At 34.6% G+C, this 45,266-nt stretch carries 50 protein-coding genes and 2 pseudogenes (1 of these 52 only partly in view); 14 read left to right on the top strand and 38 right to left on the bottom strand.

The window, feature by feature from the left end:
• Positions 1–337: 337 nt before the first annotated feature.
• Positions 338–760 carry a YgzB family protein gene (locus tag BHX94_RS10275; RefSeq protein WP_111746446.1) on the top strand — a complete coding sequence of 141 codons (423 nt, stop codon included), beginning with the start codon at positions 338–340 and terminating at the stop codon, positions 758–760.
• 28 nt (positions 761–788) lie between these two features.
• On the opposite strand, the gene perR is transcribed toward BHX94_RS10275, so the two are convergent.
• The 3 genes from perR to BHX94_RS10260 all read right to left on the bottom strand — a co-directional run bounded on the left by perR (position 789) and on the right by BHX94_RS10260 (position 2,796).
• Entirely contained in the window at positions 789–1,247 is a 459-nt protein-coding gene (perR, locus tag BHX94_RS10270) for a peroxide-responsive transcriptional repressor PerR (RefSeq protein ID WP_096075961.1), read from the bottom strand.
• A gap of 130 nt (positions 1,248–1,377) precedes the next feature.
• Positions 1,378–2,328, bottom strand: coding sequence for an NAD(P)-dependent oxidoreductase (locus BHX94_RS10265; RefSeq protein ID WP_111746444.1), 951 nt, complete (start codon positions 2,326–2,328; stop codon positions 1,378–1,380).
• Between the two features lie 12 nt (positions 2,329–2,340).
• Positions 2,341–2,796: a peroxiredoxin gene (locus BHX94_RS10260; RefSeq protein WP_111746442.1), complete on the bottom strand. Its 456-nt coding sequence runs from the start codon at positions 2,794–2,796 to the stop codon at positions 2,341–2,343.
• 80 nt (positions 2,797–2,876) lie between these two features.
• On the opposite strand from BHX94_RS10260, the gene BHX94_RS10255 reads away from it, so the two are divergent.
• Both BHX94_RS10255 and BHX94_RS10250 read left to right on the top strand, forming a co-directional pair.
• The gene (locus BHX94_RS10255; RefSeq protein ID WP_111746440.1) at positions 2,877–4,175 is read left to right on the top strand and encodes a glutamate-1-semialdehyde 2,1-aminomutase; all 1,299 of its coding nucleotides are present in this window, start codon (positions 2,877–2,879) and stop codon (positions 4,173–4,175) included.
• 54 nt (positions 4,176–4,229) lie between these two features.
• Positions 4,230–5,315: an FUSC family protein gene (locus BHX94_RS10250; protein WP_111746438.1), complete on the top strand. Its 1,086-nt coding sequence runs from the start codon at positions 4,230–4,232 to the stop codon at positions 5,313–5,315.
• Positions 5,316–5,340: 25 nt separating this feature from the next.
• On the opposite strand, the gene BHX94_RS10245 is transcribed toward BHX94_RS10250, so the two are convergent.
• From BHX94_RS10245 to mutY, 8 genes and pseudogenes are all read right to left on the bottom strand, one after another.
• Positions 5,341–5,946 carry a DNA-3-methyladenine glycosylase gene (locus BHX94_RS10245; RefSeq protein ID WP_111746436.1) on the bottom strand — a complete coding sequence of 202 codons (606 nt, stop codon included), beginning with the start codon at positions 5,944–5,946 and terminating at the stop codon, positions 5,341–5,343.
• A gap of 118 nt (positions 5,947–6,064) precedes the next feature.
• Positions 6,065–7,387 carry an ISL3 family transposase gene (locus tag BHX94_RS10240; protein WP_009374086.1) on the bottom strand — a complete coding sequence of 441 codons (1,323 nt, stop codon included), beginning with the start codon at positions 7,385–7,387 and terminating at the stop codon, positions 6,065–6,067.
• Positions 7,388–7,546: 159 nt separating this feature from the next.
• The gene (merA, locus tag BHX94_RS10235) at positions 7,547–9,187 is read right to left on the bottom strand and encodes a mercury(II) reductase (RefSeq protein WP_111746434.1); all 1,641 of its coding nucleotides are present in this window, start codon (positions 9,185–9,187) and stop codon (positions 7,547–7,549) included.
• Positions 9,188–9,215: 28 nt separating this feature from the next.
• Complete coding sequence (gene merR, locus BHX94_RS10230; RefSeq protein WP_001863748.1) at positions 9,216–9,608, bottom strand: Hg(II)-responsive transcriptional regulator; 393 nt, start codon at positions 9,606–9,608, stop codon at positions 9,216–9,218.
• Positions 9,609–9,881: 273 nt separating this feature from the next.
• Positions 9,882–10,154 (bottom strand): annotated as a pseudogene (locus tag BHX94_RS10225) (glutamate synthase-related protein); the annotation flags it as partial.
• A 135-nt stretch (positions 10,155–10,289) separates the two neighbouring features.
• Positions 10,290–12,035: an ABC transporter ATP-binding protein gene (locus BHX94_RS10220; RefSeq protein WP_111746430.1), complete on the bottom strand. Its 1,746-nt coding sequence runs from the start codon at positions 12,033–12,035 to the stop codon at positions 10,290–10,292.
• Between the two features lie 47 nt (positions 12,036–12,082).
• On the bottom strand, positions 12,083–12,631 hold the full coding sequence (gene ntdP, locus BHX94_RS10215) for a nucleoside tri-diphosphate phosphatase (protein WP_096075953.1): 549 nt from the start codon (positions 12,629–12,631) through the stop codon (positions 12,083–12,085).
• Between the two features lie 72 nt (positions 12,632–12,703).
• Positions 12,704–13,747, bottom strand: coding sequence for an A/G-specific adenine glycosylase (mutY, locus tag BHX94_RS10210; RefSeq protein ID WP_111746428.1), 1,044 nt, complete (start codon positions 13,745–13,747; stop codon positions 12,704–12,706).
• Between the two features lie 96 nt (positions 13,748–13,843).
• On the opposite strand from mutY, the gene BHX94_RS10205 reads away from it, so the two are divergent.
• Positions 13,844–14,836, top strand: coding sequence for a metal-dependent hydrolase (locus BHX94_RS10205; protein WP_111746426.1), 993 nt, complete (start codon positions 13,844–13,846; stop codon positions 14,834–14,836).
• A 26-nt stretch (positions 14,837–14,862) separates the two neighbouring features.
• Here the strand turns inward: BHX94_RS10205 and BHX94_RS10200 are convergent, their stop codons facing one another.
• The 8 genes from BHX94_RS10200 to BHX94_RS12890 form a co-directional block, all read right to left on the bottom strand.
• Entirely contained in the window at positions 14,863–15,726 is an 864-nt protein-coding gene (locus BHX94_RS10200; protein WP_111746424.1) for a hypothetical protein, read from the bottom strand.
• Positions 15,727–15,735: 9 nt separating this feature from the next.
• On the bottom strand, positions 15,736–17,268 hold the full coding sequence (locus BHX94_RS10195) for an ATP-binding cassette domain-containing protein (protein ID WP_111746422.1): 1,533 nt from the start codon (positions 17,266–17,268) through the stop codon (positions 15,736–15,738).
• An 11-nt stretch (positions 17,269–17,279) separates the two neighbouring features.
• Entirely contained in the window at positions 17,280–17,600 is a 321-nt protein-coding gene (locus BHX94_RS10190) for a YfhH family protein (protein WP_165983397.1), read from the bottom strand.
• Positions 17,597–18,391, bottom strand: a complete 795-nt coding sequence (gene recX, locus BHX94_RS10185; protein ID WP_111746420.1) for a recombination regulator RecX — start codon at positions 18,389–18,391, stop codon at positions 17,597–17,599. Before recX ends, BHX94_RS10190 begins: the two co-directional genes overlap by 4 nt.
• A 57-nt stretch (positions 18,392–18,448) precedes the next feature.
• On the bottom strand, positions 18,449–19,168 hold the full coding sequence (locus BHX94_RS10180; RefSeq protein WP_111746418.1) for a glycosyltransferase: 720 nt from the start codon (positions 19,166–19,168) through the stop codon (positions 18,449–18,451).
• Between the two features lie 434 nt (positions 19,169–19,602).
• Positions 19,603–20,118 carry a type 1 glutamine amidotransferase domain-containing protein gene (locus BHX94_RS10175; protein WP_111746416.1) on the bottom strand — a complete coding sequence of 172 codons (516 nt, stop codon included), beginning with the start codon at positions 20,116–20,118 and terminating at the stop codon, positions 19,603–19,605.
• A gap of 90 nt (positions 20,119–20,208) precedes the next feature.
• Positions 20,209–21,588 carry a 23S rRNA (uracil(1939)-C(5))-methyltransferase RlmD gene (rlmD, locus tag BHX94_RS10170; RefSeq protein WP_111746414.1) on the bottom strand — a complete coding sequence of 460 codons (1,380 nt, stop codon included), beginning with the start codon at positions 21,586–21,588 and terminating at the stop codon, positions 20,209–20,211.
• An 11-nt stretch (positions 21,589–21,599) separates the two neighbouring features.
• Positions 21,600–21,758, bottom strand: coding sequence for an SE1561 family protein (locus tag BHX94_RS12890; RefSeq protein ID WP_096075943.1), 159 nt, complete (start codon positions 21,756–21,758; stop codon positions 21,600–21,602).
• 134 nt (positions 21,759–21,892) lie between these two features.
• Between BHX94_RS12890 and yfkAB the strand changes: the two genes are divergently transcribed.
• Together yfkAB and BHX94_RS10160 are read left to right on the top strand one after the other, a co-directional pair.
• Positions 21,893–23,017 (top strand): radical SAM/CxCxxxxC motif protein YfkAB, encoded by a 1,125-nt coding sequence (gene yfkAB, locus BHX94_RS10165; RefSeq protein WP_111746412.1) that lies wholly within the window; start codon positions 21,893–21,895, stop codon positions 23,015–23,017.
• A 129-nt stretch (positions 23,018–23,146) separates the two neighbouring features.
• Entirely contained in the window at positions 23,147–23,665 is a 519-nt protein-coding gene (locus tag BHX94_RS10160) for a helix-turn-helix domain-containing protein (protein WP_111746410.1), read from the top strand.
• A gap of 33 nt (positions 23,666–23,698) precedes the next feature.
• On the opposite strand, the gene BHX94_RS10155 is transcribed toward BHX94_RS10160, so the two are convergent.
• The 4 genes from BHX94_RS10155 to BHX94_RS10145 all read right to left on the bottom strand — a co-directional run bounded on the left by BHX94_RS10155 (position 23,699) and on the right by BHX94_RS10145 (position 26,055).
• Entirely contained in the window at positions 23,699–24,223 is a 525-nt protein-coding gene (locus BHX94_RS10155; protein ID WP_111746408.1) for an acyl-CoA thioesterase, read from the bottom strand.
• Positions 24,224–24,366: 143 nt separating this feature from the next.
• Positions 24,367–24,540 carry a hypothetical protein gene (locus tag BHX94_RS12885; protein ID WP_170120826.1) on the bottom strand — a complete coding sequence of 58 codons (174 nt, stop codon included), beginning with the start codon at positions 24,538–24,540 and terminating at the stop codon, positions 24,367–24,369.
• A 55-nt stretch (positions 24,541–24,595) separates the two neighbouring features.
• The gene (locus tag BHX94_RS10150) at positions 24,596–25,831 is read right to left on the bottom strand and encodes an aminopeptidase (RefSeq protein ID WP_111746406.1); all 1,236 of its coding nucleotides are present in this window, start codon (positions 25,829–25,831) and stop codon (positions 24,596–24,598) included.
• A 26-nt stretch (positions 25,832–25,857) separates the two neighbouring features.
• Positions 25,858–26,055, bottom strand: coding sequence for a DUF1128 family protein (locus tag BHX94_RS10145; RefSeq protein ID WP_111746404.1), 198 nt, complete (start codon positions 26,053–26,055; stop codon positions 25,858–25,860).
• 180 nt (positions 26,056–26,235) lie between these two features.
• Between BHX94_RS10145 and BHX94_RS10140 the strand changes: the two genes are divergently transcribed.
• From BHX94_RS10140 to BHX94_RS10130, 3 genes are read left to right on the top strand one after another with little or no spacing between them, the layout of a single operon-like run.
• On the top strand, positions 26,236–26,541 hold the full coding sequence (locus BHX94_RS10140) for a YtxH domain-containing protein (RefSeq protein WP_096075937.1): 306 nt from the start codon (positions 26,236–26,238) through the stop codon (positions 26,539–26,541).
• A gap of 33 nt (positions 26,542–26,574) precedes the next feature.
• Complete coding sequence (locus BHX94_RS10135) at positions 26,575–27,603, top strand: YihY/virulence factor BrkB family protein (RefSeq protein ID WP_111746402.1); 1,029 nt, start codon at positions 26,575–26,577, stop codon at positions 27,601–27,603.
• Between the two features lie 19 nt (positions 27,604–27,622).
• Positions 27,623–28,195, top strand: a complete 573-nt coding sequence (locus tag BHX94_RS10130; protein ID WP_111746401.1) for a beta-class carbonic anhydrase — start codon at positions 27,623–27,625, stop codon at positions 28,193–28,195.
• Positions 28,196–28,242: 47 nt separating this feature from the next.
• On the opposite strand, the gene BHX94_RS10125 is transcribed toward BHX94_RS10130, so the two are convergent.
• From BHX94_RS10125 to map, 5 genes are all read right to left on the bottom strand, one after another.
• Positions 28,243–28,866 (bottom strand): response regulator transcription factor, encoded by a 624-nt coding sequence (locus BHX94_RS10125; protein WP_111746399.1) that lies wholly within the window; start codon positions 28,864–28,866, stop codon positions 28,243–28,245.
• A 1-nt stretch (position 28,867) separates the two neighbouring features.
• A complete protein-coding gene (locus BHX94_RS10120; protein ID WP_111746397.1) occupies positions 28,868–29,890 on the bottom strand; it encodes a sensor histidine kinase in 1,023 nt (340 codons plus the stop codon).
• Positions 29,887–30,582, bottom strand: a complete 696-nt coding sequence (gene liaF / locus BHX94_RS10115) for a cell wall-active antibiotics response protein LiaF (RefSeq protein ID WP_111746395.1) — start codon at positions 30,580–30,582, stop codon at positions 29,887–29,889. The genes BHX94_RS10120 and liaF overlap by 4 nt, the downstream gene beginning before the upstream one ends.
• Positions 30,583–30,597: 15 nt before the next feature.
• Positions 30,598–30,948 carry a hypothetical protein gene (locus BHX94_RS10110; RefSeq protein ID WP_111746393.1) on the bottom strand — a complete coding sequence of 117 codons (351 nt, stop codon included), beginning with the start codon at positions 30,946–30,948 and terminating at the stop codon, positions 30,598–30,600.
• Positions 30,949–31,050: 102 nt separating this feature from the next.
• The gene (gene map / locus BHX94_RS10105; RefSeq protein WP_111746391.1) at positions 31,051–31,806 is read right to left on the bottom strand and encodes a type I methionyl aminopeptidase; all 756 of its coding nucleotides are present in this window, start codon (positions 31,804–31,806) and stop codon (positions 31,051–31,053) included.
• Between the two features lie 167 nt (positions 31,807–31,973).
• On the opposite strand from map, the gene BHX94_RS10100 reads away from it, so the two are divergent.
• Entirely contained in the window at positions 31,974–32,969 is a 996-nt protein-coding gene (locus BHX94_RS10100) for an FUSC family protein (protein WP_111746389.1), read from the top strand.
• A gap of 29 nt (positions 32,970–32,998) precedes the next feature.
• Here the strand turns inward: BHX94_RS10100 and scdA are convergent, their stop codons facing one another.
• The 4 genes from scdA to murT all read right to left on the bottom strand — a co-directional run bounded on the left by scdA (position 32,999) and on the right by murT (position 37,140).
• On the bottom strand, positions 32,999–33,676 hold the full coding sequence (gene scdA, locus BHX94_RS10095) for an iron-sulfur cluster repair di-iron protein ScdA (RefSeq protein WP_111746387.1): 678 nt from the start codon (positions 33,674–33,676) through the stop codon (positions 32,999–33,001).
• Positions 33,677–33,743: 67 nt separating this feature from the next.
• Positions 33,744–34,877 (bottom strand): TIGR04053 family radical SAM/SPASM domain-containing protein, encoded by a 1,134-nt coding sequence (locus tag BHX94_RS10090; protein WP_111746386.1) that lies wholly within the window; start codon positions 34,875–34,877, stop codon positions 33,744–33,746.
• Positions 34,878–35,099: 222 nt separating this feature from the next.
• Positions 35,100–35,828 (bottom strand): lipid II isoglutaminyl synthase subunit GatD, encoded by a 729-nt coding sequence (gatD, locus tag BHX94_RS10085; RefSeq protein WP_111746384.1) that lies wholly within the window; start codon positions 35,826–35,828, stop codon positions 35,100–35,102.
• The gene (gene murT / locus BHX94_RS10080) at positions 35,821–37,140 is read right to left on the bottom strand and encodes a lipid II isoglutaminyl synthase subunit MurT (protein ID WP_111746382.1); all 1,320 of its coding nucleotides are present in this window, start codon (positions 37,138–37,140) and stop codon (positions 35,821–35,823) included. Before murT ends, gatD begins: the two co-directional genes overlap by 8 nt.
• A 176-nt stretch (positions 37,141–37,316) precedes the next feature.
• Here murT and BHX94_RS10075 point away from each other — a divergent pair, with 176 nt between their 5' ends.
• Genes BHX94_RS10075 through BHX94_RS13210 form a run of 3 tightly spaced genes read left to right on the top strand, consistent with a single transcriptional unit; the run spans position 37,317 to position 38,233 of the window.
• Complete coding sequence (locus tag BHX94_RS10075; protein WP_096075924.1) at positions 37,317–37,820, top strand: ferritin; 504 nt, start codon at positions 37,317–37,319, stop codon at positions 37,818–37,820.
• A complete protein-coding gene (locus tag BHX94_RS10070) occupies positions 37,807–38,031 on the top strand; it encodes a hypothetical protein (RefSeq protein WP_111746380.1) in 225 nt (74 codons plus the stop codon). Before BHX94_RS10075 ends, BHX94_RS10070 begins: the two co-directional genes overlap by 14 nt.
• On the top strand, positions 37,964–38,233 hold the full coding sequence (locus tag BHX94_RS13210; protein WP_111746378.1) for a FeoB-associated Cys-rich membrane protein: 270 nt from the start codon (positions 37,964–37,966) through the stop codon (positions 38,231–38,233). Before BHX94_RS10070 ends, BHX94_RS13210 begins: the two co-directional genes overlap by 68 nt.
• Here the strand turns inward: BHX94_RS13210 and BHX94_RS10060 are convergent.
• Positions 38,177–39,262: a YkvI family membrane protein gene (locus BHX94_RS10060; RefSeq protein WP_111746376.1), complete on the bottom strand. Its 1,086-nt coding sequence runs from the start codon at positions 39,260–39,262 to the stop codon at positions 38,177–38,179. The two genes, BHX94_RS13210 and BHX94_RS10060, sit on opposite strands and share 57 nt — an antisense overlap.
• A 155-nt stretch (positions 39,263–39,417) precedes the next feature.
• On the opposite strand from BHX94_RS10060, the gene BHX94_RS13110 reads away from it, so the two are divergent.
• The gene (locus tag BHX94_RS13110) at positions 39,418–40,317 is read left to right on the top strand and encodes an exonuclease domain-containing protein (RefSeq protein WP_111746375.1); all 900 of its coding nucleotides are present in this window, start codon (positions 39,418–39,420) and stop codon (positions 40,315–40,317) included.
• Between the two features lie 10 nt (positions 40,318–40,327).
• Here the strand turns inward: BHX94_RS13110 and BHX94_RS10050 are convergent, their stop codons facing one another.
• From BHX94_RS10050 to BHX94_RS10035, 5 genes and pseudogenes are all read right to left on the bottom strand, one after another.
• Entirely contained in the window at positions 40,328–40,543 is a 216-nt protein-coding gene (locus BHX94_RS10050; RefSeq protein WP_096075920.1) for a hypothetical protein, read from the bottom strand.
• Between the two features lie 15 nt (positions 40,544–40,558).
• Positions 40,559–41,626, bottom strand: a complete 1,068-nt coding sequence (gene dinB / locus BHX94_RS10045) for a DNA polymerase IV (RefSeq protein ID WP_111746373.1) — start codon at positions 41,624–41,626, stop codon at positions 40,559–40,561.
• 173 nt (positions 41,627–41,799) lie between these two features.
• Positions 41,800–41,919 (bottom strand): annotated as a pseudogene (locus tag BHX94_RS12880) (hypothetical protein); the annotation flags it as partial.
• A gap of 172 nt (positions 41,920–42,091) precedes the next feature.
• The gene (gene rlmD, locus BHX94_RS10040) at positions 42,092–43,456 is read right to left on the bottom strand and encodes a 23S rRNA (uracil(1939)-C(5))-methyltransferase RlmD (protein WP_111746371.1); all 1,365 of its coding nucleotides are present in this window, start codon (positions 43,454–43,456) and stop codon (positions 42,092–42,094) included.
• 79 nt (positions 43,457–43,535) lie between these two features.
• Positions 43,536–45,266, bottom strand: the 3' portion of a protein-coding gene (locus BHX94_RS10035; RefSeq protein WP_170120825.1) for a 5'-nucleotidase C-terminal domain-containing protein. The gene runs 81 nt beyond the window's last position; the window shows 1,731 of its 1,812 coding nt (coding positions 82–1,812); the start codon falls outside the window, past its right edge; its stop codon occupies positions 43,536–43,538.

The raw sequence follows: 45,266 nt of genomic DNA, 5'->3' as shown, positions 1-45,266 counted from the left end.
TTTATTATATTACATCGATATGAACATAGTTTCAAGTGCAAGTTTTACACTTTTTCACTTTGTTATTTTCAATGTCTTAAAGCTGTGCATCGCTTGTTTTCAGCGACTTTTATATCTTATCAAGATGTATTGCTTTCGTCAATACCTTTTATTAATTTTTTTATCTTTATTTAGTCTTTTAATATAGACTATAGTAATTCCTTTTAATGATACTATCTTATCTTAGTATTTATTCTATCTGTTTCTTACGTTCTTTAATAAAGAATATACAGTTAAGAGAGATAATCATTTATTAATATGATATAATGCTTTTCAGTATTATATAGGAGATGATGGTTTGAAATTATTCAATAAAAAACCGACAAGTAAGATTAACCGTATCCGTTCATGGGCACTCGGCTTAATCTTCCTGGCAATGATCGTAATGTATATCGGTTCTGCAATTTTTTACTTTTACCATAGTCAACTAATCTTTTCTCTGTTCTTATTATTAGGAACGATTCTTTTCTTAATTAGTTTCGTTGTTTATTTCTGGATTGGAATGCTTTCAACGAAGACCATTCAGGTGCGATGTCCAAACTGTGACCACTATACTAAAATGTTAGGTCGTGCTGATATTTGTGCAAACTGCAATCAGCCACTTACGTTAGATCCTGCATTAGAAGGAAAAGAATTTAATGAAGATTATAACAACGCAAGAAAAAGTAAAGCATTAGAAGAAAAAGAGAAACAAGCAGCTAATAATGATAGTAACTTTTAGTAAACTAAATATTTAAAAAAGGAAATCGCTATTTGCGATTTCCTTTTTTGTTCATACATTCTGGACATACACCATAAATCTCCATACGATGATGAGTCACTGCAAAGCTAGTAATATGTTGAGCGATATTCTCTACTTCATCAAGTCTTGGATAGTGAAAATCAGTAATCTTGCCACATTCACTACATATAACGTGATAGTGGTTATCTGTTTCAAAATCAAAACGACTTGCTGCATCTCCATATGTGAGCTCTTTAACTAAACCACTGTCTTTAAAAACTTTTAAATTGTTATAGACAGTTGCTACACTCATGTTCGAAAACTGTGGAGATAACGCTTTATATATTTCATCGGCAGTAGGATGACTATTAGATTCAATTAAAAATCTAAGTACTGCCTGTCTTTGCGGTGTTATTCTCACGCCAGTTTTTCGTAAACTTTGAATCGCATCGTCAAGCATATGTTCCATATTCAATTCAGCTGACATCATAACACCCCTTTCCTACTTTATATTAATTCTATTTTACATTCTTTTTTTCAAAAATGTCAAATAGGCAATTTCGGGATGCAATTTTAGTCCTAAGTATCCTGTTTATTTAATGCTGTTATCGATGAGCTTAATATCCCTTTGAAACATCGACTTTATTCACAAAATCCGCTTCGTTTTCTATGCCAACAGACAAATTCTTCTTAAAGATTTCTGTAGCTCGTCGGTTGTAATGAACACTGTTCCCAGTAATATGCGGTGTCATAATAACATTGTCTAATGCATAAAGGGAATTTGTCGGTTCAAGTGGTTCATTGTAATATACATCTAAACAAGCTTTTCTTATAACTTTATCCTGCAAGACTTTAATAAGTACTTCTTCTTTTGTAACTGTTCCTCTTCCGACATTTATAAATAAAGCATCCTCACCCATCGCCTGAAAATCTTCTATCGTTAGTAAATCTATTGTCTTCTCTGTCTCAGGCAATACATTGATGATAATATCTGACTGAGCAAATGCTTTTTCTCTGTCATTTATTGCATATACTTCATCAAATCCTGTGATACCTCTACCATCTGTATTAAGACCAATTACTTTCATGCCGAAAGCTTTTGCGATATGTGCTGCATATTGCGGGATTTCACCTGTTCCGATAAAGGTAATCGTCTGTTCAAATAACTCTTTTTGACGAATCTTTGTTGTATATCCTTTTTCTTGCTGTAATTCATAGTAAGAAATAACATTTTTATAATCAGTCATAATATAGCTGAATATGTACTCAGAAATCTGGATTTTATGCACACCACGCGCATTGGTCAATATAATTCCTTTGTCATTGATAAGTGATAATGGCAATTTATTAACACCTGCCGCATACCATGCAATCCATTTTAAGTTTTTTGCCTTATTGATGATTGTTTCATTCAACTTAGAATCATAAGTAATGATGACTTCCATCGTTTGAATATCCTCATCTGTTAAACGATCAAATCCTTCACGCTGGATAAATTGGTGTTCTGGATATTGGTCTGCTAATTCGTCTATCAATTCTTTTAGATTAATCGTAGAAATCACTTTCATATCTTTCTCTCCTTATCGTAAAACCGACTGAATATCTTCCATTTGTTGTTTCATCTTAACACCATCAAAATATGCAATAACTTTGTTATCTTCATCCAGAATAATCGTAGTTCTTACAATTCCCATCGCTTCTTTGCCAAATGATTTTTTCAAACGATAAATACCAAGTGCTTCTGAATACTGATAGCTATCATCAACAAGTAAATCAAATTTCAAATTGTGCTTCTTAATAAAATTCGTGTGTTTCGTTTTACTATCACCGCTCACACCATATATTTTCGCACCCAGTTCATTTAAATCTTCCAGATGATCATTAAAATCACACGCCTGTGTTGTACATGTCGGTGTATTATCTCTCGGATAAAAATATAATACCGTCTTTTGTCCTAATAACGATTCATTCGTTACTACTTCTCCATTTTGATTTTCCAGTGCAAATGCAGGTAAATTATCTCCAATTTTCAACATTTTAATCCTCCTAATCAAATTTTTATTAACTCTATGATAGACTAGTAGACGAAAATACTAAACAAAAAGAGGTTGATAAAATGAATTTTACAAATTCTGAAAAAATACAAAAACGCGCAAATGAAGCGATCCTTGGTGGGGTTAACTCTCCATCGCGTTCATATAAAGCAGTTGGCGGCGGTGCTCCGGTAGTGATGGCTCGTGGTGAAGGTGCTTACTTCTATGATGTTGACGGTAATAGATATATTGATTATTTAGCCGCATATGGACCAATCATTACAGGACATGCGCATCCTCATATTACTGAAGCGATTAAGCGTGCAGCTGAAAATGGCGTGTTATATGGAACGCCGACTGAACACGAAGTTGTGTTTGCTGAAATGCTAAAAGAAGCAATTCCTTCTTTAGAAAAGGTCCGTTTCGTAAACTCTGGTACTGAAGCAGTAATGACAACAATCCGAGTAGCGCGTGCATTCACGAAGCGTGATAAGATTATTAAATTCGCCGGCTGTTATCATGGACACTCTGATTTAGTACTAGTTGCTGCAGGTAGTGGCCCGTCACAACTCGGAACGCCCGATTCTGCAGGTGTACCAAAAAGTGTGGCACAAGAAGTGATTACTGTTCCATTTAATGATATTGAACAATTTAAAGAAGCATTCCATCACTTTGGCGATCAGATTGCTGGCGTCCTTGTTGAACCGATTGTTGGTAACTTTGGAATCGTTGAACCTAAAGAAGGATTTTTACAAGCAGTAAATGATATCGCCCATGAACATGGTGCTTTAGTGATTTACGATGAAGTAATTACCGCGTTCCGCTTCATGTATGGTGGTGCTCAGGATCTTTTAGGTGTAAAACCCGACTTAACAGCATTTGGTAAAGTCATCGGCGGAGGATTACCAATCGGTGCGTATGGTGGCCGTCAGGACATTATGGAGCATGTGGCACCACTCGGACCAACATATCAGGCAGGTACGATGGCAGGTAATCCATTAAGTATGCAGGCAGGTATCGCGTTACTTGAAGTCATTAAGCAAGATGGTGTCTACGAAGAACTAGATCGTCTCGGTAAAATATTGGAGGACGGCATGTTAGCGCTTATCGATAAATATAATATTCGTGCCACAATCAACCGTTTAATGGGTGCAATGACCATCTACTTTACCGATGAAAAAGTTGTCAACTATGAACAAGCAGAAAACACTGACGGTGAAGCGTTTGCCAAGTTCTTTAAATTGATGCTGAACCAAGGTATTAACTTAGCACCATCGAAATATGAAGCATGGTTTATCACAACTGAACATACTGAACAAGATATTCAAAATACATTAAAAGCTGTAGAAAACGCTTTTATGTCAATGACGGTTGAAAAATAATTGAAATTCATGTATAAGTGTACTATCAACCAAATAATGAGGTAGAGCTATCAAATGAAATTAGGCGCACGTATTTTTAAAACCGGCATCGCTATTATCATTTCTTTATTCATTGCACATGCAATTGATGCACCTGGTGCAATTGTAGCTGGAATTTCAGCACTTTTTGCTATGCAGCCCAACGTCTATCGATCATTTAAGACGATCATCGAACAGTTTCAAGGAAACATTATTGGTGCAATATTAGCAGTAATTATGGCGCATTTATTCGGATTCCATATTATCATTATCGGTATTACATCCATTATATTAATTTCCATATTACAAAAATTAAACTTATCTCATGTGACGGGTCTCGCTGTTGTAACACAGTTAATCATAATGGATCATCAAGATGGTGTTTTCTTTTTATCAGCTATTTATCGATTCACTTTTGTGATGATCGGCGTGGTAAGTGCCTTTGTAGTGAATACACTGTTTTTTCCACCTAAGTTTGAAACGAAGATGTATTATAATTGTCTGAACATCAGTAGCGATATTTTTAAGTGGATACGACTTGAAATTAATGGATCTACAGAATTTCATGCAGTAAAACGTGATATCGATGATATTCGAAGCAGAATTGAAAAAGTAGAGGAACAATATAATCTATATAAAGAAGAACGTGCTTACTCAAAAAAAGGAAGTATTCGTAACTTAAGAAAAAAAATTATCTTTAAAGAAATTATTTTAGCGACTAGACGTGCACATGATGTTTTACGTAAATTACACCGTTATGAAAATGATGTAATTAACTTACCAGAAGATTTAAAAGTTCAGATTAAATTTGAACTTGATGAATTAATGACGATACATGAAGAAATTTTAATGCGCGTAACTAAGAAAGTTCCCGCAACAAAAATTGATGAAAATTATATGATCAATGAAGCATTTAAAGAAAATATTCTTGATGCTTTCTTGAGAGAAATTGAACAACAACAATTACCTGAATATAGTAAAGAACATGTTTTAATTGTAATCGGGACTATTTTCGATTATCGAGACCGTCTAGAACATCTCGATCGCATCACTCATAGTTTCTATAAATATCATAAAGAAGATAAAAAGATTACGATAGTAAACGAAAATATCGATTATTAAAAAAGCAGTCATATGACTGCTTTTTTTATGCTTTCCAGCCATTTTTCTCTTCAGGTTTAACTCTGTCTTTTGAAACGTAAGGATTGCCCTTTACGGTAAATCGGTATAAATATTCTACTGCTTCTTCTTTATTATCGATTCCGATACGTTTGCTTTCTATTATTTGCACTGGCATCCTACCTTCTGATAACTGAATAGGTCCTTCATTTAACCGTGTGCCATTATGTAAATCGCGCTTAACGCCTAAACTTTGTGTTAGTTTCCCTGGACCATCAGTTAAATTTACTGCTCTGCCACGACGCTCAATCATCGTATCTATCCCTTCTTCAGGTTCAATCGCTCTTATCAATACTCCTTCTGGTATTGTAGCATCACGTGTAATAAAATTCATGCAGTGATGTCCATGCATCGTATAAACATATACACCACCGTATTCTCGATACATCATTTCATTCTTCTTCGTACGACGTAACTGGTAAGCGTGTGCTGCTTTATCCTTTTCTCCTAAATAGGCTTCTACTTCAGTAATATATCCGCTTGTAAGCTTGCCGTCTATTTCCGTAGTAATTTTTTTACCGAGTAAATTTTTTGCAGCTAAAAGCGTATCATCCTTAAGAAATGTTAAATCCATATCCTTCACCTCACTACTTCATTTACCCTTACAATATCTTGATATGCAAATTTAATTTAGACACAATTAAGAAACCATTTAAAAAAATGGGTATTCGGATTTTATGGTGGAAAAGGGCTTATAAATCACCCTTCTCCAAATTCTTAATAAGTGTGGAAAAATCGACACCAAAGTTGTCTGTAATGTCGTGATCATTCACTTCATACCAATTGAAAGTATCGTATAACATAGCTTTATTGAAAGCACTTGAATTAAATCGTGGCTTACGCTTTTTATGGAGCTTCTCATTGAAAAGGATTTTGGCTCGTAAGGCATCAAACGAGTAACCTCTACCCATTCGCTCTACCTGCCTAATAATGCTGTTAATTGACTCCGTATAAGCATTAGTGAGCCTTTTATCAAAGTAGTTGAATATTTCGACATGCCAGTTGTCTACGGCTCTCACGAGGTCTTTATATGCGTCTTTAGAGTTGCTGGACATACAACGGTGTCTCCATTGACTATAACGAAGATGACCTTCATCTGGATCAGGAGTATCCCATATCCAGTAAAACTCTTCTTTGAGTTCATAGGCTTCTTTTAAAGCAGGAAGATTACCTAACCAAGTATCTAAGAGGAATGATTCACGTTCATTTAGATCGTGTTTACGCTTTAGAAGGATAAACCTTTCACGCATAAGGGTACGTCTTTCTTTTTGGCTCATATGGGCTTTCAAAGACTTTCTGACGTTATCTAAGGCTTGATTAGCCATTCTAACTACATGAAACTTATCTACGACAACTTTAGCGTGTGGAAGGATAGTGTTCACTGCGTCTTTGTAGGGCTTCCACATATCCATTGTGACGTACTCAATGTAAGTCCTGTCACTGATTTCTGAAAGACGTTGGATGACTGTTTCCTTGTTACGGTTAGGCTTGATGTCATAAATAGTCCTGCGTTCAATATTAGTCAATACAAGCCGAGGTCTACGGATAATATGTATCTCGTCTATCCCAAGCCACTTAGGAGTTTCAAACTGGTATTCACGTTCTTTGAGTGCCACATAGTCCTTAAAAACGTTCCTAATGGTTTTCTCGTCAACACCAACGCTTTCTGCGACTTCTACAAAGGTCTTAGACATGGATTGCTCTTGAATGGACTTTAAAAGCCTTTTGGTCATACTACGCTTTTCATCTACAGATATTAGGCGTTCCCAGAAGGTAGATCCGCATTCACGACACTTGTATCGTCTACGGTTCAATTGTAAGCCCACTCGCTTTAAACGAATGGGCAAATCCATAATTAGTTGATTTCTTGAACTGTGTTTGTACAACTTGTCAAAACCACATTCAGGACAACGTTCAGGTGGTCCGACTGCTTCAACTTTAAACATCATATCGGTTTCATTTTCTTGTGGCGGTTCTATTGTTTTAATGTCTGGTAGGGATAATAAGTCTGACATATTATTCATCCTTTATTACTCTGCGGTGTTAAGGTATCAATTATAGATTTGATGTCGAAATCATCAGTGTTAAATTATTTTTGTGACCACAAATGCACTTAGAAAATCCCTTAAAGCATTAGCTGGTTCACTTGAATAGGGAGTTGTAAAAAAGTTCCCTTAGCCTGCACAACAAGATAATTTCGAAATATCTTTATCGAACGTAAGTGCAGCTAATTTTAGCCCTTCAGCCATTGTTAAATATGGTGCTAGGGTTTCTGTTAAATCTTCTATCGTTAAGCCAAATTTAACAGCTAATGATGCTGCATAGATGACATCTCCTGCATTCTCAGATACAATATGAACCCCTAATACTTTTAGTGTTTCTGCATCTGCTACTAGTTTAAATACACCGGTTGTTTCACGGTTTACAATTGCTCTTGGAACAGCATCTAAAGGTAATACAGATGTCTTCACATCATACCCTTTCTCTTTTGCTTGTTCTTCTGTTAAACCAACCGTTGCAACCGTCGGATTCGTAAACGTAACAGCAGGAACTACCGATAAATCTATTTTTTTGTTTAATCCACCAATAGCATTATCAGTAATAATTCCACCTTCATAGGCTGCTACATATACAAATTGTGGTCCTAAAGTCACATCTCCTGCTGCATAAATCTTTTCATTACTTGTTTGACCAAAATCATTGATCAGGATTTCATTATTTTTTCCAGTTTCAACACCTGCTGCACTTAAATTTAAAGAATCCGTATTTGGTTTTCTTCCAGTGGCAACAAGTAACTGATCTGATTCAATGACTTCTCTACTGCCATTTACTGTTACGTAAACCCTTTTTATCTCTCCACTTTGTTCAACACGCTCAAAAGTTGCCCCTTTGACAAGGTTTATACCCTGTTCAATTAACGCTTTTTCAACTGACTCTGAAATCTCAGGATCATACTCCTTTAAAAGTCGCTCACTTCTTTGCATAAGCGTTATTTCTGAACCTAAATGATGAAATAGTTGTCCAAGCTCCATTCCAATGTATCCTGAACCAATTACAGTTAATCGTTTTGGTATTTTCTTTAACTCAAGAAGTGTTGTACTAGTTAAATAGTCCATTTTTTCAAGTCCTGAAATTTGGGGCAACGAAGGCGATGCACCTGTTGCAATTAAAAAGCGTTTTGCAGATAACTTTGCCCCATTGACCTCAACCGTACTAGCATCAACGAATTTTGCTTCACCTTTAATTAAATCAAAATTATATTCATCAATTAAATCCATATATTTTTGATTCCGAAGTTCGCTCACCAATTTATCCTTTTGCGTGATTAAACTAGCTAAATCCACTTCTCCAGCGGATGTTTGTAAACCTATAAACGGATTGTCTTTTGATAAATGATTGATTTCCCCTGCCCTAAGAAGAGTTTTTGACGGAACACAGCCAATATTCACACAGGTTCCCCCAACCGTTCCACGCTCAATCATTCCAACTTTTGCACCGTATTCTATAGCTTTAATTGCCGAAGAAAAGGCAGCAGCACCAGAACCAATAATAAGAAGGTCATAATTGTCTTCATTAATTAACGCCACGTTTTCTAGTGATGATACTTCTTCAATTTCTCCGGCTTGGTAATTTGCTTCATCAATCGCCTTTATTGCACTTTCAACCTCAATATCATCGGGCAGTTCAAATACTGCTTCACCACGACGATAACTAGACTCAATATTTTTAGCACCTATCTTTTCAAGTACTGATTCTACGTGTTTTTCACAACCCGTACAAGTCATTCCTGAAATGTTTACCTTAAATTTATTCATAAAAAAGCTCCTTTCGTTAATTAATCTCTCATGTTAATGTTTCTATTATTGGACACGAATGTAATTGCTTTTCATCTGGACATCGTTGTTTTAAGTCGTCTAACATAGTTTCAATTCGTTTTAAATCCTCTATTTGTTTTTGCACTTCCTTTTGTTTTTTAGAAACAAATTCGAACATATCTTGACAACGAACTTCATCTTTATCTACAACACCAAGTAATTTATAAATCTCGCTTAAAGAAAAACCAAGTTCCTGTATTCGTTTAATAAACCCAACACGCTTAACGTCATCATATGAATATATCCGATAACCAGCTTCCGTTCGGTGAGGTTCTTGTAATAAATTTTTTCGCTCGTAATATCTGATCGTTTCTTTATTAACTCCACATTTATCTGCAAACTCACTAATGCGATAAATCATCTTATTTCACCCCATGAATATTATAAACCGTGTACCATAGTACACGGTCAAGTAAATTGGACTATTTTATTTTTTCCCAAAGTATCACTCGTATGTGATTGATACTTTTATATAATACTATTGATTATCCTAACATCCCACCAGAAAATCCGATTTAAACACCAGTTGTTTTTAAACTATTAAGAAAGTAATTCCACTATATATTCCGAAGACCCAAAAAAATAAATTAAAAGTAAAAAGCGATAAACCCAAATTGAATTTATCGCTTACCATTTAAACCGCTTCTTTTAAAGGTTTATACATTCTATTCACGTACTGTTCACCAGTAATAATCTCACCATTTTCAGTACGATATAATAAGTGTTTCGCTGTAATTTGTGTAGGACTTTCAACAACTAAATCTTTCTCTTTATCTGGAACAGTTGTCGCTACTCCCACAGGACAGTCATTCGTATGACATTGTTGGGCCATAATACATCCGACACTCATCATCATCGCACGGGCAACTTGAACTAAGTCTGCGCCAAGCCCAAGTGCAATCACAACAATCAGTATCAGTATCAGTATCAGTATCAAAAGAATTGTATCCACAATCTATTGAATCGTTTGTAACAAGTCCACAAAAAATACCCCCTATGTATGATAGATATATCATACAATAGAGGGCTCAAACACGCCACACTATTCTGCTTCTAAATGCTGAATAGAATATAAATTGTAATAATGTGAACGGTTATTCATTAGTTCCTGATGCGTACCAATTTCAACAATCTCACCATTCTGAATCACGACAATCTTATCTGCATGTGTAATCGTAGATAGTCTGTGTGCAACTATCACGGTTGTTCTATCTTTCGATAACGTTTCCAGTGCTTCCTGTATAACCGCTTCACTTTCAAGATCAAGTGCACTTGTCGCTTCATCCAGAATTAATATCGGTGGATTCTTTAGGAATACACGTGAAATAGCTACACGTTGTTTTTGACCACCAGATAATTTAACACCACGTTCACCAACTTCTGTGTCGTAACCATCCGGTAAACTCATGATAAAATCATGAGCATTAGCAAGTTTTGCTGCATAGATCATTTCTTCTTCTGTCGCATTTGGTTTACCGAGTAATATATTTTCTCTGATTGATTCAGAAAACAGTATATTATCCTGCATGACCATGCCAATTTGTGTTCTTAAACTTTCAATTGAATAATCCTTTAAAGGTACGTGATCAATTTCAATTTCACCGCTTGTCACATCATAGAATCTTGGTATTAAACTAATCATCGTTGACTTTCCGCCACCACTCATACCTACAAAAGCTACAGTTTCACCGCTAGTGATATCTAGATTGACATGATGTAACACTTCTTCATCATTTTCATTATATTTAAATCCTACATTTTTAAATGTAATATCACCGTGCTGAACTTTGATATCACGCGCATGCGGTTCATCTTTAACATCATATGGCTCATCAAAGAGCTGGAACATACGGTCCATCGAAGCTAAACTTTGTGTCAGCGTCGTTGATGATGATACTAATCGACGTAACGGTCCGTATAAACGGTCGAGATAGGCGATAAATGCTGCTAAACTACCTACTGTTAAGTCACCTTCAATCACGAGATACGCACCAAACCCTACAACAAGCAGCGGACCGATATCCGTAATCGTATTGATGACTGCGAAACTTTTCGCATTCCATTTCGTATGGTCAGTTGCTTTCTTCAGGAAATTTTTATTGCGTTTATTAAATCGTTCATTCTCTTCCTCTTCAATTGCAAAGGTCTTGATAACAGTCATACCCTGCACACGTTCATGTAAGAAACCTTGTACTTCTGCTAGAGACTGACTTCGTGCACGTGTTAATTTGCGGAGATTACCAAAGAAGTAATAGATACTAAACATGTAGAAGGGGAAGACGATCAATGAAATTAATGTTAATTTCACATCCATCGTAAACATAATTGCAAGTGCGATGATGATTGTAACAAGATCCAGCCAGACATTCATCAATCCAGTAACGATGAAGTCTTTCGTTGACTCTACATCGTTAATTACACGTGAAATAACTTCTCCAACTTTATTGTTAGAATAAAATCTGACACTTAGTGCCTGCAAATGTTTATATAGTTTCTTTCTAATATCATACAATATTTTGTTACTTGTCCACTGTGCTAAATATTGTCTATAATATTCTACAGGCGGACGGATGACAACAAAGATAAACCCAAAGATTAATATTACATTCATCAATGCTGACTTTTTCTCTTCAATTGTCATGGCACCATTACTGATTACATCATCGATCACATATTTAATCAGTAATGGAATCATTAAAGGTATACCAAACTTCAGAATTCCGATGGCAATGGTCAAAATAATCAACATCCAGTAAGGTTTAACAAACTGCATATACCGTTTTATCATATTAAAACTCCCTTAACAAAATTAAATCAACCTAATGATAGGTTGATTTAATCTTTCATTCTTTTCTGGAAATGAAATCGCTCTTGCCAGACCTTTATGAAATCCGGCGCAAATGGTCCCTTTTTCCTCTCAATCCATTGCTGCAAAATATCAACGTTTCGCCTTAGGATTTCATCAATCTCTTTTGGATAGTTCATCTGTTTCATATGCTGTTCATATTCATCTTCATCCAATAAGTGATACTTACCATTAGGATAGACTTTAATATCTAAATCATAATCAATGTATTTAATGGCTTCTGTATCGTAAATAAATGGTGATGATAAGTTGCAGTAATAATACACACCATCTTCTCTAAACATACAAATGACATTAAACCAATACTCTGAATGAAAATACACGATAGCTGGTTCTCTTGTAACCCATGTTCTACCGTCACTTTCAGTTACAAGTGTGCGATTATTACCCCCAATGATAACATGATTCGTCCCTTTTAAAATCGTTGTTTCAGACCAGACTCTGTGAATTTTCCCATTATGTTTATAACTTTGTATCTGCACATTCTGGCCTTCATTTGGTATGGATTCTTTGACCATATTCCACACCACCTATAATTTATAATATTTGCATTTTAAATTATAACATAATAAAGGCCTCAATAAACGAAATTAAACTTGATGATTGTTATCAATATAATAATTAAAGATTTTAGTCATCGATACCGGAAAATTATATAAATTTTTATCTTCAACTGAAATGAGTTGATAGTTTTCAGGTAGGATATCTTTCGTATGTGCAATATATACTTCAAGCTGCCATTCTAGATGTGTAAATTGATGTTTCGTCTTAACTATTGGTGTGTCTTCAATAAACAATGACATATCCATTTGTTCTTCAATATCACTTACATGTGTATCCATTTCAAACATCGGAAACTGCCACATCGATGCCAGTAAACCTGTTTCAGGTCGCTGTTCAATAATGATCTGTCCATCCTTTTGGATAATCAGAACTTTATATTGCTGAACAGTTTTCTTAACTTTTTTCAACTTAACTGGTAAATTCAATACACTTCCTTCTTCAAAAGCCACGCAGTGACTTTGAACGGGACAAAGCATACATAAAGGGGCTTTCGGAGTGCACACCGTTGCTCCCAGTTCCATCAACGCTTCATTGAAGTCACCTGCTGCTTCCGGCATCACTTCCATTACTTTCGATTCAAAATGACGTCGTGCTTTTGAATTAGTTATATCAAAGTGATCATTATCGAGTCTTGCAAATACACGATATACATTGCCATCCACTGCCGGTAATGGATGATTAAATGCAATACTCATCACTGCGCCCTGTGTATATGGACCAACACCTTTTAATGAGATGAATGTAGTCGGGTCATTCGGTACTTCACTATTGTAATGTTCTTTTACATCACGAATTGCCTGATGGAAATTTCTAATGCGTGAATAATAGCCCAAACCTTCCCAATATTTTGCGACATCATCAATCGGTGTTTCAGCAAGTATATCAATACTCGGGAAACGCTCGATAAATCTTGTGTAATAGGCACGAACAGTATTTACTTGTGTTTGTTGCAGCATGACTTCAGACAACCATATTTTATATGGGTCTTTCGTCTCACGCCAGGGCATCTGTCTTTTATTTTGTTCAAACCAGTTTAATAAATCTTTACTAAACGTTGCTTTATGTTTCATAACAACCAACTTTCTAAATTTATTGTTAATTCGATTAATTTCGTTCATGCTTCTATGAACTTTCGCTTATAATAGTATATGAAAGGGATGATTCATATGGATACAGCTACTCATGTCGTTATGGGCGTTGCACTTGCAGGATTATCAACGATTGATCCGGCAGTTACAACAATGTACCCTGCTATCGTTACAACAGTGATGGTCGGAAGTCAGATTCCTGATATTGATACAGTGCTAAAATTTAAAAATAATGCCGTATATATCAATAACCATAGAGGTATTACACATTCAATTCCATTTACATTGATGTGGCCAATCCTCATTACAATTTTAGTGAGTTTTATCTTTAAAGAAAATCAATATTTCCATATATGGTTATGGGCACAAATTGCCGTCTTTCTGCACGTGTTTGTTGATATCTTTAATTCATATGGGACGCAGGCACTAAGACCGCTGACGAAGAAATGGATTCAAATTGGCATTATCAATACGTTTGATCCCATCATTTTCTTATTGCATATTGGTGCAATCACTTTGTGGTACTTTGGTGGAAATCCCGTTTATATCTTTACGAGCTTAATTATTATACTAGTAATCTACTATATCATTAGACGTATACTTCAACAATCGATTAAACGTGCAGCCATTAAATTGATACCGAAAGACGAAAGAATTATCAAAACTTTCGTTGCACCTACGATACGTTTCTTTGAGTGGCGAGTAGCCATCCAGACAAATACACATGATTACATTGGTCGTAGTTATAAGCGTTCTGTTAACTTCAATGACCGCTTTAAACGTGTACCTTTTCCAGAAGCAAAATATATGCAGGATGCAAAGAATGATCCTAATTTTAAAGCATTCATTAATTTTAGCTCAATTTACCGCTGGACAGTCACAAAAACAGAAACTGGCTATGAACTGCGTTTTATTGATTTACGTTATTTAAAGAAAGGACACTATTCTTTTGTAGCCATATTAGTACTAAATAAAGATTACAAGGTAACACATAGTTACACCGGATGGGTGTTCTCTGAAGATAAATTACAAAAAAAATTATTACGCGGCCGTGTAAAAATAATAGAGTAAAAGATGCAGTATTCGCATCTTTTACTCTATTTTTTATTTTTTATTTTGCTGAAGTTAATTTTTCTTACGTTCAGTTTATTGTCTTTATTCTTAATGTTATCTTCATTATCAGTCATCACTGATTTATTGACATTGATTTCATCCTTTAGAATTTTGTAAAGGTAGCCAAACCACAAGTAAATTAATATAAGTTCGAAGATGAAAATCATCTGACTCGGTAAATTAAGAAAAGGTGTTGTTCCTAATACAACAGACTCCTCAATACCATTCACTACAAAATAAAATGGATTAAGCTTTAATATGTTTACAACAAATTCAGGTAAATCTGATGGAATCCATAAAATAGGCACACTAATAAAAATAACCGCCAAAATCCCAATGATAATCCAGCGCATATTACGAATTAAATGTGACGTTAAAGCAAGTAACGTACATATTGGCATCAATAATAAAAATGTTAACAATGAAAAGTACATTATACACAGAAAACTTGTATCCATCTCTACTTTATTTGTCGCTGAAATAAGCAACAGCATCAATAAAGATAATATAAACAACAAGAAAAAATTAATAATCTGAACCGTCGTTAATACATATGTCGGTGTATTTGTAATATTTAGCATAAACCCTCTTGTCTGTAACATCTTCATTGAAAAATATACAGAACATGCGATCCAGAAGAATACTAAATAACCAGAAAGCGACCATACTTTAGATATTTTTTCAATCGGCAGACTTTCGGTAATATTGAGTAACAAGAAAGTCGCTGCGATTAATAGTAGGTTAATCAATAACCAGATAGAATAAAGCTTTTGGTTATAGTAAATCTCAATTAAAGCATTTTTAATTGTATGTGGAATATATTTGATTGTGTTTAATAATTCATTCATGATTCACACCTACATTTGAATATATAGCCATTCATTCTTCGAAAAGTCCGCAATGCCATATCCCTCTCCAATTTTTACGATCCATTCATCTGATTGAATGCCAAATTTCTTTTTTAAGCCTGCTGCATTTTCAATCGGAAAACTAATACCGTTCATATAATTGGTATCGTTAAAGTGCAGATTAATTTTATTCTTTGTTAATTTAACTTTATATCGATCTTTTGTTTCCGGATATAACTCTTTATTGATTGTTGCATGGCTTTTGCCTAAATAACTATTAAAGAATTCTCTAAAGTTAACATAGTTACCATACATATAATCTTCTAGCTCACTATACGTATGCTCATCATACAGTGCAGCTGGATTGATAAAAGTAATATCTTTTTTATTAACATCCATTGTGCTGCCCGCAAAATCTACTCTGTAAACTTTTTCATTTAAGCCAGAAATCGTTAGTATTGTATTACCTGGTAACTTAACATCTTTTGATGTATTTGTAAGCTTCGTTTCTTTATTTGTTACGCCGAATGCATATTTATCGATATATTCTTTCTTCGGCTTTTCGACAATACTACTTTCCTCAGTAGCAGTAATTTTACTTGGTACACCGATATTATTCAATAATAATACGAACATTAGCGCAATACCAAACAGTATTAGCGCACTCATAGTAAGCAGCTTTTGTAGACTTTCATCTACAATAACGCTACCATAACGTTTTATGCGACTTAATTTATCACCTTCATCATGATCAAGTGATCTGGCCATCTTATAATTCAAGTCAAATAGTTCTCTTTCACTCTCATTACGGCAACTATTATATTCTTTAACATATATATTATATAGTGGAATAATTTCAGCTGGCGTACCAGACTTTCTCACCTGTCCATGACTCATCCAGGTAATATAATTTGCTTTAGAATGAATAAAGTCAACATCTGACTCAATTAATACGATTGATTTGCCTTCCTTAACAAGTAAATCAATCACCATGCCAAATTTTTCTTTAAATACATCATCAAGATGTTGATATAAATCATCAAATATTATAACGTCCGGCTTTAAAAAATAAGCCAATGCTATCATTAACTTAGAGCGGTCAGATGTCGTTAAATCATTTGTTGATTCTTTCTCCTGATCTTTTAAACCACTAAATTCGAGGACATGTTTACGTTTTTCATTAAATAAATTTAACGGAAGATTATAAGATAAGAAGATAGATTCAATCAATTGCTTAACTGATGATTCTCCATCAAGAATATGGTTATGACTCGCTAAAAAAGTCGGATGATCGTTTTTTACACGTCCTTCATTTGGTTCAACAACTTTCGATATTAATTTACCAATGACGGATTTCCCAGAGTTCGGTAGCCCGATTAAACCTAAAATCTCTCCTTTATAGAGATGTATCGTAACATCTTTAACTTCCACATGATGGTTTTTAGATTCAGGCATAATAATATCTCTAAACTTCGAGAATCCACTGACATGACGGAAGTATTTTGTAACATTTACCAGTCTCACTAAAATATTATTTGACATTTTTATTCTCCTTAAGCATCAAGCTGTAACAGAGCCAAAGGTATCCCTTCTTCATCTAATTGGGAACCTAATCTGAATCCCCACGCAAATACGCCTTTAATGCGCTCAACTTTAAAGTATTCTTTCTGATTTCCGATCAATTGATACACTTTACCGATTTCAACCTTTTTTGTATCAACCATATAGCTCTCTGCAATTAAAGCTTTACGCATCCAGACTTCATATTCATTTACAATCCCCATCGTCTCAGCTTTTCTTGCTTTTTCACGATAAGTACCAACAATCTCACGTAATTCATGTTCATTCATTTCGATTAATTTTTTCTCATTCACTCGAGTCCACTATCCTTTAAACGTTCTATTATTATATCGTATTCAAAACCTTTTCTCATCATGCTTTGAATGACTTTTTGCTTTAGTTCAAAACCTTCATGTTTACGCGCTAAACGATTGACTTCTTTTTCAAGATTTTTGTGAAGGGCATCTTCGTTTGATTCCATTTTAACATTTTTTAAAGCATCATTTGCAATATCCAAATTATAACCTTTTTGAATCAGAGTTTGCATTATTTTTTGTTGAATCATACGTGCGGATTGCTTTTTTTCGTACTTTCTTGTTATTTTAGCAGCAATTTTATCTATTCTTTCATCAGTAACTTCAGTTTCGAATTGATATGAATATTTATCGATTAAATTTTGCTCTACACCAAGTTCCTTTAATTTCTGAGCGAAGATAACAGGGCCTTTATCAGTCGTATTTAGCATTGTATTCATAAAGCTGACACAATAATCCTCATGATTAATATAACCATTCACTTTACAATAATCGATTGCTTTGTCTATCGCCTGTGGATTAACTTCTATCTTTATCAAATAATCCCGTACTTCTTTTTCAGTTCGCTTCTTATAGGATAAATACTGAATTGCTTTATTGACAGCTACACGATATCCATCATATTCACCAATTTTAATCAGCATTTCATCTGTAAGCACTAAATCTTTCTTCAAATTAAAATGAACGTAAGTAGCAGCATCTATACCTGCAAAAAATTCACCATTGATATATAAGTTAAAGCGTTCTTTATTATTTTTCTGTACTTCTATTTTGGTGATTTTTTTCTCCATCATAAAACCTCCATAAAAATAACGCTAAATAAATATTTAGCGTTAACCTTATACATATTATAACCCACTTACAGCTTCATTATATTGCGTTTGATCAATAAATTTCTGATCCATCATCTTTTGTAGTGTTTCTTTTGTACGTGTCTTTAAAGCAGTGTCTGATTGATAAGCTTCTGGATGGTAAACAGATGGTGCGTTAATACTGCTTGCCAGCAAGGCACTTTGGAGTACTGTTATCTGAGGGTAATATTGATTTTCTTTATGTGTACTGACATTAAAATCTGCGTTCGCAGCACTTTCAATATTATAATGATTATTACCAAAATAAATGGAATTCAAATAATAACTCATAATCTGATCTTTAGAGAAGTTATTCTCTATACGCTTTGCGACGACAACTTCCTTAATCTTTCGTGAAATAGACTTTTCATTATCAAAGAAGTACGTCTTCGCAAGTTGCTGGGTGATTGAACTACCACCTTGTGACGCTTCTCCGTTTTTGATAGACACGATAATGGCACGTGCAGTACCAAACCAATCTACTCCGTCATGCGTATTAAATCGTTTGTCTTCAACAGCGATGAAAGCATTCTTAACATAAGGTTGCATATCTTTAGTCGCGACGTAAGTTTGCTGTTGCTCAATTGCTCGAAGTTCACTGATATCGACCTGAAAGCCTTTATATACATTAAAACCGACATATAATATCATTAAAAGTATTGGAATTAATAAAATAGAAAAACAACCACAACCGCATCCACGTTTCTTTCTTCTCAACTGTAAGCACCTCTTTTCTTAATTTCATCTTACCACCATGGTTAAATGTTTGGAATTAAAAGAAGCAGTAAGTGCATAAAATCAGTCTTGGGTTGTATGAGGAGGTGTTGGTTTTTATGCTAGCGATATTTTAGGTTTATCGCTAACACCTCTATAATTTCGTTCCTTTTCCGTGACTTGCTAGCAATATTTTAGGTTTATCGCTAGCATCTCTATAATTTTGTTCTTTTTCCGTAACTTGCTAGCGATATTTTAGGTTTATCGCTAGCATCCCTATAATTTCGTTCTTTTTTCGCTACTTGCTAGCGATATTTTAGGTTTATCGCTAGCATCTCTATAATTTCGTTCTTTTTCCGTAACTTGCTAGCGATATTTTAGGTTTATCGCTAGCACAAAAAAACCAGCCAACAAATGCCAGCTGGTAAAAATCTATTCTATTTTAATAATGCTAATGATTCACGGTTAAAGTCTTCTAAATCATCAGGTGTACGAGATGTTACGATATTGCTATCTACAACAACTGATTCGTCTACTACTGTTGCACCTGCATTTTCGAGGTCTTTACGCACTGATAAGAAACTTGTTAATTTCTTACCTTTTAATAAATCTGTATCGATTAATAATTGCGGTCCATGACAGATAGCAAATACAGGTTTTTCAGCTTGAACGAAATGTTTCGTAAATTCACCGAAACGACCTTGCTCATCTCCACGTAACATATCAGGTGAGAAGCCACCAGGGATAAGTAACGCATCGAAGTCTTCAGGTTTTACATCACTGATTGCTTTGTCGACTTGAACTTCTGTATCTTCAGATTTACCTTTTACAGTACCTGTTTCCTTACCGATTACAGTAATTTCATGTCCTTCATTCTTAAGGGCCTCAACCGGGCTCGTATATTCTACGTCTTCAAATAAATTATCTAGTACTACTGCGATTTTCTTACTCATAAGATAAACTCCTCCTAAAATCGTTATAGTATTGTTTACCCCTCTTTGAAATGATAAAACATCCATATTAAATTATTACGAATATATTTATTATTTCCCTAGTTTTCTTTTACGTGTAAGTTTCACTACCGCTTCCACTTGCGCTGTTTGTGGGAACATATCTACTGGCTGAATATACTCCACCTGAAATGCTTTCGTTAAATGCGCTAAGTCTTTAGCAAGTGTTGATGGATTACAACTTGTATAGACGAATGTCTTCGGTTTGATTCCATTGATTAATTTAATGGTTTCTTCAGATAATCCTGTTCTTGGCGGATCCACTGTTATTACATCTGGATAGAAGCCTTCTTCAATCCATTCATTTAATTTCTCTGATGCATCACCAATTTCAAACTTACAGTTATCTTTGTTGTTTGCAGTAGCGTTATAGATGGCATTAACGATTCCATCTTCATTCGTATCCATTCCACGTACTTCTTTGGCGTTGTCCGCTAACCAGATACCAATCGTACCTGTTCCACAGAATGCATCAACAACATTTTCTTTGCCTGTCAATCCTGCAGCACGTTCTACTTCTTTGTAAAGTACAACGGTTTGTTTCGGATTTAACTGGAAGAAGCTTTCTGCTGATAAGTCATACACGTGATCTTGTAACGTTTCACGAATCGTCTCATCACCAGCAATAACGATAGTCTCATTGCCCATTACAATCGATGTCTTCTCTTTATTGATATTTAATGCAACACCTTTAACACCAGGTAAACGCATCACACGTTCTGCTAACAAGTCCTGCTTCTTTAAATCGCGCGTATTTGTTACGAAGACTACTTGCAAGTCCCCAGTCGCAAGTGCTACACGGGTAATAATATGTCGAACGCCAACATCACGCGAAGGATTTTTACAAACTTCTATATTCAGCTCACTCATAATCTTCTTGATTTCATTAGTCGTCTTCATCGTACGATCATCTTGTACGATACATTCATGTAAATCAATCAAAGTATTAGAATGCTCTTTATATAGTCCTGCACGAATTTTTCGTCCTGATTTCTCCACTGGGAATTGATTTTTATTTCGATAGCCAAATGGATTTGCCATGCCTAATGTATCTTTAATTGTATCAAGCTTAACGTGTGGTGCGTATTTAGTAATAGCATCTTCAACGATCTGTTTCTTATATTTCAATTGACCATTATATGAAAGATGCTGTAATTGACATCCACCACATAGATCAAATACATTACACGGTGGTTTCACACGTTCTCTTGATTTTTCACGAATCTTAACCATCTTCGCTTCTAAATATTTATGATTAATATCTGTAACTTGTGCCACGATTACTTCGCCAGGTAATGCCCCTTTAACAAATGTAATCTTCCTTTTAAAATAACCTATTCCCTCGCCGTTTATACCGAGTCTTTTAATTGTTAAAGGAAACTGCTGACCGATCTTTACTTGTATATCTGCCATAACTTATCTCCTTATTGTTGAATAGATTTTACTTTCTGTTCTAACTGATCAAGTAACGCTAACCATTCATCGATATCATGAATATCTGTCGTTTCAGGGTCTACTGAATCAATCGTCTCCATAAAATCATTTAATTTTACTTTAATTTCTTCTAAAGAATCTTTAGTCATAATGTGCTCCTTTTTTATTCTATGAATGTATTCATTATGTAACAGATTCCTTAAACTTTCAATGTATTTATTATTGACAAACATTCTCACACGTTCATAATAGAAAAAGACGATTACTGGAAAGAAGGCTAAAAATGATACAATTGAAAGACAAAATTTCAATTCACAATGATCCTTGGGAAGCATATAACGACGTTGAAAAATATGGTGAAACGAAACTTTCAAACATTGAATTTACAACGACCACATTATGTAATATGCGTTGTGCACATTGTGCTGTCGGTTATACATTGCAATTAAAAGATCCGGACACAATTGATATGAAGACTATTTTCAAACGTCTGGATGAAGTTGAACATCTCTCTACTTTAAGTGTTACAGGCGGAGAGCCGATGTTCTCAAAGAAATCAATTAAAGAAACGGTTATTCCAATTTTAAAATATGCCCAGAACCGTGGTATCTATACACAAATGAATTCAAATCTAACGATTAATTATGATCGTTATGAACCGATTATTGACTTAGTCGATGTCATGCATATTTCTCATAACTGGGGTACAATCGATGAATTTGCAGAAGTTGGTTTCCACGTAATGGATAAGAAGCCCCCACTTGCTGCACGCTATAAGCTCTATGAACAGATGATTGAGAATTCACGTAAATTATCTGAAGCAGGCATGTTTGTCTCCGCTGAGACGATGTTAAACAAAAACACATTACCATATCTCGAAAAGATACATAATGAAATCGTAAATGATATGAAATGTGCTCGTCATGAAGTACATCCGATGTACCCATCAGACTTTGCGAGCGATTTAAATGTACTAACAACTGAAGAAACGAAAGCTGCAATCAGAAAGCTACTTTCATTTAGAGACCAGGAAACTTGGATGTTATTCGGAACGTTACCTATTCTTCCTTGTTCATTGGATAAAGATGATTTATTATTCCTGGAAGAAGTAAATAACGCTAAAAATGTTACGGTTCGTAATGATCCGGATGGGCGTTCAAGATTAAATGTTAACGTATTTACCGGTGATGTAATTGTGACGGACTTTGGCGATGAGACGGGCACAATTGAAAATATTAATACGACGTCACTTCAAGATATCTATGATAAGTGGAAAGTAAGTGCGCTCAATCAATCCCTAAATTGCCACTGTCCAAAAGTGAAATGTTTAGGACCGAATCTACTCGTTAAAAATATGTATTATCCGAATATTGATTTTAAAGCAAATGAAATTAGGATGAATCAATAATGATGTCTCATTAAGACCCATTGCGGGTCTTTTTTTATAAATAATTAGTTTTTTTGAAATATTCTTATTATTTGATGCTAATTTTCATGTATAATGATATATAAAGTATATTTTAGGGGTGTTATTCATATGACAATCGGGGAAAAGATACGAGAAATTCGAAAGAAACAGAATAAAACTTTAAAATACATATCGGATGAAACCGGCGTTTCTATCGCTTTTCTTTCACAGTTAGAAACAAACAAATGCAGCGCAACGATGGCATCACTCAGAAAGATTGCAGATGCATTAGAAATTCATCCAAGCTATTTCTTCCATACGACAACTGTTGAAAAGATAGAAGTTGATGCTTCAGAACTTACGAAATCATTTACATATCAAAATTTATCAAACGGCGTACCTGGCGCATTTACACCAATTCGCGTTGTATTACAGCCTGGTGCGAGTCAGGATGATTCGAGTCAACATGCCGGTGTTGAATTTATTTACTGTATCAAAGGAACTTTGACGCTTACAGTTGGTACTAAACGGTTAGAATTACAGCCTGGCGCATCTTATATGTTTGATGCACACGAACCTCATTACTGGGACAACTTTACTGATGAAGAAGTTGAATTTTTAGTAGTGAATGAGATACATAAACAATAAAACGAATCCGGAAATCAATCCGGATTCGTTTTTTTATACTTCAATATTTTTCTCGAAGAAATTTAATAGTTCTTTACTTTTATTTCTTCTGCTTTTACGAAATTCTGCACGTTCTTTCCCTGTTTCATTCAGCCAAACTTGATCTTCTGTCTCCGCAATGACTTCAGGTACAACGACCGGTTTATTATTTTCATCCAATGCCACAAAAGTCAGGAAACTAATTGCGGCTAAATGTTTTGTCTGCTTGATAACATTTTCTGAAATGACCTGTACACAAACTTCCAGAGAAGACGTACCTGTATAAGTCACTAACGCTTCGAGTGTGACTACTTCACCAGGACGTATTGGCTTTAAAAAGTCAACTGAATCCGTACTTGCCGTTACTACTGAACATGCACAATGTCGCGTTGCCGCAATGCTTGCCACATCATCAATTAATGTCATGAGTTTTCCACCGAATAATGTATTATGATGGTTCGTATCAGTTGGGAAGATTTGTTTCGTCTTTACTGTCTTTGATGCATTCATCGTCTTTTTTAATCGCTCTGTCATCGTCATACCTCAATTCTATTACTTTATTTAATGATTAAAGTCTTATTTAGTATATGCAAGATTACAATCTGTTTCGAGCTAACGGTAATCTTCCTTTGTCGCCAGCACAAAAAATAAAAAGAGATAGAAATCTATCTCTTTAAAAGTTATTAATGTAAATCGTCTGCAAAAACTTTCTTTTCTAAAGCTTCTTCAGGTGTATCAATAATATCTGATTCTCTTGAATCAAGTGCATTGATTAAAGCCATCATAATAAATCCACCGAAAGTAAAGATCACAAATATGAATGCGATAACTACTAACCACATCATAGGTACTGACATGACCATCCTCCTCTTATATCAATAATAATATCATCATATCACTTTATTTTAAAAATTAAAACGCCCAATTTCCATTTACAAAGATTGCTTCTTCTTGTCCGTCTGCTGTAATGCCTGAAATATTCATTTCAGCAGAACCGACCATAAAGTCTTCATGTGTGATGGAATTGTTTAAACCGTGTGCTGCTAGCTCTTCATCATTCATTTCCTTACCACCTTCGATACAGAAAGGATAAGCTGAACCTAATGCTAAATGACAAGATGCATTTTCATCAAATAAAGTATTATAGTAAAGAATCTTTGAATTTGAAATTGGTGAATCATGTGGAACTAATGCGACTTCACCTAATCTTTTTGCGTTCTCATCTGAGTTTAACAATCCTTCTAAAATATCTTTACCAACTTTCGCATCAAAGTCAACGACGACACCGTCTTTAAATGTTAAAGTAAATTCATCGATAATGTTGCCGCCGTAGCTTAACGGTAATGTGCTGGATACTGTACCGTTAACTTCATCTTTGTGAGGCACCGTAAATACTTCTTCAGTTGGCATATTTGCCATGAATGACGTACCATCTTTATTGATACTAGAAGCACCACTCCAAATGTGTCCTTTCGGAAGTCCAACTTTTAAGTCAGTTCCTGGTGCTGTATAATGCAATGCCACATAAGCTTTCTGATTTAAATAGTCTGCTTTAGTATGCAGATTATCATTATGTTCAACCCACGCCTGAACAGGATCTGCTTCATTCATACGCACAGATTCTAAAATAGCATCTAATAATTTATCGAACGCTTCAGCTTCCTCTAATTCCGGGAATACTAATTTTGCCCAAGCTGGTGATGGATATGCTGCAACTGTCCATGAGAACTGGTCTGATTGCATCATTTTCATATATTCTTTAAAGCCTGCGCCATAAGCTTTCATATTGGCTGCCACTTTTGCAGGATCTGCATCTTTTAAATTTTCTGGACTTGAAGAGATTAATGCTAATTGTGCTGCATAATCTCTGGCGTAATCCATACGCTCATCGATTAAATACTGTGGTACATTTTCAAATGCAGACTGATCACGATACTGGAAGTTTAATTGCGCCAAACGGTCATCAGCATAAGATACTCTAACATCACTTGATCCTGCTTTATAAGCTTCTTCTACGATTAAATGTACAAAATCTTTTGCATCGACTGTTGCACGAATAAATACACGCTGGTTCTTTTGAACGTTCATTCCGACTTTGACAAGTAATTCAGCATATTTTTGTAATTTTTCTTTTTTGTTGTAACTCATAAGTTATCCCCTTTTCTATATAAATATTATTTTCTTAGTTGTCCTAATGCATCTGTTAAAGCACTCATCTCACTTGGTGAAAAGCTATCTCTTTTTGATACCATCTCATGTATCTCTCTTAATTCATCAATTTTGTTATCGTCAATAGATTCAGGCTTTATAACACCGACATTTACTAATTTTAACTTTTGAATGATTTCATTGACCATTTGTTCTTTATTCATCGTTAGCACCTTCTCTTTCAAATTTCATACAAAATCTATTTTATCAAACAATTCAAAAAATGAATAATATAAAATTTTTTATTTTTGATATTTCTTTGTTTATCAATCTCAACAAATGGCTATATAATAATTAATAGGTGTGAAACACACCATTTCTTACAATTTAGGAGGAGAACAATTATGAATAACAAATTAATCCCTGCAACAATTGCTGGTGCTATTATCGGTGCCGCAGTATCAATGATTGATAAAAAGACACGTAGTTCGGTTAAAAATCAAGTTCAATCAACAAAACAAAACGGTATTACACCAGCTCCATCTACAAAAGCAAAAGCTAAAAATTTAAAAGATGAGTTATTATACTGGAAAGAAACAATCGATGAAATTCGTCGTAATAACCCAGAATTAGAACGTGCTATTTTAGATGCAAAAGATACGTTCATTCAAAAACGTAACCAGAAGAAAATCTCTGGTCCAAACGGATAATTTCTTAAATCAATTTAATAATGAGGTGGAAATATGTCGAAAGATAAAAAAAGCACCTCTAAATTTCTGACTCAGGCCGCTAAAGGTCCTGAGTCTAATAATTTGGAGGCTGAAGACAAAAACAAATTGTCTAACAAAGACGAGTATTACGTAAACAGTCAACGTTTTAAATCAAAACAAGCAAAAAAAGAAAATGAAACACTGTATGTTTCTAAAATTAATAAACCTGCAAAGTATAATCATGACGGTAATTTCCTAAACAAATTATTATTTAGAATTGGTAAAGATGACGCTGCTGGATTATCAGCACAACTTGCTTATTATTTCTTATTGTCTTTATTCCCAATGTTAATCTTCTTATTAACATTAATACCGTTATTTAATGTTTCGCCTGATACTATCACGAATATGATTGCAAAGAACGCACCAGGAGAAACTTCAAAGATGATTACAGAAGTTGTTACTGATGTCATGAAAAATGCAAACGGCGGCTTACTATCATTCGGTTTAATCGCTGCACTTTGGTCAGCATCTAACGGAATGACTGCGTTAATGAATGCATTCAATGTATCATACGAAGTTGAAGATGCGCGTAATCCAATCGTTGCTAAATTATTAAGTGTATTATTCACTGTAGTTATGGTTGTGGTATTCGGTGTGGCGCTTGCATTACCTGTATTCGGTGAACAAATTGGTAACTATTTATTCGGGCAGTTCGGCTTAGAATCACAATTTAAATGGGTATTTTCTTTAATTAAAGTAGTACTTCCATTAATTATTACATTTATCGTGTTTGTTACACTTTACGCAATTGCACCAAATATAAAATTAAAGTTTAAATCTGTAATTCCTGGTGCATTATTTGCGACAATTGTATGGATTGGCGCAAGTTTCTTATTCGGTTATTATGTAAGTAACTTTGGTAACTACTCTAAAACATACGGCAGTATTGGAGGGGTTATCGTCTTAATGTTATGGTTATATTTAACTGGTTTTATCATTATTATCGGAGCTCAAATTAATGCTATAATACATGAGAAGCAACTATCATCTCAGCAATAATAATGAAAGAGGGATTACATTGACTTTATTATCTAGTATGCTTGAATTCAACAAAAATTTTGTAGAGAATAAAAATTATGAGCAATATGCGACTTCTAAAGTCCCAGCGATGAAAGCTGTACTGTTAACGTGCATGGATACAAGATTACAGGAGTTATCAACTCAAGCACTTGGCTTAAAAAATGGTGATGTAAAAACTGTTAAAAATGCAGGTGCTACAATTACTCATCCTTATGGATCTACTATGCGTAGCTTACTTGTAGGTATCTATGCATTAGGTGCTGAAGAAATCATTATTATGGGTCATAAAGACTGTGGTATGGGTGCTCTTGACGTTGATAAAGTAAAATCAACGATGATAGGCCGAGGTATCAAACAAGAAGTGATGGATACTATCATTCATTCCGGTATTGATGTTGATCATTTTCTTGGTGGATTTAACGATGTTTATGAAAACGTCCGAGAAAACGTTAAACTCGTATACAACCACCCACTTTTCGATCGCTCAGTACCAGTGCACGGCCTCGTAATCGAACCGCATACAGGTGAAGTAGAATTACTGGTTAATGGATATGATCATGTAGAAAAATAACCTTTTAAAAAGAGTGAAATGCTTATTACAGCATTTCACTCTTCTTTTTATTCAATTAAATCATGCTGGAATGCATAGATGACCGCCTGTGTTCTGTCCTGTACTTCTAATTTACTTAAAATATTACTCACGTGAGTCTTAACTGTTTTAATTGTAATATGGCTAGCATCAGCGATTTCCTGATTAGAATATCCTTTTGCAATGAGTAAAAGGATTTCCTTTTCACGTTCAGTAAGCATTTCATGCAGTTCAGCTTTTTGATTCAGACGATATCTCATCTTAGCCATCACTTCTTTTTCAAATACTGATTCACCAGCATATGTCTTATAAATCGCATCACGAATTTCTTCTGCGCTGCTTGTTTTAAGAATATAACTGTCTACACCAGCATCTAAAGCGCGATAAACTTCCTTGTCTTCGATAAAACTTGTCAGCATAATCACTTTTACTTTAGGCATCCTGGCTTTAATTTGCATCGTCGCTTCAATACCATCTATTTCATCCATTACCATATCCATCAATACAATATCCGGAGAAAGCGTTAAGGTCTTTTCAATCCCTTCTTTGCCGTTACTCGCTTCTCCAACAATTTCGATATTCTCCTGCATGGATAAATAACTTGAAATACCGATTCTAACCATTTCATGGTCATCTACAAATAAAATGCGCATGTTATTCCTCCTTGATTGGGACTTTTACTTCTATGCGAGTGCCTGACTGTGGTGCTGAAATAACGTGACAAGTACCACCAATCTCTAAGGCTCTTTCTTTCATCGTATGTAACCCGTACCTCGTATCATCTACTTGATTAATGTCAAAACCTAAACCATCGTCAGTTACTCTCAATATAACTCGGTTACCTGCTCTAAATAATTCAATCGTAATATGCTCAGCTTTAGCATGTCGTAACGTATTGGATATTGACTCCTGAGCAATTCGAAAAAGATGATCTTCTACACCTTTTTCAAGTTTAATCTCTTCAATATCCGCATTGATATTTAATGGTATCTTTTGTTTCAATTCTTTAATAAGCTGTATTAATCCTTGTTCTAACGTTTTGTTTTTTAAACCGACTGGTCTTAAATGTAATAGCAATGCTCTCATTTCTAATTGTGATTCATGGAGCATCTTCTCTAATAGATTAAGTTGTTTGCTTATCTGTTCAGTATGATTTGCTGATTTTAAAGCAGATAGCATCATACTTGCCGCAAAAAGCTGCTGACTTACCGAGTCATGTAATTCTCTTGCAAGTCGCTGACGCTCCTCTTCTACAATTTGCTTCACAGTCTCTTCGTTTAATGTATGAACATCATTGATTACAAGCTGATTTTGACGTTTAACGTCTTCGATGATTGTACTTACATTTTCTAAAGTTTTCATGATTTCAATAACTTCTAAATCTTGATTTAAATTATCCAGTTTAATCTTCTCACCGTCACCAAGACGTGTTATCATTTCCTGAATATCTGAGTACTGCTCATTTTGGCGATATGCAAGTATCGAACCCATAATAATACAGGCGAGTATTACGATAACATTTAAAAACAATATAGCCGGTACTCCAACGATTTGTGTATAAAACATACCTTGAAAGTAGATGATATTTACAAAAATACGATCTAGCACGAAAAATATTACGGCTAGACTATAGGTAAGAATCAATAAAGATCCAATCATTCTCGTATAGTTATTCATCGGTACAGCACCTCTAAATCCCCTACTATAGATGATACAAAAAGTTTGATCACTACATTGTTAGGATATGCATCTGATTCGTAGGCCAATCGTTCATTTCGTGCCTTCTTAGTATACGCATCCTGAATATTAAGTTGGCCATACATCGTTGTATAATCCACTTTAACCTGATAGTGATATGGTACAGTAATGGTCGTTTTACCAATCATGTTGCGTACGACTACAATATTGGTCGCTTTAAGATTTGCTGCCTGACTTAAATCAATATTTAAATCACCGATAGCATGTTGCAGATTGATATCTTCAAATTTATAAACTTTGTCTGGCGTTGACTGAAAGCTAAACAAAGATTGTTTATTGATGATCATCTTATTATTTTCTGTCTGGATGACTTTCATCGGCTGACGTTTATAGATGATATATCTGATTGCAACGATAATAATGAAACTAAACAAAACGATTAAAGTATATGGATTAGATAGTAAACCAAACATCAACATGATTAGTCCAATCCATAATATGATAAGCCCGCGCAGATTTTCTTTCATGTTCTGGCTTAAGTAAATCAGTGCAATTGCTGCAACAATAACAAGCAGCATCCCAATTTTCACAAAGAATATATAATACAGGTTCGATAACAATATCAATGTAAAAAAGATGATTAATAACTCTGAGCTAACAATTTGTTTCACATATACACTTCCTCTTTATTTTACATTGGATAATAATAATATTTCATATTGTATATTTCTTTTTTCTTCTTCTAAGTTTAACAGTAATGATTCAATTTCATCAATATCATTATCAATCGTATTAAGTTTATTGATTAAAGGTTGACGATTGTTCTTTAAATGGTCTGTCGGTTTAATTTCATATGTTTCAAGCGTAATTTGTAGTTGTTCTTTTTCAGAAGTTAACAACTTTATTTCATTTTGTTTTATGTTTTTCAATCCATTAATATCGGCTAATCGTTTATAGGCAGATGCCGTTCTAAAGTACATAAAGTTCTGAACGCAGGCTTTGACAGTATTATTTAAGTAATGTTTTATCTTTTGCATATTCATACCTCATTCGTTACGTAGTCTCATCATTATAAAAAAAATTCCACAAACATATAAGCGTCTGTGGAATGATTATTGACTACAACTAAAGTAGTATGATTAATCTTCTAATTTTGTAAGTAGCAATGGACCATCTTTTGTAACGACTAGTGTATGCTCGATTTGTGCGACAAAACTTCTATCTTTCGTCTCAAATGCCCACTCATCTTTACCGTCAGTAACAATTGTTGCTTTAGAAGAGATGAAAGGTTCAACAGCTAATACCATACCTTCTTTTAACAAAGTTTTATCCATTGGATCATAGTAATTCATAATATGCTTTGGTTCTTCATGTAAACTTTTACCGATACCATGTCCAGTTAGGTTTTTAATAACTGTTAAGCCATTTTTACGTGCTGTAGCGTTTACTGCACGTCCGATATTACTTAGTTTAGCACCAGGTTTAATCTTCGTCATCGCTTCATTAAATGCCATTTCAGCACAATCCACTACTTTTTGTTTCATAGGGTCATTAACCTCACCTACAACAAATGAAATACCTGTATCTGCATAATAGCCATCTTTACATGCAGATACATCGACATTTACTAAATCTCCATCCTTGATAACACGTGGTCCCGGAATACCATGTGCTACCTCTTCATTTACGCTAATACATGTGTATCCTGGAAAGTCATATTCAGTGATTGGCGCTGATTTAGCACTGTGCATCTCAAATAATTCTTTGGCAATATTATCAAGTTGTTTAGTTGTCATACCAGGTTTCGCCTGTTTCTTAAGTTCATCACGTATAAGTGCTACAATACGTCCAATTTCTTTAAGTCCTTGTAAATCTTTTTCTGATGTTACGATCATGTTTATCTCTTCTTTCACTTAAATTTATTCATATGATATGCTTAAATATCAATTAATTTCATACGAAGGTATTGATTAATTTGATTAATAACCATATCATATATTCGTCACTGTTTATTATAACAAAGATTAAGCAGTATACTACTTTTAAAAATTGGAATGATGAAATGAAAATAAAATGGACGAAAAAATTAATCGGTGCCCGAACGATTAAAACCGGGCTTGCAACCTTTTTAACTGCAGTAATATGTCAATTTTTTAATTTACCACCGATATTTGCAGTTATTACTTCAATCGTATCGATAGAACCGACAGCTCGCGCTTCTTTGAAGAAAGCATTTGTCAGATTTCCAGCTTCTATACTCGGGGCATTTATCGCTGTAATGAGTACATACTTTTTAGGAGACAGTGCTTTAAGTTATAGTATCGCTGCAACACTGACTTTGTTTGTATGCTATAAACTAAAGTTATATGATGGCATGCTTGTTGCCAGTCTTACTGCAGTAGCTATGGTTCCTAATATTCATCAGGATTTTGCATTTAACTTCTTTTCAAGACTAGCTACAACAACAATCGGTTTAACGACAGCAACTGTCGTCAATTTCTTTGTATTACCACCAAAGTATCATATGCAGATTGCGAGTCTTATGGATATATTGGAAGCAAAGTTAATGTCTATGCTTGTAAGGCGTTCGACTGAAATCAATGCTAATCTTGCTGATTTAAGCGGCACATTGCCAATCATGGAGCAAACAAATAAATTAATCGCTAAGATTGATACTTTACTGGCATACGAAAAAGAGGAACTACATTTTCATAAAAATTTAGAAATTGAGTACGAATTGACAAAGTTACGTCATCGACTTGATGTTAACCGTCTCATTCAACTGCATATCAATCATATGATACTCATTCCAAATGGGACGACCTTTGAAATGACAATAGAAGAAAAGAAAGCACTTAATGAATTAATGAAAGCTTTTGAGTCATTCGGTAAAGATCGCTCTTACCATCCCGATAAACCTTCGCTGAGTTTACTTAAAAACAGTGTGAAGCATTTAACTGAATTTGATGATAATCAAATGAAAAGTCATTACATTTATGAATTGCTGATGATAAACAGATTACTGAATGATCACCCAAACAAAAAGAAACAAGTCTAATTACGACTTGTTTCTTTTTGTTTGATTATCTATTTAATTCTTTCAAATAATATGTTATTTTCCAGATGTACATGTTGGAAAGTATCACGTTCAAGCATTGCTAGACGTTGGTATACCACTCTAAATGTACCACAAGCATCCATCGGCGGAGTAAAGTCGGATGTCATTTCACGCATGCGTTTTAAAATATTACCTGCACCGTCATGTTCTGTTTCAAGTTCAGCAATATGAGGTGTTAGTTTAGTCTTTAAATCATCTGTCGGATTGTTTGTATATTCGATGACAAGTGGAAATACAATGTCATCTTCATCTTTAGTGTGATCCAATAGTTCATCACGTAGCTTCAGTGTGAGTTCTTTAAGTTCTATTAGATGTGGATGACGTTCACCATGCACTTTTGCTACTTTTGTTACATAAGGCATTAAGTTCTTAAATTCTTCTGCAAGTGGTTTATGATATTTATTTTGAATGTAATTGATAAGCGCTGCATTATCTAAATACTGTACATCAATCGTTCCATCACTACCATTATCTAACGCGTTAATTTCTTCTAATAATACATCAAGCGGTTTACTTTTGTCGTTAATAGCTTCTGATAATGGGATATTACCCCCACAGCAAAAGTCGATACGGTTACTTCTAAAAATATCTGCTGATTTAGGCGATTGTTTTACGATATCTGAAACGAGCATTTCTTTAGTAATCATGTTAAATTCCTCCGATTAGTTTTAAATTTTTTATTCATTCAATTTTTTATAGGGATTTTTACTTTTCTTAATTAACTGTTTTCAACTTTCTTTGATGCTGTATCCAGGCTTTAGGCTGGTATACACAGAAAGGCTCCGATTCCATTAAATCTCCTGTTATGGCATACGCACGACTTCTTGAACCCCCACATACATATCTGAATTCACACATGCCACATTTACCTTTGAATAGATCAGGGTTACGCAAATTTTGTAATATTGGAGCGTTTACGTATATATCACTAAGTGATTTTTCTCGAATATTTCCACATGAAACAGGAAGCAGTCCACTCGGATAAACGTGTCCTAAATGTGATACAAATACAAAGCCATTACCATCGTTGACTCCTTTAGGGGCACGACCTAATCCATCAATCGTATTTATATCCATTGTTGTTAAACTGTCTTCATATTTAATTGCATCAAACGTCTCTGCCTTTTTCATTTCCCGAATCTGTTCCTGAAGTACGACGCGTCGATAATGTTGCGCAGAAGTCGTCTTAATACCAAATGAAGCTGTCTTACGTAATTTGTTTAAGAAACGAAATACTTCTTCGTGTTGTGCAGGTGTGACCATATCACTTTCTTGTCCGCGACCCGTAGGAACTAAGAAGAATACTGACCAAAGTACACATCCTAAATCTTCAACCATCTGAGCCATCTCTTCTAAATAATCGATATTATAACGACTAATCACCGTGTTAATTTGTAATGGCATCTTTAATTCTTTTAAATATTGAATCGCGTTCATCGTTAAATCAAAGCTACCTTCTGTTCCCCTGAAGTGATCGTGGATTTGTTTGTTCGGTCCATCAATACTGAATGCCCAACGAGATAAACCGACATCTTTTGCACGCTGCATATTTTCTTTCGTGACATTTGGTGTGGCACTCGGTGTCATTGAAACGCGAACGCCTTTTTCAACTGCATACGCTGACAATTCGAAAATATCTTCTCTCATCAAAGGATCGCCACCGGTAAATACAAGCATCGGTCCATCCATCTGTGCAATATCATCAACCAATGCTTTACCTTCATCCGTCGTTAATTCATATGGATTTCGATCAATTTGTGCTTCAGCCCTACAATGCAGGCAATGTAGTTCACAAGCACGTGTTACTTCCCAGATGACGATAAATGGTTTCTCGTTATAATCTATCAAACAAACCCCTCCCCGAAACTTATAAGTCGATTATACACCCAAAAGATATATTTTAAATACATCTTTAAAAGAGTTTGATAATTTGTCACAAGATTGTTGGGCGATTTCAGTATAGAATCGGCCCAAATCAATAGAAATGGGGCGGTTCCACAATAGAATCGGCCCAAATCAATAGAAATGGGGCGGTTCCACAATAGAATCGCCCCATAACAATTTTATATTTTATTTCTTGTCTTCCATTAATCGCTTTACAATAACTTGTTTCGCCGCTTCTTCCACACTATTATCGAGAAATACTTCAGGAAATGTCATACCGATACGCTCACATGCCTGTTTCAGAAGATAATCTGTAATCTCATGGTTTTTCGGTAAAATCGGCCCATGTAAATACGTTCCTAATAAATTCTTGTAATGAATGCCTTCTTTTTTATCCGTGTCGTTATTACCATAACCACTGACAACATTACCTAATGTATTGTAATCATGATATGTTCTCCCACCATGATTTTCAAAGCCAACGATTTGACCGAATGTTTCAGATTCAATCACGATATTTCCTGTTAAACGGTCTTTCTTAGATTCAGTATAGAAATCTAAAATATGTAGCCCTTTTAATTCCTGGCCATCTGGCGTAATATATTTTTCACCTAAAAATTGATAGCCACCGCAAATCGTTAGTGCTGGCATACCATCTTCGATTGCTGCTTTAAAATCATCTTTAACACGGAACAGATCATCAGTAGCAATCTTTTGTTCGCGGTCACTCCCTCCACCGATAAACAATATATCCCCATCGCTGATCTTAATGCCTTGTGTCGTATTAATATCTGTAACATTTACTTCCAGCCCACGCCATTTAGCACGTTGTTTCAATGCGATAATATTTCCGATATCTCCATATAAATTCAACTTATCCGGCATAAAGTGAAATACTTCAATTGCTCTATTCATTTCCTTTACCTCCTTCAAAGAATTGATTTAATGCCTGATGCATCGGTTCTAAAGACGTATAGTTTGGAATACACACTGTGTACTCAGATCGCTTCAATATTGTATGCGTTGCTTCTTTAATATTTTGGTTCACATGAATTTCTGCATCAATTTCTGCATACTTCAATCGCAATGCAACTTCTTCAGCTCGATTTCCTGTACACATTATATAAGGTATATTTTGACGTGCTAACTTTTCAAAATCAGCATCCCAAATCCATGAAATATCACGTCCGTCTGCACCATTATCATTTAATGCGATTAAATAGGATTTCTCACCTTCAATTTTTTCACCGACAGATAGGCTCGCATTCAATCCAGCTGGGTTCTTCGCTAAATTGATAATGGCTTGTTTGTTTCCTTTTTCAAAGTTTTGCATACGCCCATTATCGCTTGTGTACGTTAAAAATCCTTTTTCAATAGATTTGTCATTTAATCCGAGTTCACGTAAAACTGCGTAAGCTGCAATGATATTGAACACGTTAAAGTCGCCTGCAATCTTCATATTGAATGTATGTCCGTTAATCGTCGGATTTAAGAATGGTGTCTCAGTTAATGCTTCAACTTCATATTTCGGTGTATTTCGACTAAAGTCACACGTACAAGAATAATGTCCAATCTGATTATAATGAATCCAATCATAATGCAGCATTTTACCGCAGTTTGGACAATATTTACTTTCAATCATTGAACTTTCTTCAAAGTTATGAATATGATCTTTCATACCATAATATGTAACTTTATTACTAGCAATCTTTAAGCGTGAAACAAACGGATCATCTGCGTTTAAAATCAGCTCAATGCCTCGTCCTTTTATGTTGTCAGCGATTCTATCTACTAATATGTCTATCTCACCAAAACGGTCCATCTGATCACGAAAGAAATTCGTAAACACCATCTTTGTCGGTGTCATTTCTTTTAGTACTCGTGGGATAGATCCTTCATCTATCTCAATAATCGCTAGTTTTGTATCTTTTGAAGATTGTACGATAAAACTTGATGTAATACCGGCAGCCATGTTGGCACCTTCTGTATTATGAATAATATTAATATTATTTTGTTTCAATGTATGCCCGATTAAATTACTTGTCGTCGTCTTCCCGTTCGTCCCTGAAATAAAGACCACTTCATCAACTTCAGCACTTAGTTTCTTTAATATTTGCGGATCAATTTTACGCGCAATCTGACCTGGTAAATCTGTTCCGCGTTTACCTGCCATAATGCTTAATCGTCGTGCAGCTTTCGCTAAATTTTTAGCAGCAAATTTTTTCATAGTAACCTCCTGATTTCAACAATTTATTATATCATTTCATAAATAATTAGTATAAATATTTGTCACGAATAAATATAAAGACTATAAAACATTCCCCTTCATCCCATGGATATTATTATCTAATCTTTTTACATTATATTATAATGAATTTATCTTAGAAAATGGAGGGAATAAAGATGTTATCAACAGAATTGACTGCCGCATTAAATAAACAGATGAACGAGGAATTCGCAGCAGCACATGCTTACATGGCAATGGCTGCATATTGTGCTAAAGAAAGTTATGACGGGTTCGCTAACTTTTACGAACAGCAAGCTGCTGAAGAAAGATTTCATGGTACAAAAATCTATAATTATTTAAATGATCGCGATCAACATGCCAAGTTCTCAGAAATCCCTGCACCGAAGACAGAATTTTCTAGTGTTTTAGATACCTTTGAAGCAGGACTTGTACAAGAACAACAAGTGACTGCAAACTTTTATAATTTAGCGGAACTTGCTAAAAATGATAAGGAATTCTCAACAATCTCGTTCTTAAATTGGTTCTTAGATGAGCAGGTTGAAGAAGAAGCGATGTTTAAAAAGCATATCGATTACATCAGACGTATTAAAGATGATGCAAATGCGTTGTATTTATATGAGAAAGAATTAGGTAAACGTAACTTTAGTGAAGAAGAATAATCTGTTATACGCATTATTTGCTGGTGTATTCTTTAAAGAACATCAAGCACTTGTGGTACTTAGCCTTTATTTGATCGGTACTATCGTAGCATTGATGGTGAGCTTTATATTATCGGCAGATTATTTCTTTAGGAGGAAAGCTTATGTCAATACTTATCAATGTATTACTGTTCGTTCTAATATTTGGATATGCGACTTATACGCTTTATAAGTTCTTTAAGAAATCTAAAGCCGGTAAGTGCAACAGTTGTGATTTAAATGACAGCTGTGGTTGTGATAATCTTCATCAAATTAATTTTGATAACATAAAGAAATTAAGAAGAGAAACGAGATATAAAAATTCTCGTTTCTCTTCTTTATCTTTCAATATAGTTTTTCTTATTATCAAAATGAAATTTTATTGGTGCAATTAAGATTACTAATATCAATAGATAATTTAAATTTCCTAATATCGGATAGACTTTATTTACGAGCTTTGTGAAACCTACAAAACTTAATCCGAATCCGGCAAGTGTTGAAATAATATAAAATATTTTAAAACTTTTAGTATCCACAATTGTAAATCTAGCTGAAAATGAATAAAACATACTTAATGCCGTATTAAATATCATAACGAAAATAATTACTGACATTACAATTCCTAAAATCGGCGAAATTTCATTTACAATACCTAACATAGGTAGTGGTAAATCTTTTACGACTTCAATTTTAGCAAAGATTGCTAAATGACTTAAAATAATTAATATTCCAAGTACTAATCCCCCCAATAATCCTCCGATAGCTGCGGCTCTTTTATTATTTTCTGCACCACCTATAACGATTGCCATAGCTGCACCTAATCCAATATTCATTGAAACATAATTAGCACCAGCTATAATCCAATGAGGAAACGGTGATTGAACACTTGTAGCTACTTTATCTAAAGTTCCATATGGTGTATCTAATGTAATAACACAATATACTGAAATTACTAAAATCATTAAGACTAGAAATGGTGTAACGTAACCAATAATCTTAACAATAAAATCAATTTTTAGCATTCCAGCAATAATTACAACTATTGCCATTAAAGCTGTACCATATAATGATGGGATTCCAAATTGTTGTTCTAAGTTAGATCCTGCCCCTGCTAACATTACAACTCCAAAACTAAATAATGTAATGATAAGAACTATATCGATTATCCATGACAAAATCCTTCCTATAACAGGATAATTTGTGAATTTTTTTATCACAATCTTGTGGTCATCAGCATTTGTTTTACTACCTGCCCATACAAGCACCATACCGATATAACTAAATAAAATAGTTGATACAATTCCTCCTAATATTCCCATAGTTCCAAAGCTAGTGAAGTATTGCAATATTTCCTGACCTGATGCAAATCCCGCACCTACAATAACGCCTATAAATGCACTACTAATTTTAAAAACTTTCCTCATTTTTTCCTCCCTGATTAAATAAAAATTGTTTTAAAATTGCTTTTTAACTTAAATATATTGTAATATTCAGTCATATTATTAATTGTATTCCCTATTTTTTAAAAAAATATATATTTTAATAAAATTGTACAATGTGATGTAAAAAGGAGCTAACAATGAATTCATTTATAGCATTAGATTTTGAAACAGCTAATGGTAATCCTGCTTCAATTTGTAGCGTCGGTATGGTAAAAGTAATCGATAATATGATGACTGAAACCTTTTACACATTAGTAAATCCTGAAACATATTTTAGCGCATCTAACATTCAGGTACACGGTATACACGCAGATGACGTTCAGGACGCACCAACCTTTAAACATGTTTATCCATATATGCTCGATTTTATCGGTGAACTTCCGGTTGTGGCACATTTCGCGCAATTTGACATGAAAGTATTACATGCCTCTATAAATAAATATCATTTCGATATGCCAAAACTACCATATTTCTGTTCGGTCATTATGGCGAGAGATACGATAAAGAATCATAGTTATAGTTTAAAGAATATGATGGCCTATTATAAACTGGATTTCCACGGGCATCACCATGCATTAAATGACGCTAAGGCATGTGCTATGATTACAGTCAGATTGCTGAAACATTATACAGACCTCGAAGAATACTTTTCAACGAAACGCCGAAAAAAATATATTAAAAGCATTTCGACTACTACGAAAAACCAAAGCATGTCACGCTATCATCGCGAACTAAGCAGTATAAAATCTACTACAGCAGTAATTGACAAGAGCCATCCTTTTTACGATAAACAAATTGCAATTACAGGAACACTTCATAAAAAAAGAAAACATATTGTGCAATATATCGTTGATAACGGTGGTAGTTATACAGATGAAATCGAGCAGGCAGACATATTAATCAGAGGAAGACAAAAGTCTGATAAACCCTCTAAAAAAGAAGGGGTCGCCCGTAATAAAATTGCTTTAGGGCACGATATTACAATTATGAACGACGATAAATTACAGCAGATGATCGCCTTTTATCAATCGATATAAAAAAACACGACTACTTCTTATGTGTAGTCGTGTTATTCTTTATAGTCTTTTTAATGTTATGACGGTTCACTGGTCGTTCTAATTTATGATCAATCCAGAATAAAAATCCTGCGACTAAAATAATACCGATAAGCGGTAACACTTTAAAGCCGTGTTCTACCGTTTCCATAATATACATCATAATGAGAAGTGCAGTTATACCAATGATTGCAAATTTAAATTTCATAATACTTCCTCATTTCTAAAGAAAATCATATATCGTAAGATTTTCATACACTTTATTTTTTAAATTACCCACAGAGACGCCTACTAACCGTATATTGTTAAACTCCTCTTTAAGGTCAGTATATAATAACACAGCTGTATTATAAATGGTATCAGCTTGATCTGTAAAGTCTAATATTTTTGTTTGTTTTGTATGTGATTCAAAGTCACTAGTTTTTATTTTGACGGTAATCGTATCACTTACTTTATTTAAATCCTGAAGTTTCAATGCCACTTTTTCTGAGTGCGTACGCATTGTCTGTAATATAAATACTTCATCCTGAACATCATGAGAAAATGTTGATTCCTTACCAATTGATTTTCTTACTCGGTCCATATTTATTATGTCAGAACCAATACCACGAGCTTTTTGATATAAACTACTACCTTTCTTACCGAATAATTCAATTAATTCAAGTTCAGATTTATCACGTAAATCTTTGCCGTTCATTATCTTAAGTCTTTGCATCTCCTCCTCTGTCACTTTCCCTACACCAGGAAATTCACCGATGGGAAGTTCAGCTAATATTTGTTCAACATTTCCGTAATGGATAACCGTTAAACCATTCGGCTTATTCATGCCGGAAGCAATCTTTGCTAAAAATTTATTATAAGAAACACCAGCTGAACACGTAAGATTTGTAGCTGTCAGAATATCTCTTTTAATAAAAGCTGCAATTTGACTTGCACCAAGATCTTTACGTACAAGATGTGTTATATCTAAATACGCTTCATCTAGTGATACCGGTTGTACAATATCAGTGTAGCCTTTAAATATCGACATAATTTGACTCGACACTTCTTTATATACATCAAATCTAGGACTCACATAATAGCCGTCTGGGCACAACTGATGTGCACGAGCAGTAGGCATCGCACTATGCACACCAAATTTACGCGCTTCGTAACTCGCCGTTGCCACAACACCACGATTACGACTCTTGCCACCAACAATGACAGGTTTACCTTTTAGGTCAGGATTATCCCGCTGCTCAACTTGTGCATAGAAAGCATCCATATCGATGTGAATGATTCTTCTCTCCATATTATCACTTCTTTAGTTTTCTTGTACTTTAATTATATATGAAAAGTGCGGGAGAAGATAATTCAGGATACTTCCGTGTGGAAATGATTGTATTTCATTAATACTACCGCTTGCGAAAACAACCACATAACAAAAAACACAGACTACAAAAGTCTGTGCTTTAATAACTATATTTATTTCAGTCTCGCATCTAAACCATATTGATATGGTACACCTAAATGTTCTCTCAACGTATTTCCCTCATAATCTTTATGGAAGACACCACGTTCCTGTAAAATCGGAACAACTTCATCTAAAATCGTGCTATAAAAAACTTTCAACAAAAAAAGCCCTGTTTCCAGAGCTTTCAAAAATCAAGTACTTACTTCGTAAGTCTAACTACGACCTCGTCAGTAGCTTGCTGCCAATCATACTTCGGCGTTGCCTCGTCTTCTTGGGCAAGCCTTGCATGGGTCTCCATAAGACTTACTTCGTAAGTCTAACTACGACCTCAGTATGTGCTGTTTGCGGGAATAAGTCGACTGGTTTTACCGTTTCTAACTTGTATCCTGCGTCTGCAAATTTACGGCAGTCACGCGCACATGTTGATGGGTTACAGCTGACATAGACGATCTTTTTAGGATTTTGTGCAATTAATGTCTGAATAAAGTCATCGTCTAATCCTTTTCGTGGTGGATCGACTACTGCTACATCAAACTTAACGCCTTCCTCGCTCCACTTCGGTAGGATTTCATCTGCTGCGCCTGTCTCAAAATGTACATTATCAATGCCATTCATCTTAGCGTTCTGTTTCGCCATCTTAATAGATTCATGCACAATTTCCATCGCATAGACCTGTTTCGCCTGCTGTGCTAATGCTAAAGAAATCGTCCCTATACCACAATATGCGTCCAACACTGTTTCAGTACCATTTAAATCTGCTGCTTCTAAAGCTAATTGATACAATACTTCTGCTTGTGGTGTATTCACCTGGAAGAATGAGTTTGGCGATACTCTGAATTCTAGTCCTAACATCTTATCAGTATAGTAGGGTGTACCATGTAGTACTGTATTGTTACGGCCTAATATCACGTTACCTTCTTGGTTATTAAAGTTTAATACAACACTTTCAACATTTTCGATTTCATTCACGATATCATGTGTAATTGATTCGATATTTTGCAGACGTTTTTTATTCGTCACTAATATAATCATTAATTGTCCTGTATAATGGCCACGTTTCACTACGATATGACGGATTTCACCGTTATGGTTACGCTCATTATATGGCACAATATCATATTTACGTAATATATCTCTTACTTTCACAATCGCTGCATCGATGTCTTTATGCTGAATATAGAAATTCTCAACAGGTACAAGCTGATGACTATTCTTTCTGAAGAATCCTGTCTCAAGCATGCCATTAACAGTTCTTACTGGAATCTGTGCTTTATTTCGGTATTCATAAGGTACTTCCATCCCTACAGTTTCAGCTACTTTTACACCTTTAAACTTACCTAATCGTTCAAACGCGCTTTCTACTAAATGCTGTTTGAACTTTAATTGAGCTGGATACGATAAATGTTGTAATGTCATCGTTCCAATTTGTCGACCAACAATATCTTTTTCCGCTACACGGTCCGGGCTTTCCGTCTGTACTGAAACAAGACGTGCAAATCCAAATGTCTTACCGACTTTCATCACTTTAATCGTCACGTCTTCTCCTGGTAATGCGCCTTCAACGAAAAATGGATAATCGTCAATCTTAACAACACCAGATCCTTCATGCGTTAAGTCTACTACTGTCCCTTGTAATTCGTCATTTTTGTTAAATTTAATTTGTTTCATATTTTCTCCTAATATTTTATTTCAAAATATTGATAAGACACAATGATTTCGAATGTGTTACTAAGGTATCGTCTTATCCTTATGTTAATGCTGTATTAAGTTCGTAAATTAAATAGTCATCGTCGTATGTTTCTGTTGGCGTAATCCCTGGTTGCAAATATGCTGATCCTTTTGGACTTGATTTAAATTTATATATGCCATCCTGTAAAAACGTAAATGGTCTTGTTGGTTGAAAATCAACCCCAAATCTTTTTATATAATCAATAATAATTTGTCTAATTTCAATATCTTCTAATTGTATCTTAGTCACTGAGGCATCATTTAATATTGGACAAAAGTTTGTACGATAATCTGTCGTTAGCACTGTAAATTGCTGTTCATCAGTTACAGGTTGATTTAAATAGGTTAAATCTTTAATACGATACGTGTCATTTATTTTCTCACCTACACTACTGTACCGTGCTTCTCGTGATAAGTCTATACAATAGTTTAAATCATAGAAGATATCCATGTTATAACTTGGAAATCCAGGTGATGTTGATTTATTATCTTTAAGCATATATTCACTATCTGTTGTATTAAAACAAGATACGCTCCATTCGACCCACTCTCGTAAGATGCGACCAGAAACATTTACGGCTGACATCTTATTTGGAAAGCGATAAATATTAATTGCATCTTTAAGTGTTAGTTCACCACTGTCAATTTCGATATAATCATTTACCCCATCTCTTCCAGCTTTAATTGGTGCACTTGTTGATATAATATTTGTACTTGCTAGTTTGAGTTGATGATTGCCAATCATTTGTTCAATTGCATATTTACCTGCTTTAGCTATTACTTCTACCACAGTGCTCGTACCAACTTGCGCAAAATAACTATCGTGATGGCGCTCAGTCATGCCAATGGGTTGTTTTATGTAATCTAACACACCCTGATGCGCAGTTTGATTTACATCTATAAAATGTGTATTAATCTCCACATCACTTGATTTTAATTCGATAACGTTACTTTTACCGTTCACAATCTTAAAGCCTTGTTCTGTTTTCTCGAGCGCAAGGTCTATTCTTCCAAGATGGCTTGCAAAACATACAGGCTGGACACCATAAGCGTGAAATACACGCCCATTCTCATTATCGACATCTGGAATATTCACATAGTCAGATCCAGGAAATTGCTGATGTGTATGACCGAACACAAACGCATCGACTGCCTCAATCTGTGCCAAGCGATATACCTGATTTTCAATGCCTTTCATATTTTCTAATTGTTCTTGATCTAACCCTGTATGCATTAATGCGATGACAACATCACATCCAAATGCTTTTAACTGATTGCTATATTGATACAATGCGTCATACATATCTTCAACAATTACACGATCCGTTAAATGGTCTTCATCCCATTTCATAATTTGCTCAGGTACGACACCTGTTATACCGATTTTTACCGTTGTTCCATCTTTATATGACTTTTCAACGATATGAAAAGGCGCAACAACGAAGTCACCATTAATATATTTCACATTACAATTGATTAATGGAAACAATGCCTGACGATTGGCTTTATCTAAATATTCAAGTCCATAATTAAATTCATGGTTACCTAAAGTGCCAGCATCATAGCCTATCTCATTCATCATATTGATTGCAGGATGAATTGACGGACGCATTTCTGCTGCATAATCTGCCATAATATTTCCTTGCAGTATATCACCGTTATCTACAACAACTGTTGCAACATCAATCTTTTCATTAGCTGCTTTAATCGCTTCAATCTTACTGCCAGCAAGAATTAATCCGTTAATTTT

Source organism: Macrococcoides bohemicum, assembly GCF_003259675.1.
Lineage (GTDB): Bacteria > Bacillota > Bacilli > Staphylococcales > Staphylococcaceae > Macrococcoides > Macrococcoides bohemicum.
The sequence above is the reverse complement of the archived record's forward strand: the minus strand, read 5'-3'. Positions and strand labels throughout refer to the sequence as shown.

Excerpts from the sequence above, each read along its gene's own strand:
- yfkAB (WP_111746412.1), top strand. The coding sequence starts at position 21,893 with ATGATACAATTGAAAGACAAAATTTCAATTCACAATGATCCTTGGGAA.
- BHX94_RS10075 (WP_096075924.1), top strand. The coding sequence starts at position 37,317 with ATGTTATCAACAGAATTGACTGCCGCATTAAATAAACAGATGAACGAG.
- gatD (WP_111746384.1), bottom strand. The coding sequence starts at position 35,828 with ATGAATAGAGCAATTGAAGTATTTCACTTTATGCCGGATAAGTTGAAT.
- BHX94_RS12890 (WP_096075943.1), bottom strand. The coding sequence starts at position 21,758 with ATGACTAAAGATTCTTTAGAAGAAATTAAAGTAAAATTAAATGATTTT.
- merA (WP_111746434.1), bottom strand. The coding sequence starts at position 9,187 with ATGAATAAATTTAAGGTAAACATTTCAGGAATGACTTGTACGGGTTGT.
- BHX94_RS10250 (WP_111746438.1), top strand. The coding sequence starts at position 4,230 with ATGAAATTAGGCGCACGTATTTTTAAAACCGGCATCGCTATTATCATT.
- BHX94_RS10175 (WP_111746416.1), bottom strand. The coding sequence starts at position 20,118 with ATGAGTAAGAAAATCGCAGTAGTACTAGATAATTTATTTGAAGACGTA.
- mutY (WP_111746428.1), bottom strand. The coding sequence starts at position 13,747 with ATGAAACATAAAGCAACGTTTAGTAAAGATTTATTAAACTGGTTTGAA.
- BHX94_RS10160 (WP_111746410.1), top strand. The coding sequence starts at position 23,147 with ATGACAATCGGGGAAAAGATACGAGAAATTCGAAAGAAACAGAATAAA.
- BHX94_RS10150 (WP_111746406.1), bottom strand. The coding sequence starts at position 25,831 with ATGAGTTACAACAAAAAAGAAAAATTACAAAAATATGCTGAATTACTT.
- BHX94_RS10205 (WP_111746426.1), top strand. The coding sequence starts at position 13,844 with ATGGATACAGCTACTCATGTCGTTATGGGCGTTGCACTTGCAGGATTA.
- BHX94_RS10220 (WP_111746430.1), bottom strand. The coding sequence starts at position 12,035 with ATGATAAAACGGTATATGCAGTTTGTTAAACCTTACTGGATGTTGATT.
- BHX94_RS10200 (WP_111746424.1), bottom strand. The coding sequence starts at position 15,726 with ATGAATGAATTATTAAACACAATCAAATATATTCCACATACAATTAAA.
- dinB (WP_111746373.1), bottom strand. The coding sequence starts at position 41,626 with ATGGAGAGAAGAATCATTCACATCGATATGGATGCTTTCTATGCACAA.
- BHX94_RS10110 (WP_111746393.1), bottom strand. The coding sequence starts at position 30,948 with ATGCAAAAGATAAAACATTACTTAAATAATACTGTCAAAGCCTGCGTT.
- BHX94_RS10245 (WP_111746436.1), bottom strand. The coding sequence starts at position 5,946 with ATGGATTTAACATTTCTTAAGGATGATACGCTTTTAGCTGCAAAAAAT.
- BHX94_RS10100 (WP_111746389.1), top strand. The coding sequence starts at position 31,974 with ATGAAAATAAAATGGACGAAAAAATTAATCGGTGCCCGAACGATTAAA.
- map (WP_111746391.1), bottom strand. The coding sequence starts at position 31,806 with ATGATCGTAACATCAGAAAAAGATTTACAAGGACTTAAAGAAATTGGA.
- merR (WP_001863748.1), bottom strand. The coding sequence starts at position 9,608 with ATGATTTATCGCATTAGTGAGTTTGCAGATAAATGTGGAGTTAATAAA.
- recX (WP_111746420.1), bottom strand. The coding sequence starts at position 18,391 with ATGGAGAAAAAAATCACCAAAATAGAAGTACAGAAAAATAATAAAGAA.
- BHX94_RS13110 (WP_111746375.1), top strand. The coding sequence starts at position 39,418 with ATGAATTCATTTATAGCATTAGATTTTGAAACAGCTAATGGTAATCCT.
- BHX94_RS13210 (WP_111746378.1), top strand. The coding sequence starts at position 37,964 with ATGTCAATACTTATCAATGTATTACTGTTCGTTCTAATATTTGGATAT.
- murT (WP_111746382.1), bottom strand. The coding sequence starts at position 37,140 with ATGAAAAAATTTGCTGCTAAAAATTTAGCGAAAGCTGCACGACGATTA.
- ntdP (WP_096075953.1), bottom strand. The coding sequence starts at position 12,631 with ATGGTCAAAGAATCCATACCAAATGAAGGCCAGAATGTGCAGATACAA.
- BHX94_RS10155 (WP_111746408.1), bottom strand. The coding sequence starts at position 24,223 with ATGACGATGACAGAGCGATTAAAAAAGACGATGAATGCATCAAAGACA.
- rlmD (WP_111746414.1), bottom strand. The coding sequence starts at position 21,588 with ATGGCAGATATACAAGTAAAGATCGGTCAGCAGTTTCCTTTAACAATT.
- BHX94_RS10135 (WP_111746402.1), top strand. The coding sequence starts at position 26,575 with ATGTCGAAAGATAAAAAAAGCACCTCTAAATTTCTGACTCAGGCCGCT.
- BHX94_RS10260 (WP_111746442.1), bottom strand. The coding sequence starts at position 2,796 with ATGTTGAAAATTGGAGATAATTTACCTGCATTTGCACTGGAAAATCAA.
- BHX94_RS10120 (WP_111746397.1), bottom strand. The coding sequence starts at position 29,890 with ATGAATAACTATACGAGAATGATTGGATCTTTATTGATTCTTACCTAT.
- BHX94_RS10265 (WP_111746444.1), bottom strand. The coding sequence starts at position 2,328 with ATGAAAGTGATTTCTACGATTAATCTAAAAGAATTGATAGACGAATTA.
- BHX94_RS10195 (WP_111746422.1), bottom strand. The coding sequence starts at position 17,268 with ATGTCAAATAATATTTTAGTGAGACTGGTAAATGTTACAAAATACTTC.
- scdA (WP_111746387.1), bottom strand. The coding sequence starts at position 33,676 with ATGATTACTAAAGAAATGCTCGTTTCAGATATCGTAAAACAATCGCCT.
- BHX94_RS10145 (WP_111746404.1), bottom strand. The coding sequence starts at position 26,055 with ATGAATAAAGAACAAATGGTCAATGAAATCATTCAAAAGTTAAAATTA.
- BHX94_RS10050 (WP_096075920.1), bottom strand. The coding sequence starts at position 40,543 with ATGAAATTTAAATTTGCAATCATTGGTATAACTGCACTTCTCATTATG.
- BHX94_RS10140 (WP_096075937.1), top strand. The coding sequence starts at position 26,236 with ATGAATAACAAATTAATCCCTGCAACAATTGCTGGTGCTATTATCGGT.
- BHX94_RS10255 (WP_111746440.1), top strand. The coding sequence starts at position 2,877 with ATGAATTTTACAAATTCTGAAAAAATACAAAAACGCGCAAATGAAGCG.
- rlmD (WP_111746371.1), bottom strand. The coding sequence starts at position 43,456 with ATGAAACAAATTAAATTTAACAAAAATGACGAATTACAAGGGACAGTA.
- BHX94_RS10060 (WP_111746376.1), bottom strand. The coding sequence starts at position 39,262 with ATGAGGAAAGTTTTTAAAATTAGTAGTGCATTTATAGGCGTTATTGTA.
- BHX94_RS10240 (WP_009374086.1), bottom strand. The coding sequence starts at position 7,387 with ATGTCAGACTTATTATCCCTACCAGACATTAAAACAATAGAACCGCCA.
- perR (WP_096075961.1), bottom strand. The coding sequence starts at position 1,247 with ATGTCAGCTGAATTGAATATGGAACATATGCTTGACGATGCGATTCAA.
- BHX94_RS10125 (WP_111746399.1), bottom strand. The coding sequence starts at position 28,866 with ATGCGCATTTTATTTGTAGATGACCATGAAATGGTTAGAATCGGTATT.
- BHX94_RS12885 (WP_170120826.1), bottom strand. The coding sequence starts at position 24,540 with ATGTCAGTACCTATGATGTGGTTAGTAGTTATCGCATTCATATTTGTG.